Genomic DNA, 57,671 nt, shown 5'->3' with positions numbered 1-57,671 from the left:
AGCAGAACGTGCTCGACTACGACGACCTGCTGCTGTTCTGGGCCGAGATGGCCGGCGACCCGGTGCTGGGTCCCGAGCTCGGCGCCCTGTTCGACCACGTGCTGGTCGACGAATACCAGGACACCAACCGCCTGCAGGCCTCCATCCTCACCGGCATGAAGCCGGGCGGCGAGGGCGTGATGGTGGTGGGCGACGACGCCCAGTCGATCTACGCCTTCCGCGGCGCGACGGTCCGCAACATCCTCGACTTTCCCAAGGAATTCACGCGCCCGGCAGAGGTCATCACGCTGGAGCGCAACTACCGCTCGACCCAGCCCATCCTGGACGCCTCGAACGCGGTGATCGCCGGCGCGCTGGAGCGCCACGCGAAGACGCTGTGGACCGACAAGGCCTCCGGCGCCAAGCCGCAGCTGGTCCTGATTCCCGACGAGGCCGAGCAGGCGCGCTGGGTCTGCAATCGCATCCTCGAGCACCGCGAGGCCGGGATTGCGCTCACCCAGCAGGCGGTGCTGTTCCGTGCGGCCAGCCACAGCGCGGCGCTGGAGCTTGAACTGATGCGCCGGAACATCCCCTTCGTGAAATTCGGCGGCCTGAAATTCCTCGAAGCCTCCCATATCAAGGACGTGCTGGCGATGCTGCGCTTCGTGCAGAATCCGGCCGGGCGCATGGCGGGTTTCCGGACCGTGCAGCTGATCCCCGGCATCGGCCAGGCTACCGCGACCCGCCTGCTGGACGCGATCGCGGCATCGCCCGACCCGGTGGCGGCGCTGGAGGGCTTCGCGCCGCCGGCGCGCAGCAAGGCCGACTGGGAGGCTTTCTGCGCCCTGTACCGGCGCCTGCGCACGCCGGGCCTGCGCTGGCCGGCCGACATCGAACTGGTCAAGCAGTGGTACCTGCCGCACCTGGAGCGCCTGCACGACGATGCACAGGTGCGCGCGGCCGACGTCGAGCAGCTGGCCGCCCTGGCGGGCGGCCACGGTTCGCGCGAAGCCTTCCTGGCCGAGATCACGCTCGATCCGCCCGAGGCCACCAGCGACCGCGCCGGGCCGCCCCTGCTCGACGAAGACTACGTGATCCTCTCGACCATCCATTCGAGCAAGGGGCAGGAGTGGAAATCCGTGCACGTGCTGAACGTGGTGGACGGCTGCATCCCGTCGGACATGGCGACGGGGAACCAGGACGACATCGAGGAAGAGCGGCGCCTGCTCTACGTGGCGATGACGCGCGCCCGCGAACACCTGCACCTGGTGCTCCCGAACCGCTTCTTCATCAAGCAGCAGGCGTCCACGGGCGACCGCCACGTGTATGCGGCGCGCACGCGCTTCATCACCCCGGCCATGCTGAAGCATTTCGAGGAGAGCACCTGGCTCGACGCCGGGTCCCGGCACCTGCGCGCACCGGTGCCGGAGAGCGTGCGGATGCTGGTGAGAGACCGGGCAAGAAATGCGTGGAAATGAGCGCGCGAGATGAGCGCAGATGAAGGCATGTTGACGACTTATCCCCCGCCGGCGGGTTTTGTAGGAATCTGCCTAAGGTATTAAGGCTGCACGAAAGCTGTGCGTACGTAAGTCATTGATTTTACGAGGCTTTGATTTTGACTTCAAAACGGGCATTTTGTTGAAACCCGCGCCATTACTGGACTTTCGGCTTGTCAAGTAGTGCTTTTCCACATCTTTATCCACAGATCTTGTGGATATTGGCGAATGTTCAAAAGAATCAGGCACTTAGCTGTCAGATTTGATCTTTATCAATTCCTAAGGCCTCGGCCAGCAGCGTCAGCGCCGGCAGTGCGCCCATCTCCAGTGCGACCCCGTTGCGTACCGCCGCTTCGCGCGGATTGATGCGTACGACAGGGACGCCTTGCGACTCGGCCATTCGCCGCACCGAGGGAATGTCCACACCGGCGCCGATCTCGATGACAGCCAGGCGGCGCGCGGCGGCGCGCCACTCGGCGAAACGCTCGTATTGCGCCTCGGTACGGCCGGCCAGCCAGGCGCCGTCATTGAACATCAGGATGTTCGGCCGCGCGAGCATGCCGCAGTTCGGGCATTGCGGCAGTGGCGAAACCAGCCTGCACGCGTCCATGTCGACTTCCGGCGCGATGGCAGTGGCCGGCCAGATGGCATGGCAGCAGGGACGGGTGCACTGCAGGTAGTGGATCGAGCCGTGGCATTCGACAATCCCGGAGAATCCTGCGCGTTGAAACTGGCCGTCGACATTGCTTGTGAAGACGTGGGCCCCATGAGGGGCGCGTGCCGCGATGGCCCGCAGGATGGCGAAGCCGGCGTGCGGCCGCGTGGCCCGGTACAGGGCCAGGCGGTGTCCATAGAAACCCCAGGCGAGATGCGGATCGTCGTCGAAGGTGGCCGGGTTGGCCATGTCGTGGAAGGCCAGGCCGAGACGGGCCAGCGGCGGATAGGCGCGCCAGAAGCCGGTGGTGCCGCGAAAGTCGGGCAGGCCGGAATCCACGCCGATTCCCGCGCCCGCGGCGATCAGGATCGCGCCCGCATCGGCAAGCAGCGCGGCGCCGCGTTCGATGGCCTGGTCAGGATCCATGGCCTTCTTCGCGCTTGAGGCGTTCCAGCTCAAGCAGGAAGCGCTCGGCGGCCAGGCCGGGCGCCCACGGTTCCCAGGGCGTGCAGCCGTAGTGATCGGCCAGCGGGTCGCGCTCCAGCACCCGGGCGCGGATCTTCAGGGTGCGCAGCACTTCCTCGCGGGTCCAGCCGGTGACGTGCACGGCTTCGGAAGCGGCGGCCAGGCGGTCGGCCTGCTTGTGCAGGCGGTGTTCCTTCTCGGTCCAGGCGGGCAGGCCGTAGCGCAGGAAGACCGCCTGCTCGAGGCGCCGCGTCAGGGCCCGGAAACCCTCGCCCAGGAAGGGCTTGATGACCGAGACCGCGTCGAAGCCGAGCAGGCCTTCCTCGGCGTCGTGCAGCAGCTCGCGCAGCTCCTGCACCGGAGAAGGGCGGGGAGACACCGCCCGCCGCAGCAGCATCACGGCGATCGAATGCTGGGCCACCGACAGCGGCAGCGGCCAGGCCGAGTGTCCGCCCCAGCGGTAGGTGCGGGCCAGGCCGAGCGCCAGGTCGGCGTCGTCCCAGTCGAAGGGGGTGGGGTTGAGCAGGTCCAGGCGCTTGCCCGAGGGCATGCGGACCCATGCGCGCACCTCTGGTGCGCCGGGCGTGTTGTGCATGTGGCGATTTTACACACGAGCACGCGCATTCTCCGCATAATTGATACAGGCAAAGAGGGCCTGCGGGCGTCTCCCTACACTGGGACGATTCGGCGTGGAGGCGGACATGGTGGAAGACAGCGGGTTCGAATACGATGTGCTGGTGGTCGGCGGCGGCATCAATGGCGCGGGCATCGCGCGCGACGCGGCAGGGCGCGGCCTGCGGGTGCTCCTGTGCGACAAGGACGACCTCGGCGCCCACACGTCCTCGGCGTCCAGCAAGCTGGTGCACGGAGGCCTGCGCTACCTCGAACACTACGAGTTCGGCCTGGTGCGCAAGGCCCTGGCCGAGCGCGAAGTGCTGCTGCGCAGCGCGCCCCACATCATGCACCCGCTGCGCTTCGTGATGCCCCAGGATAGCGGCCAGCGGCCCGCCTGGCTGATCCGCGCCGGCCTGTTCCTCTACGACCGCCTGGCGCCGCGCGAATTCCTGCCCGGCTCGCGGGCGGTCGACCTGGCCGGGCACCGCGCCGGCGGCCCGCTCAAGCCCGCCTTCAGGCGCGGCTTCGTGTACTCGGACGGCTGGGTCGACGATGCGCGGCTGGTCGTGCTCAATGCGCTCGACGCCCATGAACGCGGCGCCGAGGTACGCACCCGCACGCGCTGCAGCGGCTTCGAACGGCACGCGCGGCACTGGGTGGTCACGCTGGAAGGGGAAGGCGGGCGCAAACGGGTGCGCACGCGCTGCCTGGTCAACGCAGCCGGTCCCTGGGCGGGACGGGTCGATGCGGTGGCCAGCGGCGCCGCTCCCACGGCACAGCGGCGCCTGCGCCTCGTGAAGGGCAGCCACATCGTGGTGCCGCGCCTGTTCGACCACAGCTACGCCTACATCTTCCAGCACCCGGACGGGCGCATCGTCTTCGCCATGCCCTACGAGGGCGTCTTCACCCTCATCGGCACGACCGACCTCGACTTCACGGGCGACCCGGACGAGGTCGTGATCGCCGATACCGAAACCTCCTACCTGTGCGCGCTCGCGAACCGCTACTTCCGGCGCCAGGTCTGGCCCTCGGATGTGGTGTGGAGCTATTCCGGGGTGCGTCCCCTGTTGGAGGACGCGTCCGACAAGGCCGCGGAGGCCACGCGCGATTATTCCCTGGGCCGCGACGGCGCCGGCGCCCCCTTGCTGTCGGTCTTCGGCGGCAAGATCACCACCTACCGCCGGCTGGCCGAAGAGGCGACGGACTGGATCGCATCGAGCCTTGGCCCCGCGCGGCCCGCCTGGACCGCGGACGCACTGCTGCCCGGCGGCGACCTGTTCGGCCCGCTGCCCGACAAGCGCGGCGTGCTCGAATTCGACCGCTGGGTCGCGGCCCTTCAGCGCCGGCTCGACTGGCTGCCGCCGGGCCTGGTGGGGCGCTGGGCGCGCGCCTACGGGACCCGCGTGGACACCCTGCTGGCGGATGCGCGCGGCCTCGACGGGCTGGGAGCCGAGATCGTGCCCGGTCTGTATGAAGCCGAACTGCGTTACCTGGTGCGGCACGAATGGGCGCGCAGCGCCCAGGACGTGCTCTGGCGGCGCAGCAAGCTGGGCCTGCACCTGCCGCCGGGCTGCGCCGACGCGATCGACGCCTGGATCGCGGCCGAGCGTGCCCCCAGCGGCGTCGCGCCGGGCGTGCCGGCCCAGGTCCGGCCGGGCTATCATGGCGCATCGATCACTTGAGAAGGAATGCCGATGCGCCTCTACACCAGTCCCCGTGCGCCGAATCCGCGGCGCGTCGCCATGTTCATGGCCGCCAAGGGCATCACCGGCATCGAGACCGTCGAGGTCGACCTGAACGCCGGCGGGCACCGCAACCCGGAATTCCTCGCGCTGAACCCGATGGGCCGCATTCCCGTGCTGGTGCTGGACGACGGCCGCGCCCTGAGCGAGACGCGCGCCATCTGCACCTACCTCGAGGGCCTGTATCCGGAGCCGAACCTGATGGGCGTCGATGCGACCGAGCGCGCCTTCATCGAGATGGCCGACCGGCGCGTGGAACTGCACCTGATGCTGGAGATCGCGCACTGCGTGCGCCACACGCATCCAGGGCTGGCGGTGCTGGAGCAGCCGCAGTTTCCCGAGTTCGGCGCGGCGCAGGGGCGGAAGATGCGCGATACGGCGCGGTGGCTGGATGGGGAGCTGGACAAGCACCCCTATGTGGCGGGGGAGCGCTTCACGATTGCCGATATCACGGCCTTCTGCGCGCTGGAGTTCGCGCGCGGCCTGATGAAGTTCAGGCCGGGGGAGGAAGGGATGCCGCACCTGCAGGCGTGGCGCGACCGTATGTCGAAGTTGTAGGGTGGGCAGATTCTGCCCACGCGTTCAGCCGGCTGCGAGATCATCCGGACCTTACATTCCACCACTAACGATCACCGCGTGGGCGGAAATCCGCCCACCCTACGATAAGCAGACCGCATGCGCGGATTAGCGTACGCGCTTGTACCACCCGCCATCCCCGAACAGCGGCTGGTAATCCTCCACCCCCGCATCCGTCGCCTCCAGCTCGCGGTCCAGCCCCAGCACGCCGAACAGCGACAGGCTGTCGCGGAACAGCCTCAGCACGCGCTGGCGCAGCAGCGGCCCGAAGTCGGGCAGGGCGCGGCGGCAGACGATGCCGTGGAACTCGTTGAAGGACGCGTCGGTCACCAGGCTGTACTGCGCCCAGGTGATGCGTTCGCGCAGGCGCGGCAGCAGGCGCGCCTCGCCGTTCACAATCTCGAAATAGTCCGCCAGGCGCCCGTTGCCGCCGCTGGCCTCGTAATGCGATTGCGAGGACTGGAGCTGCGCCGCGGGCAGGGAAGCGGCCCGCATCCGGGCCAGCTGCTCGTCGCTGCCGACGGTGGCGAAGACCTGGGTGCGGGCGTAGAGCTTTTCCTCGGCCAGCAGGATCGCCAGGGTCCAGGCCTCGGCCACGCCGGCGGGTTCGGCCAGCCAGACCTTGGGCAGCGCGGTCGGGCGCAGGCTGTCGCCCAGCGCCGTGCGCAGCCGCCGGGTATCGTCGGGCAGGTCGAACAGGGGCGCCGCCGGCACGCCGAGGGCGCGCACCACGTCTTCCGCCACCCCGCCCTCGTGCAGCAGGCGCTCCTGCAGGCTCGAGAGCGTGGCCAGGCCGCGCGCTGAAACCTCTGCAAGCAGGCGCTCGCGCAGCCTGTCGCGCCCGTAGCCGCGGAGGTCGATGCCGAAGCGCTGGTACAGCGCCTCGAGCAGCAGCTCGATCTCGAGCTCCTCCGTTGCCTGGCGCTCGGCCAGGCTGGCGAAGCCACTGATGTCGCGAGCCGTCATCAGTGCAACCATTAATGGAGCCAAACGCGCATCATCGACAGCAGCTGGGCCACGTCGACCGGCTTGGTGATGTAGTCCGAGGCGCCCGCGGCGATGCACTTGTCGCGGTCACCCTTCATCGCCTTCGCGGTCAGGGTGATGATGGGCAGCGAGCGGAACTTCGGAATGCGGCGGATCGCCCGCATCGTGTCGTAGCCGTCCATCTCCGGCATCATGATGTCCATCAGGACGATCTCGATGGTCGGATCCTTCTCCAGCACCTCGATGCCGTCGCGGCCGTTCTCGGCGAACAGCACCTGCATCTGCTGGCGCTCCAGCAGGGTGGACAGGGCGAAGATGTTGCGCAGGTCGTCGTCGACGATCAGGACCTTGCGGCCGGCCAGGCCGCCATCGAGCGCGTGGATCTCTTCGAGCATGCGGCGCTGCTGCTCCGGCAGGCTGGCCTGCGAACGGTGCAGGAACAGGGCGGTTTCGTCCAGCAGGCGTTCCGGCGAGCGGGCGTCCTTGATGACGATGGTCTTGGCGTAGCGCTTGAGCTTCGTGACTTCGCCGCGCGAGAGTTCCTTGGCGGTGTAGATCACGATCGGCAAGTCGCGCAGGCGCTCGTTCTTGGTGATCCTGTCCATCAGCTCGAAGCCCGAGATGTCCGGCAGGGTCAGGTCCAGCACCATGCAGTCGAAGTGCTGGCTCTCCAGCGTTTCGAGGGCGGCGGCGCCGGTGTCGACGGTGACCATGTGGATGTCGGTGTTGCCGATCAGGGCCACGATGGACTCGCGCTGGGCCATGTCGTCTTCCACCACCAGCAGCGAGCGCTTGCCGCCCATCAGGAACTTCTGGATGCGCTTGAATTCTTCCTGCAGCGCTTCGCGGCCCACCGGCTTGTTGATGTAGGAGATGGCGCCCTGGCGCAGCGCACGCTCGCGTTCGCGCAGGGACGACATCACGTGCACCGGGATGTGGCGGGTGTTCGGGTCGCGCTTGAGGCGGTCGAGCACCGTGAAGCCGTCGATGTCCGGCAGGTCGATGTCGAGCAGGATCGCGGACGGCAGGTAGTCGCGGGCCAGCGACAGGGCCGAGTCGCCGCGCTGGGTGACGATGGCCTTGAAGTTCTTCTCGCGGGCGAAGTCGAGCAGCACCTTGGCGAAGCGCTCGTCGTCCTCGACGATCAGCACCGAAGGATCGCCCGGCGTCACGAGGCCGCGGTCATCCAGCACCGAGGCGTATTCGACCTGCGCGCCCGTTTCGGCCGACGCGTCGGCGGTCGCCACGTCGGCGCTTGCCTGCACCACCGGCTGGTAGGACACGGTGGTGGCGGTGCTTGCCGGCGGCGGAGCCAGGCGCGCCGGCTGCGGCTGGCGCGTCTGTTCGTAGTTGACGAAGCCTGCGCGGTTGTAGGGCAGGTACAGCGTGAACGTGGAGCCGACGTTGACCGTGGACTCGACACGGATTTCGCCGCCCAGCAGGCGCGCCAGTTCGCGCGAGATCGACAGGCCCAGGCCGGTGCCGCCGTATTTACGGGCGGTGGAGCCGTCGGCCTGCTGGAATGCCTCGAAGATCAGCTGCAGCTTGTCGGACGGGATGCCGACGCCGGTGTCGCGCACCGAGAAGGCCAGCACCGCATCCGCGTGCACCAGGTTCGGGTGGTCGGCGGTCCAGCCGCTGTTCACCAGGCTGATGCTCATCGAGACCGTGCCGTGGCTGGTGAACTTGAAGGCGTTGGACAGCAGGTTCTTCAACACCTGCTGCAGGCGCGTGGTGTCGGTCATCACCGCGGTCGGCAGGTTGTCGGCCAGGTCGACCTCGAAACCGAGGTGCTTGGCTTCGGCCATGTGGCGGAAGGTGCGGTCCACGTAGTTGCGCAGGTTCGAGAAGCGGTATTCCGACACGTCCAGGGTGACGGTACCGGATTCGATCTTCGACAGGTCGAGAATGTCGTTAATCAGGGTCAGCAGGTCGGAGCCCGAGCCGTGGATGGTCTTCGCGAATTCCACCTGGCGGCCCGACAGGTTGCCCTCGGGGTTATCCGAGAGCTGCTGGGCCAGGATCAGCAGCGAGTTCAGCGGTGTACGCAGCTCGTGCGACATATTCGCCAGGAACTCGGACTTGTACTTGGAGGACAGGGCCAGCTGGGTCGCCTTTTCTTCCAGCGCCAGCTTGGCCTGCTCCACCTCGCGGTTCTTGCGTTCCACCTCGATGTTCTGCTCGGACAGCAGGCGCGCCTTTTCCGCCAGTTCCTGGTTGGTCTGCTGCAGTTCCTGCGCCAGCGATTGCGACTGGGTCAGCAGCGACTCGGTACGGCTGTTTGCCTCGATGGTGTTCAGCACCACGCCGATCGATTCCATCAGCTGGTCGAGGAAGGACAGGTGGGTCTCGGTGAAGCGGTCGAGCGAGGCGATCTCGATGACCGCCTTGACCTGCTGTTCGAACAGGATCGGCAGCACCACGATGTTGTTCGGCGGCGCCGAGCCCAGGCCCGAGGACACCACGATGTAGTCGCGCGGCACGTCGGTCAGCCAGATACGGCTCTTCTCCAGCGCGCACTGGCCCACCAGGCCCTCGCCCGGCAGGAAGGAAGTCGGCAGCTTGCGGCTGGAACGGTAGCCGTAGGAGGCGATCATGCGCAGGCGTGCATCGGTCTCCTGCGAGTCCATCATGTAGAACACGCCGTGGTGGGCCGAGACCAGCGGCGCCAGTTCCGAAAGAATCAGCTTGGTCACGGCCTGCAGGTCGCGCTGGCCCTGCAGCAGGCGGGTGAATCGGGCAAGGTTGGTCTTGAGCCAATCCTGCTGCGCGTTCTTCTGCGTGGTCTCCTTCAGGTTACGGATCATCTCGTTGATGTTGTCCTTCAGGTAGGACACCTCGCCGCGCGCTTCCACCTGGATGCTACGCGAGAGGTCACCACGGGTCACCGCGGTCGCCACCTCGCCGATCGCGCGCATCTGGTTGGTCAGGTTTGCCGCCAGCTGGTTGACGTTCTCGGTCAAGTCCTTCCAGGTACCCGCCACACCCGACACGTTCGCCTGGCCGCCGAGTTTACCTTCGGTACCCACCTCACGCGCCACGCGGGTCACCTCGGATGCGAAGGAGGACAGCTGGTCCACCATGACGTTGATGGTGTCCTTCAGTTCGAGAATCTCGCCCTTCACGTCCACGGTAATCTTCTTGGACAGGTCACCGCGCGCCACCGCGGTCGTCACCGCCGCGATGTTACGCACCTGGCCCGTCAGGTTCGACGCCATGAAGTTCACGTTGTCGGTCAAGTCCTTCCAGGTGCCGCCGACACCCGGCACGTAGGCCTGGCCGCCCAGCTTACCCTCGGTACCCACCTCACGCGCCACGCGGGTCACCTCGGATGCGAAGGAGGACAGCTGGTCCACCATGACGTTGATGGTGTTCTTCAGTTCGAGAATCTCGCCCTTCACGTCCACGGTAATCTTCTTGGACAGGTCGCCGTTCGCCACCGCAGTGGTCACCTCGGCGATGTTACGCACCTGGCCGGTCAGGTTACCCGCCATGAAGTTCACGTTGTCGGTCAAGTCCTTCCAGGTACCCGCGACGCCAGGCACGTTTGCCTGGCCGCCCAGGCGGCCCTCGGTACCCACTTCACGCGCCACGCGCGTCACCTCGGATGCGAAGGAGTTCAGCTGGTCGACCATCACGTTGATGGTGTTCTTCAGCTCGAGAATCTCGCCCTTCACGTCCACGGTAATCTTCTTGGACAAGTCGCCGTTCGCCACCGCGGTGGTCACGTCCGCGATGTTACGCACCTGGCCGGTCAGGTTACCCGCCATCGAGTTCACCGAGTCGGTCAAGTCCTTCCAGGTGCCGCCCACGCCCTTCACCTGCGCCTGGCCGCCGAGCTTGCCCTCGGTACCCACCTCACGGGCGACTCGCGTCACCTCGGATGCGAAGGAGGACAGCTGGTCCACCATGACGTTAATCGTGTTCTTCAGTTCGAGAATCTCGCCCTTCACGTCCACGGTGATCTTCTTGGACAGGTCGCCGTTCGCCACCGCGGTCGTCACCGCCGCGATGTTACGCACCTGGCCCGTCAGGTTCGACGCCATGAAGTTCACGTTGTCGGTCAAGTCCTTCCAGGTGCCGCCCACGCCGGGCACGTAGGCCTGGCCGCCGAGTTTGCCTTCGGTACCCACCTCGCGCGCCACGCGCGTCACTTCGGATGCGAAGGAGCGCAGCTGGTCCACCATGACGTTGATGGTGTCCTTCAGCTGCAGGATCTCGCCGCGCACGTCGACGGTAATCTTCTTCGACAAGTCGCCGTTCGCCACCGCGGTGGTCACCTCGGCGATGTTACGCACCTGGGACGTCAGGTTACCCGCCATCGAGTTTACCGAGTCGGTCAGGTCCTTCCAGGTACCCGCCACGCCCTTCACCTGCGCCTGGCCGCCGAGCTTACCCTCGGTACCCACCTCGCGCGCCACGCGCGTCACTTCGGAAGAGAAGGAGGAGAGCTGTTCCACCATGGTGTTCGCGGTCATCGCCGCGCGCAGGTACTGGCCCTTCAGGGGGTGGCCGTCGACTTCCAGCGCCATGGTCTGGGACAGGTCGCCCTTCGCCACGGCGCCGATGACGCGCGCCATCTCGGTGGTCGGGCGCACCAGGTCGTCGATCAGGGTGTTGACCGAGCTGATGATGGTGGCCCAGCCGCCCACCACGCCCGGCACGTCGGCGCGCTGGGTCAGGTGGCCTTCGCGGCCGACGACGCGCGACACCTCGGTGACCGTCTCCACCATTTTTTCCTTGGTCGAGATGATGTCGTTGAGCGTGTCGGCGATCTTGCCGGAGACACCGGTCCAGTCCGAGGGCATGCGCACCGAGAAGTCGCCTTTCTTCAGCGCCATCAGCGTGGTGAGCAGCAGCTTGACGTCCAACTGTTCGCCCATGTCGGTCATGTTATTCATCGACTCGATCCTTGTTTCGATAAGTAATAGGTAAGTGCGGGTAGAGAGGTGCGGCTACATGACGCACTCGAGCCGGTGTCGCCGGCGAATGTGTCATGTGAAACGATCGAAAGATACTCTTGTAAAAATTCAAGTCAAGTAGCTCGGCCGTCAAGAAGTCTTGCAAATTAGAAAATTACTGAAGGCAATCCCGCGGAGGGTAGCGTAGCCGGCCGACAGGCAGCGCACGATTCGGCGCGATGTTGCGTTGTTACGACAATTCGTGGACCAAATTTCGCCGTGTTTACATCGGAATGTGAATTTCGGAGAGAGTTCAGCGTCGCGATTCATCTAGCATGGGAATGCCTGACCGACTATTGTCCCGACGTGCCATGATCGACAACGCCCTGCTGCTGGATTTGCTGGAGGCCCCGAACGACCTCGCGTGGTGCGAGCGCCTGTTCGGGCTGGCGCGCGGGCAGGGCTTCGACCAGGTCCTGTACGGCGTGGTGCCCTCGCGCCATGCGCGTTTCGAAACGGCTTTCTTGCGCAGTAATTATTCGAGCGAATGGCGCAGCCGCTACGACGCCAATGGTTTCGCCTATGTCGACCCGACCGTCGGCCATTGCCTCTCGAGTACCTTGCCCCTGGTCTGGGCCCCGTCCACCTTCGGCGAGGGCGCCTCGGGTGCGTTGTACGAGGAAGCCAGCGCCCACGGCATCAGGAGCGGGGTCACGCTGCCGGTCCACGGCCCGCAAGGGGAGTTCGGGGTGATCAGCTTCGTGTGCGACGCCCGCCCCGGGGTGCCGGTCGAGCGCGCGATCGCGGAGGCGATGCCGGGCCTTTCCCTGATCCGCGACTATGCCTTCGCCTCCTCGGCGCGCTTTCGCGAGGCGAAACTCGAACCCGAGGCGCCGCGCCTGACCCGGCGCGAACTCGAGGTCCTGCAATGGGTCATGGCTGGCAAGTCCTCATGGGAGGTCGCCCGGATCACCAACTGCTCCGAGGCGACCGTCAACTTTCACCTCGCAAACGTGCGCCAGAAATTCGGCGTCAGCACCCGCCAGCAGGCGGTCGTCAAGGCGATCGCCCTGGGCCTGATCACACCTGAAGATCACCATCGCTGAGACGCCCGTTGACGTAGAGGCGCAGCAGGATGGCGACAGGGGCGGGAATGGCCAGGCCGGTTTCGAAGCGACTGCCGCTCGACTGCGTGACCCCGAAGCGGCTCCAGAATTTTTCCTGGCTCTCGCGCTTGGCGATGCGCAGGCGCCGCAGGTCGTGCGACCTGGCCTGCTGGGCCGGACCACCCGCCTGGACAGCCTGCTGGGCTTCCAGTTCCGCCGCCAGTGCGCCGCACATCATATCGTTTGCCATGTTCGATCCCTTTCCGTTCGGTCTATGCAAATTGCAAGTATTCCACCGACGGTACTGCAGCCGCCACCTAGCAGAGCTGATAGTTCCCGCACTGCCCATCTTGCATAAATCTTGTATGCGCAATGCATAAGTCTTCAGAACGATCATCCACCACTCGACTAGGGGCCAACCATGAGCATGCTGATCAACATCGCTGCACGCCGCGAATTCAAATCGAAGGATCTGTGGGAAATGCACACGCTGCGCGCCAAGGTATTTCGCGGGCGGCTGGGCTGGGAAGTGCCGGTCCTGTCCGGCATGGAGATCGACGGCTACGACGCGCTCGAGCCGCGCTACATGCTGATGCGCGAGGCAGGCGGCATGCTGCGCGGCTGCTGGCGCCTGCTGCCGACCGAAGGCCCCTATATGCTGAAGGACTCCTTCCCGCAGCTGCTCGAAGGCCGCGATGCGCCGAGCGATCCGCTGGTGTGGGAGCTGTCGCGTTTCGCGCTGGAGACCGACGGCGCCGGCAGCTACGGTTTCTCCGAGATGACGATGGAATCGATCGCCGCCATCATCCGGCATGGCTACGAGAACGGCCTGTCGCGCTATGTGACGGTGACAACCACGGCAATCGAGCGCCTGCTGCGGCGCGCCGGCGTGGTGACCAGCCGCCTGGGCTCGCCGCAGGTGATCGGGGTCGAGACCGCGGTGGCGCTGTATGTCGACATCGGAGCGACGTGGGAGGCGCTGTTCGCGCACCGGCTGGCCTCCTGACGCGAACGAAGGTGGGGTTCGTAGCGTGGGCGGCTGTGCCGCCCACGCGTTCAAGCGGCTCGAGAATGGACGAGCCGCATCGTCGGATTGTGTCGTTGAACGCGTGGGCGGAGGACCGCCCACCCTACGGTTTTGCAGGCATTAACTGGCGGCGCAGGAAGGTCCAGGTCAGGGCCCACATGCGCGCGATCTGCGCATTGTCCGCCGCGCCGGCGTGCCCGCCCTCGGTGTTCTCCCAGTACAGCACGTCGTGTCCGTATTCCAGCATGCGCGCCGCCATCTTGCGCGCATGGCCCGGGTGCACGCGGTCGTCGCGCGTCGACGTGGTGAACAGCACCCGCGGCCAATGGCCGTCGTCGATGCGCGGGCGCACGTTCTGGTAGGGCGAATAGCGCCCGATCGCTTCCCACTGCGCAGGATCGTCCGGGTCGCCGTATTCGCCCATCCAGGAGGCGCCCGCCAGCAGCTGGTGGTAGCGCCGCATGTCCAGCAGCGGCACCTGGCAGACCACGGCGCCGAACAGCTCGGGGCGCTGGACCATCACGGCGCCAACCAGCAGGCCGCCGTTGCTGCCGCCCATGATGCCCAGGTGGGGCGGCGTGGTGATGCCGCGCGCCACCAGGTCTTCGGCGACGGCGATGAAATCGTCGAAAGCGCGCTGGCGATTTTCCTTAAGCGCTGCCTGGTGCCAGCGCGGCCCGAACTCGCCGCCGCCGCGGATATTGGCCAGCACGTAGACGCCGCCGCGCTCGAGCCAGGCCGCGCCGCTGATGGCGCCATAGGCGGGCTTGAGCGATACCTCGAAGCCTCCGTAGCCATACAGGACGGTGGGTGCGGGGCTCCGCAGCGCGGCGTCGTCCTTCATGACCGCGAAATAGGGCACGCGCGTACCGTCCTGCGAGCTTGCCGTGAACTGCCGCACGCTCAGGCCTTCGGCCTCGAAGAAAGCGGGAAGGGTTTTCAGGGCCTCGCGGGTGTCGCTGCCGGCTTCCGTCAGGTAGAGCGTGGCCGGTTCGAGGAAGCCGTTCACGGTCAGGAAATACCGGTTCGACGTGACCGCGTCGAAGGCCCAGGTCTCGATGGCCTGCGACTCCGGCAGGCCGACGTCGCGCGCCTGCCACGCGCCGTCCACGAAGCGCTGCTCGACCAGGCGGTTGCTCACATTGTCCAGCAGGGTGAGGAGCAGGGCGTCGCGGGTCACCGTGAGGCCGTCCAGCGAGGTGGTCGGGCCCGGCTCGAACAGCAGCTGGAAATCCGTCCCGCCTGCGAGGAAAGCGTCGAATCCGGTGGCGAGCAGCGCGCCCTGCGGATAGCGGCGACCGCCCGCTTCCCAGTCGGACCGCAGTTCGATCACGACCTGGCTGCGTACCGCGAAGGCGTTCGCATCCTCGGGCTTCGGGACCTTGACCAGGGTGTTGCCCTGCAGCACGAACAGCTCGCTGCTGTAGACGCCGATCTGGCGCTGCACGAAGTCGCGTTCGAAGCCGGGCGTGGCGTCGCGCCAGCCGGACGCGGACAGGTCGCTTTGCCCCGCTTCATAGACGGTGAGGGCATGGGCGAGCGGCTGGCCGCGGCGCCAGCGCTTCACGATGCGCGGGTAGCCGGAATCCGTCATCGCGCCGGGACCGAAGTCGGTGCCGACGAAGAGGGTGTCGCGGTCGATCCAGGCCACGTCGCTCTTCGCTTCCTCCAGCACGAAGCCGCCGTCGACGAAGCAGCGGTTCGACAGGTCGAACTCGCGCAGCACGCGGGCGTCGCCGCCGCCGCGCGACAGCGAGACCATGCAGCGGTCTCCTCCCGGCTCCAGGAAGCTGGCCCCGCCCCAGACCCAGTTCTCGCCTTCCTCCCGGGCCAGCAGGTCGAGGTCGATCACGGTCTCCCAGCCTGGTGCGGCCTTGCGGTACTCCTCCAGCGTGGTGCGGCGCCAGATGCCGCGCACGTGCACGGCGTCGCGCCAGAAGTTGTAGAGCAGGCCGGCGTGGCAGCCGGGGTAGGGGATCTTGTCGGTCGAATCGAGGATGCCCTTCAGGCGCGTACGCAGGGCGGGAAAGCCGGGATCGGCTTCGAGTTCGCGCTCGGCGAGCCCGTTCTGCGCGCGCACCCAGTCGCGGGCGCGCTCGCCGTCCACCTCTTCCAGCCAGAGATAGGGGTCGGTCGCAGGGCTTGCAGTGTGGCTTGGCGTGGGCATGGGGATGTGATCGAGAGTGAATTTGGGTGAACAAGTGCAGCGTGCGACCCCCTATACTAGCAATATCGCATCGACCGACCCGCACGCCAGGAGCACATGCCGCCCCATCCGACCGACCATTACGCCAACGGCCCGCGCCGGCATTGGCGGCGCGCCGCGCCATGGGCGGCCGCGGTCGCGCTCGCGCTCGCGGTCGGGCTGCTGTTCCACTTCCTGGCCCTGGGCGCCGTCGAAGACGACGCGCGGCGCCGTTTCGACAACGTGGCCCAGGTGGCGCGCGAGCGGGTGGCCGCCGCCATCGCGTCGTACGGGCGGGTGCTGCGCGGCCTGAGCGCGCTGCACACGGCCGGCGAGGCGCCGCTCGACCGCCTGCGCTTTCACCGCTACGTCACGGCGCTCGACCTGCCCGAGCAGTTCCCCGCGATCGAGGCGGTCACCTTTGTCGCTTACGTGCCGGACGCCCGGCGCGACGCCTTCGTCGCCGCCGTGCGCGCCGACGGCAGCGTGCGGCCCGGCGGCTATCCGGCCTTCGACATCCGCCCCGCCGGGCGCCGTCCCCATTACCAGGTGATCACCTGGATCGAACCGAGCGACCTGCCCGACGACCGCCTCGGCGTCGACATCGCCGTCCACCCGGGCGTGGCCGCCGCCCTGGCGCGTTCGCGCGACAGCGGCGCAATCAGCGCCTCCGGCCAGGTGGTGCGCATCATGCGTCCCCAGCCTTCCACGGTGCTCGGCATGCGCGAGCCGATCTACCTCGGCGGCGGCCTGCCGGCCACTGTCGCGGAGCGCCGCGAGCGCTACCTGGGCAGCGTCGGCATCGCGTTCTCGGTCGAGAAGCTGGTGGCGCGTGCGCTCACGCCGGCTCAGGGGCAGCCGGTGACGCTCAGCCTCTACACGGAAACCGCACCTTCCCACGACCTGCCCGCGGACCGGCCGCTCGCCCTGCAGGCCGGTGACCGCCTGCTGGTCGGCCCCGAGGTGCGCGGCGCCTCCGGGGACGGCGCGGCGCGCTTCACCACGCTGCTGCCGATCGACTACGCCGGCACCCGCTGGAAGGCGCATTTCACGGCCGCGCGCGCCGACATGGTGGTGGGCTACGACCGCTTCCTGCCGCTGCTCGCCTTTGGCGCCGGTCTCGGCGGCACGCTGCTGGCCTTCGCCTTTCTCCAGAACCTGGTGCGCTCGCGCCGCGTGGCCCTCGACCAGCGCCTGCTGCTCGACTCGGTGCTCGACAACCTCGACGCCTACGTCTACCTCAAGGATGGCGCGCGCCGCTTCCTGTACGTGAACGCCAAGTGCGCCGCGCTGATCAAGCTGCCCGCGTCAAGCGTGGTGGGGCGGCGCGACATCGATCTGGTGCCCGGGCCCCAGGCCGATGCCTCCTGGGAGCGCGACCGCGAGGTGCTCGAGAGCGGCCGCCGCAGCGCCACCCAGGTCGAGCACGTCCAGCCCGACGGCAGCATCCGCCAGATGTGGAGCGTGCGCGTGCCGCTGCAGCACGAAGGCGCGCCGCCGGCCGTGCTGTGCGTCTCGACCGACATCACGACGCTGCACGAGCTGAAGGCGCGCGCCGACGCCGCCAGCCAGGCCAAGAGCGACTTCCTGTCGAACATGAGCCACGAAATCCGCACCCCGATGAACAGCATCATCGGCATGACCCACCTGGCGCTGCAGTCGAACACCGACCCGGCCCAGCGCGGCTACCTCGACAAGATCTACCACTCGGGCCAGCACCTGCTGGGCATCATCAACGACATCCTCGACTTTTCCAAGATCGAGGCCGGCAAGCTGGAACTCGACGCCGTCGGCTTCATGCTCGACGCGCTGTTGCGCAACGTCGAGCTGCAGCTGGGCCAGGCCGCTGCAGCCAAGGGCCTGGGCATCGACGTCGAGGTGGCGCCCGAGCTGATGCGTCCGGTGCGCGGCGACCCGCTGCGCCTCGAGCAGGTGCTGCTGAACTTCGCCGGCAACGCCATCAAGTTTTCCGAGCATGGCCGCATCGTGCTGCGCGTCCGGCTGGCGCGCGCCTTCGGGCCCGAGCTGCTGGTGCGCTTCGAGGTGCGCGACAACGGCATCGGCATCGCGCCGGAACAGCAGGCCGGCCTGTTCACGCCCTTTCACCAGGCCGACCAGTCGACCACCCGGCGCCATGGCGGCACCGGCCTGGGACTGGTGATCAGCAAGCAGCTGGCGGAACTGATGGGCGGCGAGGTCGGCGTCGAAAGCAGCCTGGGGGCGGGCAGCACCTTCTGGTTCACCGCCAGGCTGCGTCTCGAGGACAGCGCGGCGATTTCCGGCCTGGGCGCGGCCCCGTCGCCGCAGGCGCCGCGCCTGGACGGCTGCGCCGTGCTGCTGGTCGAGGACAATCCCTTCAACCAGCAGGTCGGACGCGAGCTGCTGGCCCAGGCCGGCGCCGCGGTGGTGGTGGCCGGCAACGGCCAGGAGGCGCTCGACGAGATGGCGCGCCACCGCTTCGACTGCGTGCTGATGGACGTGCAGATGCCGGTCATGGACGGCCTGGCGGCGACCCGGCGCATCCGCGCCGATCCGGCCCTCGCGGACACCTTGGTGATCGCGATGACGGCCAATGCCGGGGTCGACGACCGCAGCCGCTGCCTGGAAGCGGGCATGAACGAATTCCTGTCCAAGCCGGTGGTGCCGGAGCTGCTGGCGGCGACCATCGCGCGCTGCCTGGGCCGCAGCGCGGCGCCGGCGCCGGACGTGGCGCCCCAGCCACAGGCGGGCACGGGGCCGATCGACCTCGCCCTGCTGGAGGCCACCTTCGACGGCGATCGCGAACGCATGCGTAAATTTGCCTTCATGTTCCTGGCGACCACGCGCGACGCCCTGGACGAGATCGATGTCTCCCTCGCCAAGGGCGACCTGGCGGCAGCGGCGGCGGTGGCGCACCGCATCAAGTCCTCGGCGCGGGCGGTGGGGGCGATTGCGTTTGCCGCCGTCTGCGAAGACCTGGAGGGGCAGGACGGCCGGCCGGCCCAGGCGCGGGCGCTGGCGGCCCGGTTGCGAGCCCAGTTCGCGCGCATCGAACGCGACGTCATGGCCCGCCTCGGCGCGCGGGAGGCCGACCAATCCTCGTAGGGTGGACGGGTTCCCCGTCCGCGCGTTCAAACAGTGCGTGAATTGCAAGCAGCACATCCATTCACAGGGTCGTTGAACGCGCGGACGGCAGAGCCGTCCACCCTACGACACACCCCCGTAGCGAGTGCCTTGCACTTTCGCCAGCGCCCCAAAAAGAGTATCCTTGGCGCCTCTGCAGCCCAACCATACCGATGTCTTCCCCGATCACCCCCGGCTTGTTAATTTTGCACGGCAACCAGATGGAGTTGCTGCGCAGCGCCGTGTTCGACTGGATCCGCAGCCATCCGCTGGGACCGCTCGAGCAGGAGACGATCCTGGTGCAGTCGAACGGGGTGGCCGAGTGGCTGAAGATCGCCCTGGCCGAAGACATGGGCGTGTGCGCCGCCACCCGCGTGGCGCTGCCGGCCCGCTTCCTGTGGGAAGCCTATCGCGGCATGCTGGGGCGCGACCGCGTGCCCACCCGCGCGCCTTTCGACAAGGACCCGCTGACCTGGCGCCTGATGCGCCTGCTGCCCGGGCTGATGCACGACACGAGCTATGCCCCGCTGGCGCAGTTCCTCGGCGACGGCTGCCCGGAGCGCCGCCTGCAGCTGGCCCAGCGCCTGGCCGACCTCTACGACCAGTACCAGGTCTACCGCGCCGACTGGCTCGAAGACTGGGAAGCGGGCCGCGACCAGCTGCGCCGCGCCGTGGGCGAGCCGGTGCCCCTGGGCCCGGACCTGAAATGGCAGGCCTGCCTGTGGCGTGAAATCCATGCCAGCCTGGCGCAGGAAGACCGCGTCACCGGCCGCGCCGCCATCCACCAGCAGTTCCTGGCGGCGATCGAATCGGGCCGCAAGCCCGTCTCCGCCTTGCCGCGCCGGGTGATCCTGTTCGGCATGTCGACCCTGCCGTACCAGACCCTGCAGGCCATCGCCGCACTGTCGCGCCACACGCAGGTGCTGTTCGCGGTGCCGAATCCCTGCCGCTTCTACTGGGGCGACATCATCGAGGGCCGCGAACTGCTGAAGGCCGCGCGCAAGCGCCAGCCGAACCGTCCGGGCGCGGACCTTGCCGCCGTGCCCCTGGAAGAGCTGCACGCCCACACCCATCCGCTGCTGGCGAGCTGGGGACGGCAGGGGCGCGACTTCGTGCGCATGCTGGACGAATTCGACAACGGCGAAGGCGCGCGCATTGACAACATGCGCGTGGACCTGTTCGACGACGAGGAGGGCAGTTCGCTGCTGTCCCAGGTGCAGGGCGCGATCCGCGACCTGTTGCCGCTCTCGGAACACCCGCAGGTGCCGCCTTTCGACGACCGCTCGATCGAGTTCCACATCACCCACAGCGTGCAGCGCGAAGTCGAGGTGCTGCACGACCAGCTGCTGTCGTGGTTCGCCCAGGACCCGAGCCTGCGTCCGCGCGACGTGGTCGTGATGGTGCCCGACATCGACACCTTCTCGGCCGCCATCCACGCCGTGTTCGAGCAGCACCGCCGGAGCGACCCGCGCCATATCCCCTTCGAGATCGGCGACCTGCGCGACCGCAGCGTGAATCCGCTGCTGGTGGCGCTCGAATGGCTGCTGCGCCTGCCGCAGCAGCGCTGCCGCCAGAGCGAGGTGCGCGACCTGCTCGACGTGCCGGCGGTGGCCGGCCGCTTTGGCCTGGACGCCGAGGACCTGCCGATCCTGGGCCGCTGGATCGAAGGCTCCGGCGTACGCTGGGGCCTGGACCGCGAGCATCGCGCGGGTCTGGGTCTCGGCTCGGCCGGCGAGCAGAACGCCTGGATCTTCGGCGTGCGCCGCATGCTGCTCGGCTATGCCAGCGGCGCGGGCGCGAGCTTCGGCGACATCGAGCCGTATGCGGAAGTCGGCGGCCTGGATGCGGCGCTGGCCGGTTCGCTGGCCCAGTTCATCGAGACCCTGCTCGCGTGGCGCGCCGAACTCGTGAAGCCGCGCACGCCGCGCGAATGGGGCGTGGCGGCGCGCGCGCTGCTGCATGCCTTCTTCCACCCCAGCGACGAGTCCGACCGCCTGACGCTGGCCCAGCTGAACGAAGCGCTGCAGTGCTGGCTGGAGACCGTTGATGCCGCGGAATTCGACGAGCCGGTGCCGCTCGCCGTGATGCGCGAGGCCTGGCTGCTGGAACTCGACCAGCCGACCCTGAACCACCAGTTCGTCTCCGGCGGCGTGACCTTCTGCACCTTGATGCCGATGCGCGCCGTGCCGTTCCGCGTGGTCTGCCTGCTCGGCATGAATGACGGCGACTTCCCGCGCCGCTCCAGCCAGGCCGATTTCGACCTGCTGGCGCTGCCCGGCATGGCGCGCCCCGGCGACCGTTCGCGCCGCGACGACGACCGCTACCTGATGCTGGAAGCGCTGCTGTCGGCGCGCGACAAGCTCTACGTGAGCTGGGTCGGCCGCAATGTGCGCGACAACAGCGAGCAGCCGGCCTCGGTGCTGGTCGCCCAGCTGCGCGACTACCTGAAGGCCGGCTGGAACCTCGACCTGTCCGAACGCACGGTCGAGCACGCGCTGCAGCCCTTCAGCCGCCGCTATTTCGAGCGCGGCGGCTTGCTCACCTATGCGGGCGAATGGCGCTCGGCCCACGGCCTGGACGAGGGCGAGCGTCTCGGCGACGCCTTGCCGCCCTACGAGCTGGAACCGGGCTTCGTGCTGAAGCTCGGCGAGCTGGCCGCCTTCCTGCGCCAGCCGGCCCGCTACTTCTTCCGCCGCCGCCTCGGCGTGGTGTTCGCCGACGCCGCGCTGGTGGGCGAGGACGAGGAACCGTTCTCGCTCGACGCACTGGAGCGCTACTTCGTCGAGGACCACCTGCTGGACGACAGCGGCCAGCCCGAGGCGCCCGAAGCCGTGCGCAGCACCCTGAACGAGCGCGCCGCGCGCCTGGCGCGCGAAGGCGTGCTGCCGATCGGCCTGCTGGGCCGCCAGTGGCAGCAGGAGCTGGTCGAGGGACTCGTGCCGGTGAGGAGCGCCTGGCTGGCCCTGGGCGCGCGCTTCCCACAGGCGGCGCCCAAGCGCGCGGTCAGCCTCGCTCTGAACGACGGCATTGTTCTGGACGACTGGATCGACCGCCTGCGCACCAACGGCGAACAAACCGCCTGGCTGATGCAGGTGTCCTCGAAGGTGCTGGACAAGGAAGGGCGCCCGCGCGGCGACAAGCTGATTGGCCCCTGGCTGCGCCAGCTGGCCGCCAGCGCCTCCGGCATGCCGGTCGCCGGCCATTTGGTGGCGCGCGACGCGGTGCTCGCCATGGCGGCGCTCGACCCGGTCGAGGCGGCGGCCATGCTGCACGACCTGGCCGACCTGTGGCGCAGGAACCTGGACCGTCCGCTGGCCGTTGCGTGCAAGACGGCGCTGGCCCTGCTGCGCGAAGGCGGGATGGATGCCGACGCGCGCCTGGCCTACGATGGCGGCTACGAGAGGACGGGCGAGGTGGCGGAACTGTGCCTGGCGCGCCTGTGGCCGGACTTTTCCAGCCTGGTGGCGGCCGGCGACTGGCCGCACATCGCGCGTGACCTGTATGGTCCGCTGGCCGACTGGATCGCATCGAGCGTGCAGGTGGCGCCGCTCGGGGGAGGCGAGGCATGAGCCAGCACCTGGAACCGCTGGACTTCCCGCTGCATGGTACGCGCCTGATCGAGGCCTCGGCCGGCACCGGCAAGACCTGGACCATCGCCGCCCTCTACCTGCGCCTGGTGCTGGGCCATGGCGGCGAGGCCGCCTTCCCGCGTCCGCTGCTGCCGAGCGAAATCCTGGTCATGACCTTCACCCGCGCCGCCACGCGCGAGCTGGCCAATCGCGTGCGCGAGCGCCTGGTCGAGGCGGCAGCCTACTTCCGCGGCCAGCTCGACATCGACGACCCCTACCTGCGCGCGCTGCTCGAAGCCTATCCGGGCGAGGGCGAACGCAACGTCGCCGCCCACCGCCTGGTGCTGGCGGCGGAAACCATGGACGAGGCGGCGATCTTCACCATCGACGCCTGGTGCCAGCGCATGTTGCGCGAGCACGCCTTCGACTCGGGCAGCCTGTTCGACGAAGAGCTGGTGAGCGACGAACGCGCCCTGTTCGAGGACGCGGCCCACGACTACTGGCGCCAGCACATCTATCCGCTCGGCGCGAATGCGCTGGCCGCGGTGCTGGAATCCTGGAGCGACGTCGAGGCCCTGAAGCGTGACGTGCGCGAGCTGGTCAAGCGCACCCACCTGCTGGATCCCGGCGGGGACGAGCCGCTGGGCGTGCTGGTCGCGCGCCTGCAGCAGGCCCAGCGCGCGGAGCTGGCGCGCCTCAAGGAAGGCTGGCTGGAACGCGCCGACGAGATGGAGCGCTGGATCGCCGGACACCGCGAGCGCCAGCCGAAGTGCTTCAACGGCACGATGATGAAAGCGGCTTCGCTGGTCCAGTGGTTCGAGGCGCTGCGCGCATGGGCCCGCGATCCGCAGATGTTGATGCCGGACCTGAAGGAGACGGCCTGGCGCCGCCTGACGCCGGGCGGAATCGAAGAAGCCTTTGCCAGGAACTTCCAGGCCGAGGTCCCGTCCTGCTTCGGCTGCATCGCGCCCCTGCAGGAAGCGCTGCAGCAGATCGAGCCGCTCAAGCACGCGCTGCTGCGCCATGCCTCCCACCACATTGCGGCCCGTATCCGCGAGCTGAAGGCGCGCAACCGCCAGTTCGGGTTCGCCGACATGCTCGAGCGCCTCAAGACAGCCCTCGAAGGCCCGAACGGCGAAGCGCTGCGCCAGCGCATCGTGCTGCAGTTCCCGGTGGCGATGGTCGACGAATTCCAGGACACCTCGCCGGACCAGTACCGCATCTTCGATCTGCTCTACCGCGTCGCCGCCAACGACCCGCAACAGGGGCTGTTCCTGATCGGCGACCCGAAGCAGTCGATCTACGGCTTCCGCGGCGCCGACATCCACAGCTACCTGGCCGCGCGCCGCGCCACGCAAGGGCGCCACTACCAGCTCGGGACCAACTACCGTTCGACTGCGCAACTGGTCGAGGCGGTGAACCAGCTGTTCCGGCATGCCGAAGAAAACCCCGACGGCTATCCGGCCGGCGCCTTCCGCTTCCGCAAGGGCATCGATAATCCGCTGCCTTTCGAGGCAGTGCAGGCCAAAGGCCACCGCGAGCGCCTGGTCGGGGCCGACGGGCCCGCGCCTGCGATGTCGGTCTGCTGCGCCGGTCCGATGAACCAGGACGAATACCGCGAATTCTTCGCCCAGCACTGCGCCGAACACATCGTCGGCCTGCTGGGGGACGAGCGGGTCGGCTTCTCGGACGGCGAACGGTTCCGCCGCCTGATGCCGGCCGACGTCGCCATCCTGGTGCGCGACCGCCGCGAGGCGGCCGCCGTGCGCCGCGCCCTGGTCGAGCGCAAGGTGGCCAGCGTCTACCTGTCCGACAAGGATTCGGTGGTGAAGAGCGAGGAAGCGGCCGACGTGCTGCGCTGGCTGTACGCGGTCGCCAATCCGTTGGACGGCGTGCTGGCGCGCGCAGCCTTCGCCACCCGCACGGCAGGGCTGCCGCTGGGGGAACTGGCCAGCCTGTCGGCGGATGAGGCGGCCTGGGAAGCGCGCGTCGAACAGCTGAAGAACCTGCATGGCGCCTGGCAGCGCCAGGGCGTGCTGGCCATGCTGCGCCGCTTCGTCCACGAACTCGGCCTGCCGGCGCGCCTGCTGCGCGAACCGGGCGGCGAGCGTCGCCTGACCAACCTGCTGCACCTGGCCGAGCTGCTGCAGGAAGCCAGCACCCAGCTGGAAGGCGAGCAGGCCCTGATCCGCTGGCTGGCCGAGGAGATCGAGGGCGTCGGCGAGGACCAGGGCGAGAATGGCGAACGGGTGCTGCGCCTGGAGAGCGACGCCGAACTCGTGAAAGTGGTCACGGTGCACAAGTCGAAGGGCCTGGAGTATCCGCTGGTCTACCTGCCGTTTGCCGTCACGGCGCGCCGCACCGAGAAGGGAAAGCGCAGCTTCTTCGAGTTCGTCACGGACGATGGCGCGCGCCGTCTCGACCTGTGGCGGAGCGACGAGGCGCTGCAGGCGGTCGACCGCGCGCGCCTGGAAGAAGACCTGCGCCTGCTCTACGTGGCCTTGACGCGCGCACGCCACTTCCTGTGGCTGGGCGCGGCGCCGATCAGCGGCCGCAGCAAGACCGAGAATCACCTGCACGATTCGGCCCTCGGCTACCTGCTGGGCGGCGGCCGGAAGATCGAGGCCGAACGCCTGCGCGAGCGTCTGGAACAGCTGCGCGGGAATGTCGAGGGCATCGTGCTGCACGACCTGGCGCCGCCTGACGCGCGCACCGTGCTGGCGCGCGAGGACGTGCGGCCAGGCCTGCTGGCGCCGCCGCGCTACGAGGCGCGTTTCGAGAAGGACTGGTCGATCGGCTCGTTCACCTCGCTGGTGCGGCATGCCGTCGCGCCACCGCCGACGCCGATGACGGCGCAGGAAGCCACGCTGCTGGAAGAAGACCCGCAGCTGGCGACCCCGCCGCGCATCGAGGACACGCCCTGGCACCGCTTCCCGCGCGGTTCGGTGCCCGGCAACTTCATGCACGAGCAGCTCGAATGGATGGCGCAGGAGGGCTTCCACCAGGCCGACGAACCGGAATTCCTCGCGCGCCTCGGCCAGCGCATCGACCGCGCCGGCTGGGGCCATCGCGTCGACGATGCGCTGGCCTGGCTGCACATGGTCGCGACCACGCCGCTGCCGCCGCTCGGCGTCGCCCTGTGCGGGCTGCGCGATCCGGTGCCGGAACTGGAGTTCTGGTTCCCCAGCGAGCGCCTGGATGCGGTGAAGCTGGACCGGCTGTGCCGCAGCCACATCCTGCGCGGCCTCGAGCGCCCGATCCTGCCGGAGCGCGTGCTGCACGGCATGCTCAAGGGCTTCGCCGATCTCGTGTTCGAGCACGATGGCCGCTTCTGGGTGCTCGACTACAAGACCAATGCACTCGGCCCGGGCGACGCGGCCTATACCCGGGCCGCGATGGAGCTGGGCATGCTGGACCACCGCTACGACATCCAGGCCACGATCTATACGCTGGCGCTGCACCGCCTGCTGCGCGCGCGCCTGGGCGACAGTTATTCGCCGCGCCGCCAGCTGGGCGGGGCGGTCTTCCTCTTCCTGCGCGGGATCGCGAACGAGGACACGCGCGGCTGCTGCGTGCTGCCGCCCGATTTCGAACTGCTGGGTGGGCTGGAAAGCCTGCTGGACAAGGACGGCCATGGCGAAGCCTGAGGCAAACATCGACACCCTGTGGGCCGAACTGGCGCGCCTGGCCGAAGAGGGCGAACTGCGCCGCCTGTCCTGCGCCTTCGCCCGCTTCGTGGCCACGCTCGGCGCCGCGCCGCCGGCCCTGGTGCTGGCCTCGAGCGTCCTGTCCGAACTGGAAGGCCACGGCCACAGCTGCGTGCAGCTGGCCGATCTCGCCTCGGGCCCCGCGGAGCTGCTGGGCTGGAGCGCGGACCAGTGGAAGGATCTGGCGCGCGCCGCCGGCCCGCTGCCCAAGACCGGCCGGGCCTGGGCCCAGCTGCTGGCCGGCTGCGAGCAGGTCTGGGAGTCGAGCAGCTTCGACTACGACCAGCCGCTGGTGCTGGACGGCGAACGCCTCTACCTGCGCCGCTACTGGCGCGACGAAACCCTGGTGGCGCATGCCGTGCGCGAGCGCGCGCTGCAGCCCCGTGAAGTCGATGCCGGCGCCGTGCGCGGCTGGCTGGACCTGCTGTTCGCCTCCGACCGCCAGGCCGAGGGCCCGGACTGGCAGAAGCTGGCCTGCGCCATCGCCCTGCGCGGTTCCGTCGCCATCATCACGGGCGGCCCCGGCACCGGCAAGACCTATACCGTGGCGCGCCTGCTGGCGCTCCTGTTCGCGACTGCGCCGGAAGCCGGCAGCCAGCGCATCGCCCTGGCCGCGCCGACCGGCAAGGCGGCCGCGCGCCTGAAGCAGTCGATCGACAAGGCGCTGGGCGAACTGGCCGACCGCGTCGGCCCGCGCCTGCCGCTGCGCGAACTGACCCTGCGCATGGGCGCCGCGCGCACCCTGCACAGCCTCCTGGGCGCGCGCCCGGACAGCCGCGCCTTTGCCCACCACCGCGGCAATCCGCTCGACGTGGACGTGCTGATCGTCGACGAAGCCTCGATGGTGCACCTGGAGATGATGGCGTCCCTGCTCGACGCGCTCCCCCCTGGCGCGACCCTGATCCTGCTGGGCGACAAGGACCAGCTGGCCTCGGTGGAGGCGGGCGCGGTGCTGGGCGACCTGTGTCACGACGCCCAGGCCGGCGCCTACAGCGCCGAGACGGGCGCCTACGTGCAGGCCGCCTCCGGCGAGACGCTCCCGGACGAATTCATGGGCAATGGCGGCCCGCTGGCGCAGCAGACCGTGATGCTGCGCCACAGCCGCCGCTTCGGCGGGCCGATCGGCCAGCTGGCCCTGGCCGTGAACGCGGGCGACGCGGTGCGCGCGGAAGGCGTGCTGCGCAGCGGACAGGACGGCGTGCGCTGGATCGAGAACGCCCAGCAGCAGCAGGTGCTTCAGCTGGCGCAATCGGGCTATGGGTCCTATCTGGACGTGTTGAATACGGGCTTGAAAGCCGGATTCAACACGAATCGTGAAGAATGGGTGCGCCAGGTCCTGCAGCGCTTCGAATCCTTCCGCATCCTGTGCGCGGTGCGCGACGGCGAGTGGGGCGTGTCCGGCCTGAACGAGGCGGTGGCCGGCCGCCTGGCCCAGGCCGGCCTGCTGCGCCCCCAGGGCGAGTGGTATGTCGGACGACCGGTGATGGTCACCCGCAACGACTACGCGACTTCCGTCTACAACGGCGACATCGGCGTGACCCTGCCGGATCCGGCGCGTCCCGGCGCACTGCGCGTCTACTTCCTCGAGGGCGACAAGGTGCGCAGTGTGCTCGCGACCCGCCTGCGCAATGTCGAAACGGCCTTCGCCATGACCGTGCACAAGTCGCAGGGCTCGGAATTCCGCCACACCGTGCTGGCGCTGCCGCGCGAGCGCGGGGCCGTCCTCACGCGCGAGCTGGTCTACACGGGCATCACCCGCGCCAGCGAGCAGTTCACGCTGGTGTCGCCGGCCGGCGCCGTGCTGGCGGAAGCCATCGCGCTGCGCACCCACCGCACCAGCGGCCTGCGCGGCATGGTCGGGGCGACGGCGCACTGAGGTGCTTGATCCAACATAAGGGCAGGGCGTGGGCACGTTTCCACGACTGAACCTGGAGGCTTTCCGCACGGTCTCACTGTCGTTTGCGAAATCGATATTCGCCACCCTGGGAAACAGGTGAACATCCGGGGTGACGCCGGTGGCGCCGCAAGGCAAGCGGGCGCAGGCCAGACTGGAGCAGTCATGCGGCGAGATGCCCCGAATGCGGTGCCCCACGCTTCCCACCTCGATGGCCTCGCGCTGGCCCGGGCACGCTTCGCCCCGTCCCGCGAGTCCCCGGCGCGCGCCTGGCCGCGCTGGTTCGCCCGCACCTTCGACGTCTGGTGGCATACGGGCCTGATCGCCACGGTGCTCGGCTATGCCCTGTGCCGCACCTCGCCGGGCTTCCTGCGCTGGCTCGAAACGCCCTTCGGCTGGAAGCTGTTCGGCCTGGCCTGCATTCCCGCGGGCCTGCTGCTGGACGCACTGGTGCAGGCGGCGGCAGGCAACACGCCGGGCAAGGCCATGCTGGGCCTGCGCGTGGTGACGGCGGACGGCCGCTTTCCCGGGCTACGCGAAATCCTCGGGCGCAATATGGGGGTCTGGAGCGCGGGCTTCGGCTTCGGCCTGCCTGCCGTCTCCCTGCTGACGATGGCGCGCCAGGGCCTGCGGCTGCGCCGCGGCGAAGCGGCAAGTTACGACGACGACTATTTCCTGGTGCGCGCGCGGCCGGTGCGCTGGTGGCGCAAGATCGTTTTCGCGATTTCCTTCTTTCTCCTTTTCCTGGTGGTGGTGGCGCTGGACGCGATGGACCGCCAGGACAGCCGCGAGATGGCCGCCGTGCTGGCGGCCTCGCCCTATGCCTGGACCAATCCCGCCACCGGGCGCATGGCGACGGTGCCGCCGCAGTGGCGTCACGAAACCTTCACCGACGAGGATGGCCTTGTGCTGCACGTGTTCACCGAACACACCGAGCACGCCGTGGTCCTGCTGGCCCGCGAGGCGCATGGCGAGGCCACCATTGCGCAGTACTCGCGCGCGCTCGTGGAGCGGCTGGAGAAGCAGTTCGCGCTGCCCGGCGGCCAGCTCGAAGAGTTTCGCGGCAAGTCGTCCTGGGTCGTGACGGGGGAGGAAACGGATGGGGCGGCGCGGGTGCGCCTGCGCGTGGTCGAAGTCAAGGGCGCGGCCTGGCGGGTGATGGCGATGCAGTCGCCGCCGGCGGCCTACACGGACCAGCTGGTGCTCGCGCTGGAGCAGGGCCTGTGGGACACGGTGACGCCGCGCGAGTAGCCGGCAAGGCGGGCGCCAACGAAAAAAGGGGCCTTGCGGCCCCTTCGTCCTGCTGCACGCAGCAGCGCTGGATTACTTCTTGCGGCGCTTCGGCACCACCTTCGCCTTGCTGCGCTTCTTGACGGCCTTGACCTTGGTCTTGCCGGCGCTGGCCTTGATACGCGGGCCGCCGGCGCTTGCCTTGATGCGGGCGCGGCTCGAGGAGGCCTTGTAGCGCGGCGCGCGGTTCGAGGCGCGCGCCACGACCGGCGCCTCTTCGCCGGTGATGAAGCGGCGGATGTTCAGTGCGTCCAGGATGCGGGCCGAGGAGGCGCCGGCATTGAGCAGCACCATGGTCGCGTTCTTGCCGCCGGCCTTGATGTTCATGATCAGGCAGCGGCCGGCTTCCTGGATATAGCCGGTCTTCGACAGGCCGATGTCCCAGCCCTTGGCGCCGACCAGGCGGTTGGTGTTGCGGTACTCGACTTCGCGGCCGTTGATGTTGATCAGGTCCTTCGACTCGGTGGTCATCGCCGTGATCTCGGGATACTTGCTCGATGCGGCCGCCATCTTGACGAGGTCGCCGGCGGTCGAGCGGTTGTGCGGGTTCAGGCCGGTCGGCTCTTCGATCACGGTCTGGCTCATGCCCAGCGCCGCGATCTTGCGGCGCACCGCGGCCTTGAAGCCTTCCTTGCCACCCGGATAGGTACGTGCCAGCGCGGCGGCGGCGCGGTTGTCCGAGGACATCAGGGCCAGCTGCAGCACGTCGCGGCGCGAGATCAGGGCGCCGACCGGCACCCGCGAGCTGCTGTGCTTGACGGTGTCGACGTCGCTGCGGTCGATCTCGATCAACTCGTCCATGTCCTGCCTGGCGTCCAGCACGACCATGGCGGTCATCAGCTTGGTCAGCGAGGCGATCGGCACGACGCGATCGGCATTCTTTTCCAGCAAAATCTTGCCGGTGTCATCTTCTACCACGAGCACCGACTGCGAGCCGAACGGTACCGCGAATGCGGAAACCGACATGGACATCACAACGGCGGCAAACAATTTTTTGAGCATTGTCGGGTCAGGCAAGGGTTGCGTTGAGCGGATGGCGCAGCGTATGTACACTTAGTGCGCGGTCAACTATCTGGCTGTAGGGCAACTACAGGAGTTGGAAGATAGCATCAAGCCTGATGCATGTCTATGGCGCACAGGCAAAAATAGGCTTGTGAACGGGCATTTTTATGCAGAATAACGACGAGCTTGGCAAGCTGTCCATGAGAATGGTCAGTCTGACCCCAGAATGCCTGCTATAAAAACAAAGCCCTGCGCGAAGGCAGGGCCTGTTCATTCGTCTTACTTCGACTGATAGATCTTGTCGAATTCGCCGCCATCGTCGAAGTGGCGATCCTGGGCCTTGCTCCAGCCGCCGAACAGCTCGTCGACGGTGAAGAGCTGGATCGGCTTGTAGTTCGCCGCATACTTCTTCATGACCGCATCGGAACGCACCCGCAGGAAGTGCTTCGCGCCGATTTCCTGTCCCAGCGGCGAGTACAGGAAGTTCAGGTAGGCCGTCGCTTCCTTGCGCTGCTTGCGGCGGTCGACCACCTTGTCGACCACGGCGACCGGCGACTCGGCCAGGATCGAGACGGTCGGGTAGACCACCTCGAAGTTGTCGCCGAACTCCTTGCGCACCATGCTCACTTCGTTCTCGAAGGTCACCAGCACGTCGCCGATCTGGCGCTGGGTGAAGGTGGTGGTGGCGGCGCGGCCGCCGGCGTCGAGGATCGGCACGTTCTTGAAGATGCGGCCCACCAGTTCGCGCGCCTGGGCGTCGTTGCCGCCCTTCTTCAGCACCGAGCCCCAGGCTGCCAGGTAGGTATAGCGGCCGTTGCCGGCGGTCTTCGGGTTCGGGATGATGACCTGCACGCCCGGCTTGGCCAGGTCATCCCAGTTGCGGATGCCTTTCGGGTTGCCCTTGCGCACCAGGTAGACCATGGTCGAGTAGTAGGGCGCCGCATTGTTGGGGAACTTTTTGGCCCAATCCTTCGCCACCAGGCCGCGCTCGGCCAGCATGTCGATGTCGTTGGCCTGGTTCATGGTGACGACCGAGGCTTCCAGGCCGTCCGCGACGGCGCGCGCCTGCTTGCTGGAACCGCCGTGCGACTGCTTGATGGTCACGGTCTGTCCGGTCTGCTGCTTGTAAGCGGCGATGAAGGCCGGGTTGATGTCCTTGTACAGCTCGCGCGCCACGTCGTAGGAGACGTTGAGCAGCTCGGGCGTGGCGGCGCTGGCCGTCACGGGCAGGGCGGCGCCCAGCGCGAGGGCGAGGATCAGGCGGCGAAGCGGGGAGGTCGGGAGCATGTCGTTTTCTCTTTTCGTAACTTGTTTGGACAAGCTGAATCATCCGTAAATTCGTCAAACTACGGAACAATAGTTTTGTCATATGCTTAGTACCGATGAGCGAAGGATTCGCCTTGCGGGCGCCCGCAGCAGACCCTTGCCGTTTCAGTGTATAGTCGGGCCCTGCTGTGCGCCGGCGGCGCCCGTGTTGACCGTATTTGAATGAACCAGATTGATGCCAGATGTCCATGCGTTTTGAAATCCGACAGGCGGCGCCCTTTGATGCATCCGCTGCCTGCGCGCTGCTGCGCCGTTCGATCGAGATCGGCTGCCGGGCCGACCACGAAGGCAAGCCGGCCGTACTCGAGGCATGGCTGGGCAACAAGACGTCCGCCAACGTCGCTGCCTGGTTCGCTTCGCCCAGCAATTTTGCCGTCGTCGCCGAGGGCGAGGAGGGCGGCCTGCTGGGCCTGTGCCTGCTGACCCAGGCCGGCAAGATCGCCCTGTGCTATGTGCTGCCGGAAGCGCTGCGTGGCGGCGTCGGCCGTGCGCTGCTGGACGCCGTGGAGCAGCAGGCACGCACCTGGAACATCAAGAAACTGCACCTGTACAGCCCGCCGAGCGCCAGCGCCTTCTTCGAACGCCAGGGCTACATCAACGCCGGCAAGGACACCTCCTGCTTCGGCATGGAAAGCGACCTGCTGTGGAAAAGCCTGGAGGCGAATTGCGCGCTGGCGCCGGGCGCGGCCAGCAAGCGCTTCTGCAACTGCAACGGCTGAGTTGGCCGGCGTTCGCGGCTGTAGCGCCGCAACACACGCGCGAACACATCTTTTTCGATTGAGAAGCTTACGCTATAGTAACCATCTCATCTAGAAGAGTGTCTTATGGTTTCACGTAGAGAATTCCTGCAAGGGGGCGCTGCCTTGGGCGCCCTGGGGGCCATCGGTGCCCCCCTGGCTGCGGCGGCCCAGGCCACCGACATGGCCCCGCCGCCCGACCTGTTCGACGCCCAGCTGCTCGATCTCGATTTCTGGGTCAAGCCGCGCACCCTGTCGGTGGTCCGGCCCCAGAGCGGCGAACGGGCCAAGGTGCTGTACTGGAAGGACGGCGAAGTGATCGACTCGGCCTACCAGGAACTGTGCCACATCCTGCGCGACGTCAACGGCCGCGAGACCGCGCCGATCGACCCCAAGCTGTTCGAAGTGCTGTGGGGCACCCAGGCCTTCATCGCCCGCTACGGCATGAACCAGCCGCTCGAGATCCTGTCCGGCTACCGCACCGAAGCGTCGAACAAGCGCCTGGTCGAGGAGGGCGTGCCGGCCGCGCGCAAGTCCCTGCACATGGTCGGCAAGGCGGCGGACATCCGCATCGCCAGCCTCAACGAAGAGGTGCTCGGCGGCCTGATCCGCAGCTTCCGCCAGGGCGGGGTCGGCTACTACTACCGTTCCGGCCCCAGGGGCGGCTGGATCCATGCGGACACGGGCCTGAACCGTACCTGGAAGGGCTGATCCGGCGCTGGCGACCCGTGCGAGCGGGCCATCGGACTTGGGCTAATATGAAGTCGTCAAGGCCGGGATGATCGTCCCGGCTCCATGTCAACTTTCCCAAGGAGGCAAGCATGGCAACGATGAATGCTCCAACGATGGACCGCAGGACCACGGGTGAACGCCGCGTCGCATCGCATGCGCGCGAGCGTTCGGCGATGTCCGCCCTCGACTACCTGGCGATGGCGCTGCTGATCATCGGCGGCCTGAACTGGGCGATGGTCGGCCTGTTCGACGTCGACATGGTCGCCACCATCTTCGGTCCGGGTTCCCCGGCGACCCGCATCGTCTACGTCGTGGTGGGCCTGGCGGCGCTGTATTCCATCTACACCACCGCCAAGATGGCGGGCAGCAAGCGGCACTAGGCCGGGATGCGGGTCGGCTTGATTTCCGACACGCACGGGTTGCTGCGCCCGCAGGCGCTGGATTTCCTGCGGGGCAGCGACCACGTCATCCACGCCGGCGACATCACCGGGCCCGAGATCCTCGCGCCCCTGGCGGCGCTTGCGCCCCTTACCGTCGTACGCGGCAACAACGACCGCGGGGCCTGGGCGGCCGAACTGCCGCACAGCGCCACGCTGCGCCTGGGCGGCATCGCCGTCTACATCATCCACGACATCAAGGAACTGCCGCTCGATCCTCGCGCGGCCGGCATGCGCGTGGTGGTGTCGGGGCATTCGCACAAGCCCGCTAGCTACGAGCGCGACGGGGTGCTGTTTGTGAATCCCGGAAGCGCAGGGCGCCGCCGGTTCACCTTGCCGATTTCGGTCGGTGAACTGCTGATCGACGGTGGTCAGGTGACGGCCAGGCTGATAACCCTGGCCGAGTAGGGGTGCACCGGTCCAGTGGACCGGTGCACGGCTCCGCCGTGCGCGCGTTCAACTCCCGCATGAACGGATGCAGCGCGACCATTCACTGGCTGGTTGAACGCGCGGTCGGCAGAGCGTGGCCCGGTTCACTGGACCGGGCCACCCCTACTATTTCATCGTATAGCTCGCCCACGCGGTATCCACTGCGAAGTTGCGCGTGGTGTCCCAATAGGTGAAGCTGTAGCGCACCACGTCGCCGATCTTCAGGCCGCCGGCACTATACCCGTTGGTCGTGCCGTCGAGCCGCATGCGCAGGTTCTGCTGCGGGCCGTTGTTGACCGTGTAGTGCACGTCGGCCCAGCTGCCCGTATTGGTGCTGAACTGCAGCGTGGTGGCGGAAAGCTGGGTGACCCAGGTGGGCCCGGTCGGCGTCGGCGTCGGGTTGGTGGCGCCGCCGCTGCCCGAATCCCAGACGATGTCGTCGATCGCGAACTGGAAGGTCGAGCCGGGCAGGCGGTTGGCGTCGCTCGAGATCATGAAGACGTCGAGCAGGGACTGCGCCGCCACCTTGGTGCCGAGCAGGGTCGAGACCGGGATGCTGCCCTGGGCCCACTCGCCGTTGCGCACCAGGCCGTGGGTCGTGGTGTTGGCCGGGAAGTTGACCCAGTTCTGGTTCGTGTAGGTGTCGCCCACGCCGATGTTGAAGGAGACGTTGGCCGGGATCTTGATGCGGAAGCGCATCGTGCCGTTGCGGTAGTTGCTCAGGTCTCGCGCCTGGCGCGCCTGCACGCCGCCGCCGAACCACTGTCCCGGCGCCGTATAGGCCCAGGCGATGACGTTGCTCCCCTCATACGGCGCCGTGCTGCCGGCCCCGCTCGAGGCGCCGTTCCAGAGGAAGATGTCGGAGCTGGTGCCGGCCACCAGCTTGCCGTTCACGGCGGTGGTGTCGGTGAAGACCCCGAACTTGCCGGCCGCTTCGGGCACGGTCTGGTTGCCCAGCTTGACCTGGCCCTTGCCGTCCATCTGGTAGACGCGCACATAGTCGACGTACATGGTGCCGGGCAGCGGCGCCGTCACCTGGCCCGGATTGGCCGCGTCGGTGAAGTTGCCGCCGACGGCCAGGTTGAGCAGGAGGTAGAAGGGCGCCTGCAGGGCGGTGGAGTTCACGGGCAGCGGCGCGTCGTACATATTGCGCTCGACGCCATTGTCGACCACGGTGAAGCGCATCTGGCTTTCGTCCCAGTACAGGCGGTAGGTGACGAAGCGGTTGGCCAGCGAGGTAGTGGGCACGTACCAGTTCTTGGTCTGCCAGGCGGTGGAGGCCGCGCAGCTCTCGTTGCCCGGCACGCAGGCGGCCTGCTGCCAGGTGATGACATTCGAGCCGACGAAGTTGTTGGCGGAAGGGTTGCCGGCGGCGGCGCGGCTGGATGCCTTGTGGCCCATCTCCATGATGTCGATCTCGCCGTTGCGCGGCCAGGTCTGCGGGCTCACGCCCAGCATCCATGCGGCCGGCCACAGGCCGGTGGCGATGTTCGGGGTGGCCATGCGCACCTCGATCATGCCGTACTGGACCTGCACCTTGCCCTTGCTGTCGATCTTCCCGGAGGTGAAGGAGTTGCCGCCCATGGCCTGGGCCCGGGCCTGGATCGCCAGCGCGCGGGTGCCGGATTCGAAGGGCACGTTGACGATCGAGAGGTTGTTGGGGCTGTAGTACTGCAGTTCGGCGTTGCCGTAGCCGCACAGGTTGATCTGGCAGCCGTTGCCGTCCGAGGGCGTCCAGACGGCGGTGTTGAGGGTGGTCCCGTTGAATTCCTCGGACCACAGTAGCTGGCCGATGACGGGATTGGTGACGCCCGCCCCGGCCTGCGCGCTACAGGCGAGCAGGACAGCCGCGGACAAATTCTGGAAAGGTTTCCAATACGAGTGACGGTTCTGGTTCTGATTATTCACTTCGGCTCCTCATGTACTCCGTGAAATGTAGGGAGCGCCAGGACGGCGTTCCACGGCTTGCCAACTTGGTCGTTGGTCTCGAATGATCCTGCTGAGGCTATGAATGGAAACCTTTCCACTTCGTGCTTGAAAATATATGCCGTATTGACGAGTGCGTCAAATGCAATCGTGCGGATGGGTTTGATGTGGATCAATGCATACGAGTCTGCGGCGTCAAAATGCCTTAAGATACTGCTCCTCCCGCTTTCACCTGCATCACATGACCTCGCCATCCGATACCGCACCGCAGCCGCGCTTCCGTCCCCGTCCCTGGAACCATCTCGAGACGCCGCAGGACGTCGAGCTCTGGATCGACGAGCACAATCGCGCGCTGCAGGAACTGGTGAAGCCGACCGAGACCGGCGTCGGCATCTGCTTCACCCTGGCCGAAGGCGGCAATGTCTACATGCAGACCACGGGCGACGCCGTGGTGCTCGACGTCGAGCCAGACGCCGACTGGATCGCCCCCCTCATCACCGCCGCCACCGGCGCCGAGGCGCCGCGCGGCCAGGTGTGGGTGCTGCCGGACGACCGCCTGGTGCAGCTGATCCTCGGCCTCTCGACCCTGGTCCTGAGCACCACGCTGGTGGTCGGCCATCCTTTCGGCGCACGCGCACGCCGCGGGAGCTACTAGGGCAGGGAAGGCTGGTCCTTCCCGCGGCCGCCGTTTTTCGGTTATAAAGTCAGTTCCCCTGTCCACTGAGAGGAACGATGGTCAAGCACTCGAACCTGGTCACGCGCCGCGCCGCACTGTGCGCCGGCCTGGCCCTGGCATGCCTCGCCATGCAAAGCCCCGCGCAGGCGGCCGACCTGCTCCAGGATGCGAAGAAGCGCGGCGTGCTGCGCATCGCGATGGAAGGGACCTACCCGCCCTTCAACTACAAGGACCCGAAGACCGGGCAGCTCACGGGCTACGACGTCGACGTCGCCAAACTGGTGGCGAACAAGCTGGGCCTGCGTCCGGAATTCGTCGCCACCGAATGGGCAGCCATCCTCGCGGGACTGGCGGCCGGAAAATACGACGTCATCGTCAGCCAGGTCGGCATCACCCCCAGGCGCGAACAGTCCTTCGATTTCTCGCGTCCCTACACCTATTCGCATCCCCAGCTCATCGTGCGCAAGAACGACCGCGCGACCTACACGAGCCTGGCCGAACTGAAGGGCAAGCGCCTGGGCGTGGGGCAGGGCAGCGTGTTCGAGCAGCAGGCCAAGGCAGTGCCGGGAATCGAGGTCAAGAGCTATCCGGCGGCCCCGGAAAACCTGCAGGACCTGGCCTTCGGCCGCATCGACGCGGCCCTGAACGACAGCCTGATGGTGGCTTACCTGCTGAAGAATTCCCAGCTGCCGATCAAGGCCGGCGCCAAGGTCGGCGCGGTCGAGCGCATGGGCATCCCCTTCCGCAAGGGCAGCCCCCAGTTCAAGGCGGCGCTCGACAAGATCCTGCTCGACGCCGCCAACGACGGCACCCTGAAGGCGCTGTCGATCAAGTGGTTCGGCATCGACGCCACCCGCGCGCCATGAGCATGACGCACACCCTGCGCGTGCCGGCGTGACGGACCTGATCGCGCTGCTGCGCGACGCCGCGCCGGTGATGCTCACGGGCGCCGGCTACACGCTGCTGTTCGCCGTCGCCTCGATGATCGGCGGCCTGGCGATCGGCCTGCCCGTGGCCCTGATGCGCATCTCGCCCTGGGCCGTGCTGCGCCTGCCGTCCAGCCTGTACGTGAGCGCGATGCGCGGCACGCCGCTGCTGGTGCAGATCTTCGTCATCTATTACGGCCTGCCGAGCGTGGGCATCGAGTTCACTCCGGTGACGGCGGGCGTGCTGGCACTCTCGCTCAACAGCGGCGCCTACCTGTCCGAGAGCCTGCGCGGCGCCATCCGCGCGGTCAGCGAAGGGCAGTGGCGGGCGGCCTTCAGCCTGGGCCTGGGCTACTGGCAGACCCTGCACCACATCGTCATGCCCCAGGCCCTGCGTATCGCCGTGCCCTCGATGAGCAATACCTTGATCAGCCTGATCAAGGACACCTCGCTGGTCTCGGTGATCGCCCTGACGGAACTGATGCTGGCGACGAAAGAGGTGATCGCCACGACCTTCCAGCCGCTGCCGCTCTATATCGCGGCGGCCTGCATCTACTGGGTGCTGAGCCTGTTCTTCGAGGCGCTGCAGCGGCGCGCGGAGCGGCGCCTGAACCGCGCCCACATTTCGCGCTGAGCAAATGGAAACGCGCACCGGGTCACGCCCCGGTGCGCGCTGTGCAGCTTGCGTGCCGGTTCAACGATTGGCGCGCTGCTGGTCGGCCTGGCCGCCTTGCTGCTGACTGCCTTGCTGGCCAGACTGCTTGTTGCCGGACTGCTGGCTGTCGGACTGTTGATTGCCCAGTCCCTGGCCCTGGCCGGCGGTGCTGACCTAGTCCTTGTCGGGATCCGCGACAGCAGGATCGGGACGCGATTGCTTCTGCTGATTGCTCTGGTTTTCACCCATACTCGGCTCCATGCTTGCTGCGATGACTCCATCATAGTCCTTCCACGCGGGCCGGCAATCGGACAGCGTCAGGTCTGCGTGTCGGAGGGTTCGCACAAGCCCGGCAGTATGCAGACGCAAAAACACCGCGGCGGCCCGGAAGCCTGCCCGCGGTGTCGCCCCTGCAGTGAGGGTGCCGTCTAGCGCTTGCCGCGCTGCTTGTCGATGCCGTTGTCCTGGCTCCAGGCCTGGGATGCATCCTTGGCGGATTCTCCCTGGCGCGAACCCAGGTCATCCAGTGCCGGCGTGCCGCCCGAGGCGTGCTGGCCGCCCGATTGCTGGCTGCCTTGCTGTTTCTGACCGGACTGCTGACTGCCCTGTTGCTGGCCAGACTGCAGATTCCCCGATTGGCGTCCCGGCTGCTGCTTACCCGACTGTTGCTGGCCGCCCTGGTTCATGCTCAGGTCGTCCCTCTGGTCACCCATATCGTTGTCGTGACGCGGTCCCTTGACTCCATGTCCTTTGTTGTCACCCATGCCAGTCTCCTTGATCGATGGTTGAGGAGTTCATCTTAAACCCCTGACGGGCAGGGGCAATCGGAATCGGGGAGGGGTGCCCGTAGGACTGGGCGTACATACTCAGCCACCTTAAACGCGGCTGCGACAGCGGTTCAGGGCGCTTTCGGCGCAAGTCCCAGTTCGTGCAGGAAGCCCTGCATGCCCTTGTAGGCCCCCTGGACCTGCTCGAGCTTGAAGCCGCCATGCCCGCCGCCGGGAATCGTGTGCAGCACGTTCTTCACGCCGGCCTTGTCGAGCGCCGCCTTCAGGCGCACCCCGTGGGCGTAGGGCACCAGGGGATCGGCGTCGCCATGGATCGTGTACACCGCCGGGCCGCCAGGGCGCACGTGGCTCAGGGGCGAGAGCGACTTCGCCAGCGCCTCGCGTCCCGGCATGCTGCCGAACCAGGCCACCGCATAGGAGCGGATGTTCGGCCCCTGCAGCATGTCGGCGACGTCGGTGATGCCGTACCAGTTGACCACCGCCGCCACCTTCGGCGCCGCGTTCACGTACGGACCGCTCCAGGTCGGCTCGTTGGCCGCGCACTGGTTGGTAAAGGGCGAGTCGGAGGGAATCATCGCGGTGGCGAGCGCCAGGTGGCCGCCCGCCGAATCGCCCGAGGTCACCACCTTGTTCACGTCGAAGCCGTACTTCTTCGCATTGATGCCGACCCACTGCAGCGCGCACAGGGTATCTTCGACGGCGGCCGGGGCCAGCGCCACATTGGCCAGGCGGTAGCTGACGTTCACCACCGCGAAGCCCATGTGCAGGAAGGGCAGGCTCGACAAGGCCGCCCGCTCGCGCGAGCCGGCGACCCAGCCGCCGCCGTGGAAGTAGAGCACCACGGGCAGGGCTTTGGCCTCGCTGCCGGCCGGACGGTAGACGTCGAGCTTGAGCTCCTTGCCGCTGGCGGTCAGGTAGCCGATGTCCGGCTGGATGCGGAATCCCTGCTTGCGCAGCAGCTCGAAGCGCGGGTTCCCGGCTTTCGCGTCGAAGGCCAGCGCCGCGGGGGCGACGGCGAACCCGGCCAGCATGGCCAGCAGCAGGGCCGCCGGCCGGATGGGAAAGGCGCGCATGGCCACCCTTACATGTTCGGGTAGTTCGGGCCGCCGCCGCCTTCCGGCGTCACCCAGACGATGTTCTGGGTCGGGTCCTTGATGTCGCAGGTCTTGCAGTGCACGCAGTTCTGGGCGTTGATCTGCAGGCGATCCTTGCCCTCGTCGGTCTTGACGAACTCGTAGACGCCGGCCGGACAGTAGCGCTGCTCGGGGCCCGCGTACTTGGCCAGGTTGACTTCCACCGGCACGTTCGGGTTCTTCAGGGTCAGGTGCACCGGCTGGTCTTCGCTGTGGTTGGTGTTCGAGATGAACACCGAGGACAGGCGATCGAACGTGAGCTTGCCGTCCGGCTTCGGGTAGGCGATCGGCTTGAACTGCGAGGCCGGCTTCAGGCATTCGTGGTCCGCGTGCTTGTGGTGCAGGGTCCAGGGCGCCTTGCCGCGGAAGATCAGCTGGTCGATGCCGGTCATGATGGTGCCGACGTACAGGCCCTTGCTCATCCAGGGCTTGAAGTTGCGCGCCACGTGCAGCTCTTCCTTCAGCCAGGACTGGTCGAAGGCGGCCGGGTAGCTCGCCAGTTCGTCGTGCTGGCGGCCCTCGCCCAGCGCCGCGAAGGCCGCGTCGGCGGCCAGCATGCCGGTCTTGATCGCGGCGTGGCTGCCCTTGATGCGGCTGGTGTTCAGGAAGCCGGCATCGCAGCCGACGAGGCAGCCGCCCGGGAACACGGTCTTCGGCAGGGATTGCAAGCCGCCTGCGGTGATGGCGCGTGCGCCATACGAGATGCGCTTGCCGCCCTCGAAGTAGTGGCGGATCGCGGGATGGGTTTTATAGCGCTGGAATTCCTCGTACGGCGACAGGTAGGGGTTCTGGTAGGCCAGGCCCACCACGAAGCCGACCACGACCTGGTTGTTCTCCAGGTGGTAGAGGAAGGAGCCGCCGTAGGTATCGTTCTCGAGCGGCCAGCCGGCGGTGTGCACCACCAGGCCCGGCTTGTGCTTGGCCGGGTCGATCTCCCACAGCTCCTTGATGCCGATGCCGTAGGTCTGCGGATCCTTGCCTTTGTTGAGGTCATACTTGGCCATCAGCTGGCGTCCCAGGTGGCCGCGCGAGCCTTCGGCGAAGAAGGTGTACTTGGCGTGCAGTTCCATGCCGAGCTGGAAGTCCGGGCCCGGTTCGCCGTCGCGCTTGACGCCCATATTGCCGGTGGCGACACCCTTGACCGAGCCGTCGTCGTTGTACAGGATCTCGGCTGCCGGGAAGCCCGGGAAGATCTCGACGCCGAGCGCTTCGGCCTGTTGTCCCAGCCAGCGCACCACGTTGGCCAGCGAGATCACGTAGTTGCCGTGGTTGGTCAGCATCTTCGGGACCATGAAGTGCGGGGTCGCGATCGCCTTGGTCTCCGTGAGGAACAGCACCTGGTCTTCGGTCACCGGGGTGTTGAGCGGCGCGCCTTTTTCCTTCCAGTCGGGGATCAGCTCATTCAGGGCGATCGGGTCCATCACCGCGCCCGACAGGATGTGGGCGCCCAGCTCGCCGCCTTTTTCCAGTACGCAGACCGAGACCTCCTGCCCTTTTTCCGCCGCCAGCTGCTTCAGGCGGATCGCCGCGGATAGGCCCGCGGGGCCGCCGCCGACGATGACCACGTCGTACTCCATTGCTTCACGCGGTCCATATTGTTCGAGGATGTTGGTTGGCTCAGTCATGTTTTTTATAGGGATAGAAAAAATTTAAGCACGAGTGTGCGGGTTTTTATCGACGTTTGCAACTTTGGGCGCCATTTTACGGACATTATTAGATGCGGCAATCTAATACTGATGATTTGTGTAAGATGGTGCCTTCTGTGAAGGAGGGCGAGCGTGGGTATCGAAGTCAATTACGAAGGAAAGATCGCGATGGTCACCGGCGCCTCGAGCGGCCTGGGAGCGCGCTTCGCGAAAGCGCTGGCCGGCGCCGGCGCCCAGGTGGTGCTGGCCTCGCGCCGGGTCGAGCGCCTGAAGGAGCTGCGCGCCGAGATCGAGGCCGACGGCGGCGCCGCGCACGTGGTGCGCCTGGACGTGACCGATCTCGGCTCGATCAAGGCGGCCATCGCGCACGCCGAGACCGAGGCGGGGCCGATCGACATCCTGGTGAACAACTCGGGCGTGTCGAGCACCCAGCGCCTGCTGGACGTCACCGAGGACGACTACAACTACATCATGGACACCAACCTGCGCGGCGCCTTCTTCGTGGCGCAGCAGACCGCCAAGCGCATGATCCAGCGCGCCAAGGGCGACCCGCGCAAGCAGCACCGCATCGTCAACATCGCCTCGGTGGCCGGCCTGCGCGTGCTGCCGCAGATCGGCGTCTACTGCATGAGCAAGGCGGGCGTGGTGCAGATGACCAAGGCGATGGCGGTCGAGTGGGGCAAGTACGGCATCAACGTCAACGCGATCTGCCCGGGCTATATCGCCACCGAGATGAACGAGGACTACTTCGACACCGAGCAGGGACGCAAGCTGATCGACATGCTGCCCCGCAAGCGCCCCGGGCGGCCGGAAGACCTCGACGGCCTGCTGCTCCTGCTGGCGGCGGAAGAAGCCCATTTCATCAACGGCGCCATCATCACGGCCGACGACGGGATGACCGCCCAGTGAATATTTGAGAACGAAAGAATCGATGAGCAACAAGCAGTTCGTGCATGCCATGCGCATTCCCATCCGCTGGGGCGACATGGATGCCATGGGTCATGTCAACAATACCGTCTATTTCCGCTACATCGAATCGGCGCGGATCGCCTGGCTGGAGCAGGTGGGTGCGTTGCCCGATCCGGCCGGCTCGAGCGAAGGGCCGGTGATCGTCAATGCTCATTGCAGTTTCCTGAAGCAGCTCACCTATCCTGGCGAAATCGAGATCGCTACCTTTGTCGGAACTCCAGGGCGCTCCAGCATTGAGGTCACGCACGAGATCCGCCTGGTCGGCCCGGATGGCCAGCCCGGCGCCCTGCACGCCGAGGGCGGCGCGAAGGTCGTGTGGATAGATTTCAAGGCAGAGAAATCGCGGCCTTTGCCCGATCGCCTTCGCGCGATTCTGCACACCGCATGAACGGGGGATCAGCCGTCCGGTTCGACGACACCCGGCTCACCATCGAAGATATTGTCCGCGTCGCGGCCGGCGCACGCGCCGTGCTGTCGGACGATGTACGTTTCCGCGCACGCATCACTCGCGGCGCTGATTTCCTCGACCGCCTGCTGCGCGAGGACGGCGTCGTCTACGGTGTCACCACCGGTTACGGCGACTCGTGCACAGTGCCGGTTCCGGCGCATCTGGTGGAGGAACTTCCGCGACAGCTCTACACCTATCACGGCTGCGGCCTGGGAGCATTTCTCGACCCGACCCAGACCCGCGCGGTGATTGCGACCCGTCTAGCCTCACTCTCCAAGGGTTTTTCCGGTGTTAGCCTGGCCCTACTGGAGCAGATCGTGCGTTTGCTGGAAGCTGGCCTGCTTCCCCTGATTCCGAGCGAGGGCTCAGTCGGCGCCAGTGGCGACCTGACACCGCTGTCCTATCTCGCGGCAGTGTTGTGCGGCGAGAGGGAAGTGCTGCGAGACGGGGTGCAGGTTCCTGCTTCGGATGCCTTGCGCGAGGCGGGGATCGCGCCATTGCGCCTGCGTCCGAAGGAGGGGCTCGCGATCATGAATGGCACCGCTGTGATGACTGGCCTTGCCTGCCTGGCCTGGGACCGCGCTTCCTATCTGGCGCGCCTGACGACGCGTATCACCGCCATGACCTCGTTTGCCCTGGATGGCAACGCTCATCATTTCGACGAAACGCTGTTTTCCGTTAAGCCGCACGCCGGCATGCAGCAAGTCGCTGCCTGGCTGCGAGAGGACCTTGGTTATAACGGGCGGTCAGAGCGGAATGACAAACGCCTACAGGACCGCTATTCGATCCGTTGCGCTCCGCATGTGATCGGCGTGTTGTCAGACGCATTGCCATTCTTCCGCACTACTATCGAAAATGAGCTGAACAGTGCTAACGACAACCCGATCATCGACCCTGACGGCGAACGCGTGCTGCATGGCGGCCACTTCTATGGCGGGCATATTGCCTTTGCCATGGACGGCATGAAGAACGCGGTGGCCAACTTGGCGGACCTGATGGATCGTCAGATGGCGCTGTTGGTCGACCCACGCTACAGCAACGGCCTGCCGGCAAACCTCTCGGGTATGCAAGGGGATCGGGCGGCAATCTCGCATGGCCTAAAGGCCTTGCAGATCAGTGTCTCGGCGTGGACCGCCGAGGCCCTCAAGCTGACGATGCCAGCTTCGGTTTTCTCGCGTTCGACCGAATGTCACAACCAGGACAAGGTGAGCATGGGGACGATCGCTGCGAGAGACTGCTTGCGTGTGGTCGAACTCGTCGAGCAGGTGGCGGCAGCGATGCTCGTCACAATGAGGCAGTGCTTATGGCTGCGGGGCAGGGAGACGAATGCGCGCGGCCTGCCACTTGCCTTTGATGCGATGGAACAGGCACTCGGCGCGGCGTGCGCACCAGTGATCGAAGACAGGCGGCTGGACATGGAGTTGCGCGGACTGGTCGCGCTCATTCGTGCGCAGACCTGGCGTCTATATACATGAAAAGCCCGCGGCACAAGCCAGTCGCACTGTAAGTACGCGGGAAAAACAACGCTACAGCCGTCAACCTATCCAGCCTGCATGGTTTGGCGTGTTTGGTCGATTGAGACATTGCCATAAGGAAATGCATGCTTTAATGTGGCCAGCGCCTGCGACATCTCGAAAGATGCGGCGGGTCCATAACATCACAATAGGGGTCCAAATGAAGAAGCAAATCCTTACCTGCGTCACTATCGTCGCCGCGCTCGCGCTCACCGGTTGCGCAAGCGTAGGCAGCGAATCGCTGCGTAAAGAAACCGAGGCGACGGTCTCGCAGAAAATCGTCCAAGGCAAAACGACCAAGTCGGAAGTGCGGGCGATGTTTGGTTCTCCGACCAAAACCAGTTTCACGGATGGCGGCCTGGAGATCTGGAACTACGATTTCGCGAACGTGTCTGCGGATGCCATCAGCTATGTGCCGATCGTGAACCTGTTCGGAGCCAGCGCTAGCGGCAAGAAGAAGGAACTGGTCGTAATGTATGACGAGAAGAACATCGTCAAGCGCTTCTCGATGAGCGAAGCGGACGTTCACCAGAAGACCGGCCTGTTCAACAACTGAACCGATGCGCTTCCGGTCCTCACCGGAAGCGCGCACCCGCGCCGCAAATACACCGTACGCATGGCGCAGCCAGCCACTGAACGGATGTTCGATTGCCGGGGTCGGCAATCAACGCGCCCCTACCAGCTTGTGCACCAGCTCGGATGAAGTCGACGCCGAGAACTTGCGCATCAGGCTGGCCCGGTGCATCTCCACCGTACGCGGGCTGAGGTCGGTCTCGCGCGCGATGAGCTTGCTGGTCTTGCCCTCGACCAGCAGCGCCGCGATCTCGCGCTCGCGCGGAGTCAGCTCGGCCGATACCGGCCGCTTCTCGCTCACGTCCTCGAAGGTCCACACGCCCGCGCCCAGCGGCTGGGCCGGGTCGAGTGCGCGTCCGGTCACGTGGCACCAGAACAGCTCGCCATTCGCGCGGCGCATGATGCGCTCGTCCGAATAACGTCCTTTCGCATTCATGATCGGCACGATGCGGTCGCCCGTGCGCAGGAATTCGTCCATCGTGGGGTAGAGCACGCTGAAGGAATGTCCCTCCAGCTGGCTGCGCGCATAGCCGAACATCGCGGCCAGTGCCCCGTTGCAGGAGCGGATGACGCGGTCCGAAGAGACGCACATGCCCACCGGCGCATGCTGGAATATCATCTCGTAATCGATGGCGCCAGCCTGGCTCATGTGATCTGGATCGACTGCTCGGTTCATGGGACGTCTCGCCCGTATTTCTACGGTATTGTTATTCGGTACAGCGTATTTTATGCTGAGACTCTACGCTGCATCACAGAAGAGCTTTCGCTTAATCCATTAAAGGGACGAGTATGAACAAAGTGTATCCTGATGCGAAGTCGGCGCTGGCCGGCATCGTGGCAGATGGCCAGACCATCGCCGTCGGCGGCTTCGGCCTGTGCGGCATTCCGGAGGCGCTGATCGCGGCGCTGCGCGATTCCGGCGTCAAGAATCTCACCGCCATTTCCAACAATGCGGGCGTGGACGGCTTCGGCCTGGGCCAGCTGCTGGAAACGCGCCAGATCAAGAAGATGATTTCGTCCTACGTCGGCGAAAACAAGGAGTTCGCACGCCAGTTCCTGGCGAACGAACTCGAGCTCGAATTCACCCCGCAGGGTACGCTGGCCGAGAAGCTGCGCGCCGGCGGCGCCGGCATCCCGGCCTTCTATACGAAGACCGGCTACGGCACCATCGTCGCCGAAGGCAAGGAAACCCGCGAATTCGACGGTGAGCACTATGTGATGGAGCGTGCGCTGCTGCCGGACGTCTCCCTGGTCAAGGCCTGGAAGGCCGACAAGGCCGGCAACCTGCTGTACCGCAAGACCGCGCGCAACTTCAACCCGAACGTCGCCACCGCGGGCAAGATCTGCATCGTGGAAGTCGAAGAGCTGGTCGAGATCGGCGAGATCGATCCGGACCAGGTGCACACCCCGAGCATCTTCGTGCACCGCATCGTCCACAACCCGACGCCGGAAAAGCGCATCGAGCAGCGCACCGTGCGCGCGAACTAAGACTACCTCGGAGACAAGAACATGGCATGGACTCGTGATGAAATGGCCGCGCGTGCGGCGAAGGAACTGCAGGACGGTTTCTATGTGAACCTGGGCATCGGCCTGCCGACCCTGGTGGCCAACTACGTCCCCCAGGATATCGAGGTCTTCCTGCAGTCCGAGAACGGCCTGCTGGGCATCGGCCCTTTCCCGACGGAAGATGAGGTCGACGCCGACCTGATCAATGCCGGCAAGCAGACCGTGACGGCGCTGCCGGGCGCAGCCTATTTCAGCTCGGCCGATTCCTTCGGCATGATCCGCGGCGGCAAGATCAACCTGGCGATCCTGGGCGCGATGCAGGTGTCCCGGCAGGGCGACCTGGCCAACTGGATGATCCCAGGCAAGATGGTCAAGGGGATGGGCGGCGCGATGGACCTGGTGGCCGGCGTCAAGCGCGTGGTCGTGGTCATGGAACACGTGGCCACCGCCAAGGACGGCTCGACCTCGCACAAGATCCTCGAGAAGTGCGACCTGCCGCTGACCGGTGTGGGCGTGGTGGACCGCATCATCACTGACCTGGGCGTCATCGACGTGACCGAGAACGGCTTGAAGCTGGTGGAACTGGCGCCCGGCGTCAGCACCCAGCAGGTGGTCGAGGCGACCGGCTGCGAGCTGGACGTCTCCAGCGTTTAAAAAAGCGCCGGGGTAGGTTTCCGGCCCGGCGCTCGTGCATCGCAGCCCGCAGTTGTCATGCGGGCTGTTTCTGCTTCAGGCTGCACAGTGCTTGCGCAGTCCTAAAGCGCGTTTCGCTGACTGCCGCCTTCAAGATACGAAGCGTGGTCATCGTTGTCAAAGCAAGCAAAAGGGAAGGGCGGCGGTCGGGCATCCCCGTCCGCTGTCTGGGACCACTGCTTACCAGTACTTACTCCAGCGTCCAAACGTACTGCACCGCCGTCCAGGCTTCCACCGGCTTGCCCTTGGTGGTGGCCGGCTTGAACTTGCACTTCACGAGGGCGCTCTGCGCCGCGTCGTCGAGCAGCGCATGGCCCGACGAACGCGTGACCTTCGACTCCTTCACGCCGCCGTTCTTCGCGACCAGGAAGCCGAGGGTGACCGTGCCGGTATGCTGCTGCTTGACCGATTCGGCAGGATACTCGGGGCGCTTGCAGCTGGTGAAGTCGGCGATCGCGGAGGTGTCCGGATGCTTGGCGGCGGCGCCTGGCGCGGCGTGGGCGAAGGCCGTGACGCTGAGGGCCGCGAGGCCAAGGACGGGAATGGCCGCCTTCCAGTTCAGGACTTGCACATCGGGACGAACCAAGCGTTTGATGCGTGACATGAGATCTCCTCCGTTGGCCGCCTGGGCCAGGTGGTGGGTGGAAAACTGGCGTTTCTCCAGCTCGGAAAGGGCCAGGGCCAGGCGCCGCGGTTCGCCCAGTGTCCTTGCCGCGTGATCGTCGGCGATCTGCTCCCGCTCGCTGCGGATGCGGTTCGACATCCACCACACCGCCGGGTGGTAGAAGAGCAGGGTTTCAATGATGTTCTGTCCCAGGTTGACCAGGTAGTCGTGGCGCTTGATGTGGGCCATCTCGTGGGCCAGCAGGGCTTCGAGCAGGTGGGCGGGCATGCCGGACACGAGGCAGGCCGGCACCAGCACCACCGGGCGCCACCAGCCGGCCGTGATCGGACTGGCGAGCTGCCGGACGACGCGCAGGCGCACGGTGCGGTCCACGCCGAACTGCGCGGCGAGGCGCTCCAGGCGCGCCTGCCAGGCGGGGTCGACTTGCTCCTGGCTGGCGGCGCGTTCGATCCAGAACAGGCCCAGCACCATCCGCCCCGCCAGCGCCATGGCGCACAGGGCCCAGGTGCCGACGATCCAGCCCAGGTGCTCGGCGAACAGCAGGCTCCAGCCGTCGTCGATCGGCGAACCGGCTACCAGGCCGGCAGCTGCCAGCACCGCCGCGTCGCCTCCCGTGCCGGTGTCGCCGCCCAGGCGCAGCGCCAGCTCGAGCGCGGGCCAGGCCAGGCAGAGAAACAGGCCGGTGCAGGCCACCAGGTAGCGCGATTCGGGACGGGCGTTGCGCAGCACGGTGAGGCCGACCGCCGTGGCGCAGCCGATCAGGGCGCCCTGCCAGAGGAAGTGGACCAGGGTCCAGCCGATGCTGCCGACAATGTCCGCGGCGCTCATTTCTCGTTCCCCATATCGTCATCCTTGAGCAGCTTCTCGATCTCGTCGCGCTCCTTCTTCGAGATTCCGGTCTTGAGCGCGGCCAGCACCAGCGCCTTCGCCGAGCCGGCGAAGGCGCGCTGCATCAGGTCCTTGAGCAGGTTGGTCTCGACCGAATCCTGGGCGTGGGCGGGCGCATAGACGTGCGAGCGTTCGCTCTCGTCGCGCACCAGGAGGCCCTTGCCGTGCATGACCTGCATCAGGCGCAGCACGGTGGCATAGGTGACGTCCGGCTTGGTCTTCTGCATTTCCTGGTGCACCTGCTTGGCGGTGCCGGAGGCCAGGGGCCAGAGCACCTGCAGCAGTTCGAGTTCGGCCGGCGTCGGCTTGGGGGTATCGGCTTTGCGTGGCATGAGCGTCCTCATCGTTTTTGGAATTCGAGTTTCAGAATAGTCGGTCTAGACACGACTGTCTATGGCTATCGCATACTGTTTGAGTAATGTAGACAAACTTGTTTAGGTGGAATATGTTCGACCTCCCATCGTCCCCATGGAGGTCTCGTGTCCGCCAGGTTTGCCGCATGCAAGCTGCGCCTCTGCGCCACGGCGCCGATCCGGCGCTCAAGGACGAGACGTCCAACGGCAGCGCGCTCGATGTCGCGCGCCGCGGTGGCAATGCCGAGCTGATTGCCCTGCCGACGCAGGCAGGGCCGCGTCCATAAAAAAACCGCGTCGTACGACGCGGTTCCTGTGGATGCGAGAGGGGTGCCTCCCGCTGCAGCCTGCCTCAGATCGGCGCGGCGCCGTCCAGGCTCGTGCTGATCGTCCCGACCAGCGCCACTTTCTCGGCCGACTCGGCGAACTGCAGCAGCACGTCGCCGCGATCCAGCCTGCCGCTGTCGAGCATGCCGGTCCAGAAGCCGACTTCGCCCTGGCTTGCCGTGCGGTGCATGGCGTGCTGGTACAGCGCTTCAGTGAAGGCCTTGTTGTCCAACGCGCCGTACATGGCCTGCGCTTCCGTGGACGCCACGAAATAGTCGGCGATCTTGTCCATCGAGACGCCGGCTTCCGAGAGCGAGAGCCAGAAGCTGATGCCGCCGCTGTCGGCCGTGCGGTCGAACAGGGACGCGTACATGCGCACCAGGGTGCCGATGTCGGTCCTGGCGACATCGATTTCCTGGGTGACCGGCATCGCCAGCTTCTCGCGCGACTCCGTGAAGGCCAGCGCCACCTGGGCCCGGTCCAGGCGGCCGCTGCCGAGCAGGCCGGTCCAGAAGGCCAGGCCGGCGCTGTCGGCGGCGCGATCCAGGGTGCGCGCATACAGGGCGCTCACGAAGTCCGCGTCGCTGGCGGCGGGCATCTGGGCGGCTTCCGCGCTGCCCATCATGGCGCGCGCGATGGCGCCCAGGGCCACGCCCTTTTCGGCCGCCGCGCTCCAGGCGGCCAGGCCGCCAAGGTCGGCTTCGCGCCCGAGGACCGCTTCGTACAGGCGCGCCACGCTGCCGCGCAGGCTGGTGTCGGCCGCCGCATCGGTGAAGCGCAGGACCTCGACATTGGCGACGATGTCGCTGCCGTCGGCGCCGCCGTTGCGGTGGGTGAGCACCAGATGGCCGTCGACGAAGCGGGCCGTGTAGTCGGCGCGGCCGCTGCCGACCAGCTGCACGGTGTCGATGCCGGCGCCGCCGTCGACGCGGTCGTCGCCGATGCCGCCGAACACGACGTCGTTGCCCTCGTCGCCGTAGATGCGGTCGTTGCCGCCGGCGCTGCCGACGATGTCGTCGCCGGCGCCGCCGTGCAGGATGTCGTCGTCGGCGCCGAGGAAGATGGTCTGGCTGGCGCCGTCGCCCCACACGGTCTGCGAGCCGTTGCCGCCGTTGACCGTCACGCTGCCGACGATCGCGGCGAAGTCCACGTTCTGCAGCTGGATGACCGAGCCGCCCGGCAGGCCCTTGGCGTCGATGACGAGGGCGGACAGCGGACCGCCCGTTCCCTGGGACGCGCCCTGGATCACCAGCGGGCCGCCGGCGCTGCTGCCCGGCGCCACGGTCGGGACCACGGTCTGCACCAGCAGGTTGGCGCCGCTCGGGATGCCGGACAGGAAGCCGGAACCGCCGCCGGTCATCTGCCCCTGGTCATGCGAGCCGGCCACCGTCACGCCCTTGATCTCGCGGATCAGGTTGGTCAGCGCCTCGGCGGCGCCGGTCGGCGCCGCGTTGCCGGTGACCTGCAGTCCGACGCCGACCGGCACCTGGGCGCTGAGGACCGGCGTGCCGCCGCTGCTGACCAGCGGGATGTCGGCCACGTCGTTGTTACCCACGGTCTCGTTGCGGGTCGGCTGGATGACCGGAATGCTGATCACCTGGCTGGTGCTGCCGTCGCTGTTGCCGCGGGTGCCGGTGCCGACATCCACGCCGTCGATCTCCTTGGTCGGTGGCGGAGGCGGCGGCGCCGGCGGCGTCGCGGTGACGCGCACGGCCAGCGCCTGGGTGTCGCTGCCGAAGGCGTCGCTGGCCGTCACGCTGACGTCATAGACATTGTCGGCGCCGGCATCCAGCGGGCTGCCGTAGGCCGGCGCATTCACGAAGCGCAGCACGCCGGTGGAGGCATCGACCTGGAACAGCGCGGCGTCGGCGCCGCCGGTGATGGCGTAGGTGGCGCCAGGGCCGGCCTGGATCGTGGTGACGCCGCTGGCGCCCTCGGTCACGGAAACGTCGGCGGTCGGCTGGCCGCCGTCGCTGGTGATGGCGGGCGCGATCGTGACCAGTCCGCCCGGATCGCTGATGCTGCCGTTGACCACGCCGTCGTCGTCGTACTGGCCGCCGTCGGTCAGGGAGAAGGTGATCTTGGTCTTGCTGCCCACCGTGGTGACGGAGGTGGCCAGGTTGACCCAGTTGCCGGAGGCGTCCTTCTTGTAGTAGCCGTTGACCTTCTGCGCGGTATCGACGTAGATGCTCATCTGGGCGGTGCCGCCCGGCGTCACGCCGCCGATGGTGAAGTCGAGCTGCCCGACCGGCATCTTGATGTTGCGGGGGAGCCCGGCCGGCGCCGGCGTGCTCGCGACCGCGGACAGGGACAGGCCCGGCGCGACCTCCAGCGTCGCGAAGGGGGCGTTCGCGACCACGGTCGGCAGCGAGGCCACGTTCAGCTGGGTGCTGTCGGCGATGCCGTCGCCATTGCCGTCGCCGAAGCCGCCGTTGGCGCCCGGTACCGGGTCCTCCACGCTGTTGGGGCGGCCGTCGTTGTCGATGTCGTTGTCGCTGGCGTCGGGCGTGCCGTCGCCGTCGAGGTCGGCCAGCACGGTGACCGACAGCGCCTGGCTGTCCTGGGCGCCCTGGCTGTCCTGGGCGGTCACGGTCACCTCATAGACGTGGTCGTGGTCGCTGTCGAGGGCGGTGGCGCGCGACGGCGTGGCGATGAAGCGCAGCACGCCGGTCTGGGCGTCGATCTCGAACAGGGCGGCGTCGGCGCCGCCGATGCTGTAGCCGATGCTGTGGCCGTCGGCGTCGCTGGCCGCCACGGTCGTGACGGCGCGCTGCTTTTCCGCCACGCCGAACGATGCGCTGGCGCCTCCGCCGTTGCTGGAGATGACCGGGGCCGCGTTGAAGGACACGGTGTGGGCATTGCCCGCGACATAGGCGCCGGACGCCGCGTTGCCGGCGCCGTCCTCGATGCCGGTGCTGCTGCCGTTCAGGTCGAGTCTGAGCGTGCCGCTGCCGGCGACGCCCGTCACGCTCACGGTCCAGGTGGTGCCCGAGCCGCTGATGCCGGCCAGGGTGCCGCTTGCGCTGCCGGTGGCGGTGAGGGCGAAGTCGCTCAGGTCGACGCCGGTGACGGCTTCGTCGAAGACCACGGTGTAGTCGAACGCGGTGGCGTTCGGGGCCGGGTTGTTGGCCAGGGTGATGCCGGTGATGTGGGGCAGGGTGGCGTCGACCTGGACATTGTGCGCGCCGGTGCGCAGGCCGGTGTTGCCGGCATCGTCGGTTACCGCCAGCTGCACGTTGCGGTTGGCGGCATCGATATTCGCTGCAGCGATCGTGTAGCTGGCGCTCCAGGTGGTGCCGGACTGGGTCGCGGCAACGAGGCCGCCGCCGAACTGGCTGAAGTCGAACTGCACGCCGGCCGCATCGGGCGTGGCGTCCACCGCACGGTCCCAGCTGGCGGTGACCACGTCGCCGACCTTGTAGACGCCGCCGTTCCCGGTCGCGCCCGACAGCGCGATCGCGGCGCTGCTCGGGGCCGGCGCCTGGTTGTCGACGACGGCGTTGCTGCCGTCCTGGCGCGTGGTGCCGTTGCCGGCGTCGTCGACTGCGGTGACCGACACATTGCGCCCGGCCGCATCGATGGCGCCTGCGGCGATCTGCCAGCTGGCGCTCCAGACCCCGGCCACCTTGGTCGCCGCGACCGCGGCGGGACCGCCGAACTGGCTGAAGTCCACGGTGGCGCCGGCGGTGTCGCCGTTGTTGTCGCCGCTAACGCCGTCGTTCCACGTGGCGGTGACGGTGTCGCCCACGATGAAGGCGCCATTCGCGCCGGTGGCGCCGCTGATCGCGATGTGCGCGTCGCTGAGCTGCGGCGCGTGGGTGTCGCCGCTCACGGACAGGCTGTTGGAGGCGCTGCCGGCGTTGCCCTGGGCGTCGACGAAGGCTGCGCCCGCGATCGAGATCGCACCCGCGAGGCTCTCGGTGTCGGCAGTCGGCGTGAAGGTCGCGCTGTAGACGAGATGGTTGCCGGTCACCGCCAGGTTGCTCAGGACGCCGCCGGTGACGGCGATGTCGCCGGCGTCGAAGCCGGTCGGCAGCTCGCTGAAGGTGAAGCTCACGGTGGCCTGCTCGCCGGCCTTGAAGACGGTGCGGTCGCTGCCGATGGTGACGGTGGGCGCCAGCGTGTCGCCGCCGATGACGGCATTGACGGTGCTGGCGGCGTTCGCCATGCCGCCGGCGTCGGTGAACTTGCCGGCGCCGACCGAGATCGAGGCGGACAGGTTCTGCGTGTTGGCAGCGGGCGTGAAGGTGGCGGTGTACACCTTGTCGTTCTGCGGATCGACGGTCAGGGCGCCCAGCGTGCCGCCGCTCACGCTGACGTCGCTGGCGTCGAAGCCGCTCGGGGTGTCGCTGAAGGTGAAGGTGATCAGCGCGCTGCCACCCACGCCGAGGCTGGCCTGGCTGGTGGTGATGGCCACCGTCGGCGGCGAAGTGACGGTTATCGCCAGCGCCTCCTCGTAGCTGTTGCCTGCCGCGTCGGTGGTGCGCACGCGCACCGACTTCACGCCTTCCGACAGCGCGCCCGCATCGACCGCGCGCAGCGCGCCGCCGACGATCTCGAAGGCGGCGTTGTCGGCCGATCCCGCGCCGGCTACCAGGGAATAGCTGAAACTGTCCTGCGGGGTGCCGTCGACGCTGGCGAGCGTGCCGACGACGGCGTGGGCGCCGTCGAGGGTGGTGACGCTGGCGTTGCTCAGCACGATGTCGGTGGGGGCCAGGCCGTCGACGCGGATCGCCTTGTTCGCGCCGAGCGAGCCGGCGGCGCCGGGGGCGGCCAGGGTCAGGACGGCATTGTTGAGGGCGGCGTCCCGAATCGTGCCGCCATTGAGCAGCAGGGCGTTGGTGCCGGCGACGTCGAGATCGCCGGACAGGTCGCCCGCCTGCACCGTGTAGCTGAAGCTCAGGGTGTCGGTGCCGCTGCCGCTCATGTAGGTGGCGTTACGGTCGGTAGCGCCGGTTTCGAGTTGCAGGGTCGGGGCGCCGTTCACGATCACGGCTTCGCTGAACTTGACCTGGATGGTGACGGTGTCGCCGATCTTGCGCGCGCCGTCGGCCGTGCTGGAGGTGACCGCAGCCACCTGTGGCGCCACGATGTCGCGGCCGGTCATGGTGAAGTGGGCGGCGGCCGAGGTGCCGCCGTCGCCGTCGCCGACGGTGAGCGAGAAGCCGCGGGCGCCGGGGGTAGGCGCGGTGTACATCAGGAAGTTGATGAAATTGCTTGCCGCGGTCGCGTCGGCCAACGGGCTGGTGAAGTGAATCACCAGATCGTGGCCATCCTGGCCGTCGTGGGTTGCGTCGACCCGGCCGATCTCGGTCCAGACGCCGTTGTGCTCCGCGAAGATTTTCTCGCCGGCGCGCAGCGCGTTGCCCAGCGAGTTGCTGTCCGGGCCGGCGCCCAGGAAGCCATTCGCGAAGTCGAGGATGAAGTCGCCGTCGGCCGCACCCGAGGTGCGGGAAATCGTGATATTGCCGCCGTCGAAGTCGCCGCCGTCGGCATCGCTCACGATCGCGACACTGGGAGTGTCAGGCTGGTCGTCGATGTAGGCGTTGTCCAGCACCGGGTCCGCGCCAGGCGTGAACAGGGTGCTGTCGCCGTTCAGGGCGGCGACGACCGGCGCGGCGTTGGTGAACAGCCCGAAGTCGTCGGCAGTGCCGGCGGTGAATTCCAGGTTCTTGAGTTCGCCCGATTCGGTGACGACCACGATCTGGCCGGTCGACGTGACGAAGAAGTTACCTTCGTCAAAACGGTCCGCTCCCTGCAGGCTCAGGCCCGGCAGTTGCGCCTCACCCATATAACCCTGGGTCCAGGCCGCGCCATCCTTGCGCAGCAAGGTGAAGTTCGCTTCCGAATAGTCGGCCGGGGACTGCGATACCAGCATGTAGAACTTGCCGGCGGCGTACTGCAGTTTGTAGATGGCGCGCGCGTCCGCGTAGCTCAGGCTGGAGTCGGTGTTCCAGCTGCCGCTCTCGTTGCTCAGGAGGTGGAAGGTGCTGCCGATGACATTCCAGTTGGCGTCGTAGACCTGGGTGTAGTGGCCGATCATGAACTTGCCGGCGCCGTCGGTGGCGAGCGTGAAGCTGCTCTCCAGGTCGTCGGCAATTTTTTCCGGCGTGGACCAGGTGTTGCTGCCGGCCGCCTTGCTGGCGTGGTAAAGGTTGCCGTAGTTGTCGTTCTGGTTGTCTTCGCGCACATAGAACAGGTGCACGGTGCCATTGCTGTCGGTGACGATGGTGGGATCGTGCAGCTCGTCGACCCCTGCGATGGTCGTGGTGACGACGGTCGAGGTGGTCCAGGTCGCGCCGCCGTCGGCGCTGGTCGCATACTTGATGGAATAGTCTTGGAACTCGGCGTCGGTGTAGTTGTACACGACGTGCAGATTTCCATTGGAATCGATCACCGCTTCCGGATCGTCGTAGTTGCGCCATCCATTCGGATGCGAGGCCTGGTCGATGACCTTGGTGGTCCACTGTCCGGTGCCGATGTCGTACTCCCCGAACTTCACGCCGCGCATCGAATCGATGCCGCTGGTGACGTTCTTCGCATGGCGGAACAGCAGGTTCGGGTTGCCGGACGCATCGATGACCAGGCTCAGGTCATCGCTGAAGCCGGTATCGCCGGTGATGGCGGTGGTGAGCTTGCTGATCTCGGTCCAGCCCGCGCCGGTCCACTTTTTCAGCGAGATCGAGGTGGAGTTCAGCTTGTGGGCGAGATAGAGATTGCCATTGGCATCCTGCGCCATGCTGCTCCAGGACCAGGTGTTCTGGCTGTAGGTGTGCACCGTGCCGCTGCTCAGGGCAAGCGTGGCCAGGTAGGCGTCGGCGCCGCCGCCGGCCAGCGCCGAGACGGTTTCCACCGCGCCGCTGGCGCGTTCGAGGTTCCAGTCGCCGCCCGCGCCTGCGCCGCCGCTGGCGTCGTCGGATGCGGCAATGTCGGCGCCGGTGGTTTCGGCGAGCGTCTTGAGGAACTGGCTGCCGGCTCGGCCGCTGCCGGTCTCGCAGCCGTAGACGAGGATGTCGCCATCGTCAGAGAGGGCCGCGCCGATGTCGGCCAGCACGTCGTCATGGGTGCGGAGATAGCTGGCGTCGATGGTGAGACCGCCCAGCTGGAGCAGGCCGGAGGCGCCGTGGCCGACCAGGTGGATCGCATCCAGGCTGCTGCGGCCTTCGAGGGCGCGCGCGATCTGCTGGAGGCCGTCGCCGGCGGGGTCGAGCAGGACGATTTCGATACCAGGACGCATGCCCGCAATCAGCGTATGGAGATCCGCGAGATTGCCGTTGATGAAGGCGATCTCCTGTCGCGGGGCCGATGGTTGGTGAGGCATGGCGTGTCCTTGTAGAGTATTTACGGTAATAGAAATTGCTTTGGTGCACACATATTAACGACTGCAGAGTCCACCGTAAAATTGAGTTGTTGAACGATCAAGGCTTTTTCGACACAGTTGACAACACATGTTTGCAGATTGAGCCCAGGTCGCCGCATCAAGGAAAAGGCTGTGTTCGCGATTGTTGGGTGAACCAAATCGCGTTGTCGAAGTCACACGTATCGTCGAGTTAACTCATCCTGGAGTGACGATGCAAAGCCTGCGCTTCGACGAATTGTTCTCCTGCTTGTCTGCGCTGCCATTGTCCACGAGCGATCTGGCTCGGCTGCGCGAGTGGATCGACGGCATCCGCGACCCGGCCGAGTGTCTGGCGCTCATCGAAACCGCCGCGGCAGGCCGGCCATGTCCGCATTGTGCTTGCGCGCGCTTGCAGCGCTGTGGCTTCGCCAGCGGCCTGCAGCGTCATCGCTGCCTGGGCTGCCGCCGCTCCTTCAACGCGCTGACCGGCACGCCGCTGGCCCGGCTGCGCAAGCGCGAATGCTGGCTGCCGTATATCCAGTGTTTGTTGGAATCGCGCACCGTGCGCGACGCGGCGCTCGTCACTGGCGTTCATTGCACCACCAGTTTTCGCTGGCGCCACCGCTTCGCACCCGCTGCCGCCCGAGACCGGCCGGCTGCCCTGTCGGGCATCGTCGAGGCCGACGAAACCTACCGCCTGGAATCGCAGAAGGGATCGCGCAATCTG

The 57,671-nt window shown here is 67.1% G+C and carries 41 protein-coding genes (1 of these 41 running past the window's edge); 25 read left to right on the top strand and 16 right to left on the bottom strand.

Translation table 11 applies throughout. From position 1 onward, the window contains the following. On the top strand, positions 1-1,457 hold the 3' portion of the coding sequence (locus ACQ7JA_RS16180; protein WP_430899512.1) for an ATP-dependent helicase. It extends 631 nt beyond the left edge of the window; 1,457 of the gene's 2,088 nt are visible here — the last part of the coding sequence; the start codon falls outside the window, past its left edge; the stop codon is at positions 1,455-1,457. A gap of 274 nt (positions 1,458-1,731) precedes the next feature. Here ACQ7JA_RS16180 and ACQ7JA_RS16175 read toward each other — a convergent pair whose 3' ends face one another. Next, positions 1,732-2,556 carry an SIR2 family NAD-dependent protein deacylase gene (locus tag ACQ7JA_RS16175; RefSeq protein WP_430899510.1) on the bottom strand — a complete coding sequence of 275 codons (825 nt, stop codon included), beginning with the start codon at positions 2,554-2,556 and terminating at the stop codon, positions 1,732-1,734. Next, on the bottom strand, positions 2,546-3,190 hold the full coding sequence (locus tag ACQ7JA_RS16170; protein WP_430899508.1) for a phosphohydrolase: 645 nt from the start codon (positions 3,188-3,190) through the stop codon (positions 2,546-2,548). The genes ACQ7JA_RS16175 and ACQ7JA_RS16170 overlap by 11 nt, the downstream gene beginning before the upstream one ends. A 106-nt stretch (positions 3,191-3,296) precedes the next feature. Between ACQ7JA_RS16170 and glpD the strand changes: the two genes are divergently transcribed. Then, complete coding sequence (glpD, locus tag ACQ7JA_RS16165) at positions 3,297-4,892, top strand: glycerol-3-phosphate dehydrogenase (protein WP_430899506.1); 1,596 nt, start codon at positions 3,297-3,299, stop codon at positions 4,890-4,892. A gap of 12 nt (positions 4,893-4,904) precedes the next feature. Further along, a complete protein-coding gene (locus tag ACQ7JA_RS16160; RefSeq protein ID WP_430899786.1) occupies positions 4,905-5,510 on the top strand; it encodes a glutathione S-transferase family protein in 606 nt (201 codons plus the stop codon). A gap of 126 nt (positions 5,511-5,636) precedes the next feature. Here ACQ7JA_RS16160 and ACQ7JA_RS16155 read toward each other — a convergent pair whose 3' ends face one another. Continuing rightward, the gene (locus tag ACQ7JA_RS16155) at positions 5,637-6,494 is read right to left on the bottom strand and encodes a CheR family methyltransferase (protein WP_430899504.1); all 858 of its coding nucleotides are present in this window, start codon (positions 6,492-6,494) and stop codon (positions 5,637-5,639) included. An 11-nt stretch (positions 6,495-6,505) separates the two neighbouring features. Next, positions 6,506-11,416 carry a HAMP domain-containing protein gene (locus tag ACQ7JA_RS16150; RefSeq protein ID WP_430899502.1) on the bottom strand — a complete coding sequence of 1,637 codons (4,911 nt, stop codon included), beginning with the start codon at positions 11,414-11,416 and terminating at the stop codon, positions 6,506-6,508. Positions 11,417-11,787: 371 nt separating this feature from the next. On the opposite strand from ACQ7JA_RS16150, the gene ACQ7JA_RS16145 reads away from it, so the two are divergent. Continuing rightward, entirely contained in the window at positions 11,788-12,522 is a 735-nt protein-coding gene (locus ACQ7JA_RS16145) for an autoinducer binding domain-containing protein (RefSeq protein ID WP_430899500.1), read from the top strand. Here ACQ7JA_RS16145 and ACQ7JA_RS16140 read toward each other — a convergent pair. Next, positions 12,497-12,772 (bottom strand): helix-turn-helix domain-containing protein, encoded by a 276-nt coding sequence (locus ACQ7JA_RS16140; protein WP_430899498.1) that lies wholly within the window; start codon positions 12,770-12,772, stop codon positions 12,497-12,499. The genes ACQ7JA_RS16145 and ACQ7JA_RS16140 overlap by 26 nt on opposite strands. 171 nt (positions 12,773-12,943) lie before the next feature. Here ACQ7JA_RS16140 and ACQ7JA_RS16135 point away from each other — a divergent pair, with 171 nt between their 5' ends. Beyond that, the gene (locus ACQ7JA_RS16135) at positions 12,944-13,528 is read left to right on the top strand and encodes an acyl-homoserine-lactone synthase (RefSeq protein WP_430899496.1); all 585 of its coding nucleotides are present in this window, start codon (positions 12,944-12,946) and stop codon (positions 13,526-13,528) included. Positions 13,529-13,652: 124 nt separating this feature from the next. Here ACQ7JA_RS16135 and ACQ7JA_RS16130 read toward each other — a convergent pair whose 3' ends face one another. Continuing rightward, on the bottom strand, positions 13,653-15,716 hold the full coding sequence (locus tag ACQ7JA_RS16130) for a prolyl oligopeptidase family serine peptidase (protein WP_430899494.1): 2,064 nt from the start codon (positions 15,714-15,716) through the stop codon (positions 13,653-13,655). A gap of 96 nt (positions 15,717-15,812) precedes the next feature. Between ACQ7JA_RS16130 and ACQ7JA_RS16125 the strand changes: the two genes are divergently transcribed. The 5 genes from ACQ7JA_RS16125 (at position 15,813) to ACQ7JA_RS16105 (ending at position 29,257) form a co-directional block, all read left to right on the top strand. Further along, positions 15,813-18,818, top strand: coding sequence for a CHASE domain-containing protein (locus ACQ7JA_RS16125; protein WP_430899492.1), 3,006 nt, complete (start codon positions 15,813-15,815; stop codon positions 18,816-18,818). A 191-nt stretch (positions 18,819-19,009) separates the two neighbouring features. Beyond that, positions 19,010-22,405: an exodeoxyribonuclease V subunit gamma gene (gene recC, locus ACQ7JA_RS16120; RefSeq protein WP_430899490.1), complete on the top strand. Its 3,396-nt coding sequence runs from the start codon at positions 19,010-19,012 to the stop codon at positions 22,403-22,405. Then, positions 22,402-26,052 (top strand): exodeoxyribonuclease V subunit beta, encoded by a 3,651-nt coding sequence (recB, locus tag ACQ7JA_RS16115; protein ID WP_430899488.1) that lies wholly within the window; start codon positions 22,402-22,404, stop codon positions 26,050-26,052. Before recC ends, recB begins: the two co-directional genes overlap by 4 nt. Further along, positions 26,039-27,988: an exodeoxyribonuclease V subunit alpha gene (recD, locus tag ACQ7JA_RS16110; RefSeq protein ID WP_430899486.1), complete on the top strand. Its 1,950-nt coding sequence runs from the start codon at positions 26,039-26,041 to the stop codon at positions 27,986-27,988. The genes recB and recD overlap by 14 nt, the downstream gene beginning before the upstream one ends. Positions 27,989-28,171: 183 nt before the next feature. After that, positions 28,172-29,257, top strand: a complete 1,086-nt coding sequence (locus tag ACQ7JA_RS16105; protein WP_430899484.1) for an RDD family protein — start codon at positions 28,172-28,174, stop codon at positions 29,255-29,257. Positions 29,258-29,329: 72 nt separating this feature from the next. Here ACQ7JA_RS16105 and ACQ7JA_RS16100 read toward each other — a convergent pair whose 3' ends face one another. Together ACQ7JA_RS16100 and ACQ7JA_RS16095 are read right to left on the bottom strand one after the other, a co-directional pair. Continuing rightward, entirely contained in the window at positions 29,330-30,262 is a 933-nt protein-coding gene (locus ACQ7JA_RS16100) for a serine hydrolase (RefSeq protein ID WP_430899482.1), read from the bottom strand. A gap of 315 nt (positions 30,263-30,577) precedes the next feature. Beyond that, positions 30,578-31,585, bottom strand: a complete 1,008-nt coding sequence (locus ACQ7JA_RS16095) for a sulfate ABC transporter substrate-binding protein (RefSeq protein ID WP_430899480.1) — start codon at positions 31,583-31,585, stop codon at positions 30,578-30,580. A 227-nt stretch (positions 31,586-31,812) separates the two neighbouring features. Between ACQ7JA_RS16095 and ACQ7JA_RS16090 the strand changes: the two genes are divergently transcribed. The 4 genes from ACQ7JA_RS16090 (at position 31,813) to ACQ7JA_RS16075 (ending at position 33,938) form a co-directional block, all read left to right on the top strand. Continuing rightward, the gene (locus ACQ7JA_RS16090) at positions 31,813-32,343 is read left to right on the top strand and encodes a GNAT family N-acetyltransferase (RefSeq protein WP_430899478.1); all 531 of its coding nucleotides are present in this window, start codon (positions 31,813-31,815) and stop codon (positions 32,341-32,343) included. Between the two features lie 105 nt (positions 32,344-32,448). Beyond that, positions 32,449-33,072 (top strand): YcbK family protein, encoded by a 624-nt coding sequence (locus tag ACQ7JA_RS16085; RefSeq protein ID WP_430899476.1) that lies wholly within the window; start codon positions 32,449-32,451, stop codon positions 33,070-33,072. 110 nt (positions 33,073-33,182) lie between these two features. Next, complete coding sequence (locus tag ACQ7JA_RS16080; RefSeq protein ID WP_430899474.1) at positions 33,183-33,473, top strand: DUF378 domain-containing protein; 291 nt, start codon at positions 33,183-33,185, stop codon at positions 33,471-33,473. A gap of 6 nt (positions 33,474-33,479) precedes the next feature. After that, positions 33,480-33,938: a metallophosphoesterase family protein gene (locus tag ACQ7JA_RS16075; protein WP_430899472.1), complete on the top strand. Its 459-nt coding sequence runs from the start codon at positions 33,480-33,482 to the stop codon at positions 33,936-33,938. 147 nt (positions 33,939-34,085) lie between these two features. On the opposite strand, the gene ACQ7JA_RS16070 is transcribed toward ACQ7JA_RS16075, so the two are convergent. Then, entirely contained in the window at positions 34,086-35,867 is a 1,782-nt protein-coding gene (locus tag ACQ7JA_RS16070; RefSeq protein WP_430899470.1) for a glycoside hydrolase family 16 protein, read from the bottom strand. Between the two features lie 259 nt (positions 35,868-36,126). On the opposite strand from ACQ7JA_RS16070, the gene ACQ7JA_RS16065 reads away from it, so the two are divergent. From ACQ7JA_RS16065 to ACQ7JA_RS16055, 3 genes are all read left to right on the top strand, one after another. Next, positions 36,127-36,540 (top strand): hypothetical protein, encoded by a 414-nt coding sequence (locus ACQ7JA_RS16065; RefSeq protein WP_430899467.1) that lies wholly within the window; start codon positions 36,127-36,129, stop codon positions 36,538-36,540. 77 nt (positions 36,541-36,617) lie between these two features. Beyond that, positions 36,618-37,427: a transporter substrate-binding domain-containing protein gene (locus ACQ7JA_RS16060; protein WP_430899465.1), complete on the top strand. Its 810-nt coding sequence runs from the start codon at positions 36,618-36,620 to the stop codon at positions 37,425-37,427. A gap of 70 nt (positions 37,428-37,497) precedes the next feature. Next, complete coding sequence (locus tag ACQ7JA_RS16055; RefSeq protein WP_430899784.1) at positions 37,498-38,121, top strand: amino acid ABC transporter permease; 624 nt, start codon at positions 37,498-37,500, stop codon at positions 38,119-38,121. A 449-nt stretch (positions 38,122-38,570) separates the two neighbouring features. Here ACQ7JA_RS16055 and ACQ7JA_RS16050 read toward each other — a convergent pair whose 3' ends face one another. The 3 genes from ACQ7JA_RS16050 to ACQ7JA_RS16040 all read right to left on the bottom strand — a co-directional run bounded on the left by ACQ7JA_RS16050 (position 38,571) and on the right by ACQ7JA_RS16040 (position 41,688). After that, a complete protein-coding gene (locus tag ACQ7JA_RS16050) occupies positions 38,571-38,855 on the bottom strand; it encodes a hypothetical protein (protein ID WP_430899463.1) in 285 nt (94 codons plus the stop codon). Positions 38,856-39,040: 185 nt separating this feature from the next. Further along, complete coding sequence (locus ACQ7JA_RS16045; protein ID WP_430899461.1) at positions 39,041-40,003, bottom strand: alpha/beta hydrolase fold domain-containing protein; 963 nt, start codon at positions 40,001-40,003, stop codon at positions 39,041-39,043. Between the two features lie 8 nt (positions 40,004-40,011). Next, entirely contained in the window at positions 40,012-41,688 is a 1,677-nt protein-coding gene (locus ACQ7JA_RS16040; RefSeq protein WP_430899459.1) for an electron transfer flavoprotein-ubiquinone oxidoreductase, read from the bottom strand. A gap of 153 nt (positions 41,689-41,841) precedes the next feature. Here ACQ7JA_RS16040 and ACQ7JA_RS16035 point away from each other — a divergent pair, with 153 nt between their 5' ends. The 4 genes from ACQ7JA_RS16035 to ACQ7JA_RS16020 all read left to right on the top strand — a co-directional run bounded on the left by ACQ7JA_RS16035 (position 41,842) and on the right by ACQ7JA_RS16020 (position 45,196). Next, positions 41,842-42,618 (top strand): SDR family oxidoreductase, encoded by a 777-nt coding sequence (locus tag ACQ7JA_RS16035; RefSeq protein WP_258828949.1) that lies wholly within the window; start codon positions 41,842-41,844, stop codon positions 42,616-42,618. A 22-nt stretch (positions 42,619-42,640) separates the two neighbouring features. Further along, positions 42,641-43,066, top strand: coding sequence for an acyl-CoA thioesterase (locus ACQ7JA_RS16030; protein ID WP_430899457.1), 426 nt, complete (start codon positions 42,641-42,643; stop codon positions 43,064-43,066). Further along, positions 43,063-44,601 carry an HAL/PAL/TAL family ammonia-lyase gene (locus ACQ7JA_RS16025; RefSeq protein WP_430899455.1) on the top strand — a complete coding sequence of 513 codons (1,539 nt, stop codon included), beginning with the start codon at positions 43,063-43,065 and terminating at the stop codon, positions 44,599-44,601. Before ACQ7JA_RS16030 ends, ACQ7JA_RS16025 begins: the two co-directional genes overlap by 4 nt. A gap of 199 nt (positions 44,602-44,800) precedes the next feature. Further along, entirely contained in the window at positions 44,801-45,196 is a 396-nt protein-coding gene (locus ACQ7JA_RS16020; protein WP_430899453.1) for a hypothetical protein, read from the top strand. A gap of 108 nt (positions 45,197-45,304) precedes the next feature. Here ACQ7JA_RS16020 and ACQ7JA_RS16015 read toward each other — a convergent pair whose 3' ends face one another. Beyond that, entirely contained in the window at positions 45,305-45,862 is a 558-nt protein-coding gene (locus ACQ7JA_RS16015; protein ID WP_430899782.1) for a LuxR C-terminal-related transcriptional regulator, read from the bottom strand. Positions 45,863-46,002: 140 nt separating this feature from the next. Between ACQ7JA_RS16015 and ACQ7JA_RS16010 the strand changes: the two genes are divergently transcribed. Both ACQ7JA_RS16010 and ACQ7JA_RS16005 read left to right on the top strand, forming a co-directional pair. Next, on the top strand, positions 46,003-46,701 hold the full coding sequence (locus ACQ7JA_RS16010) for a CoA transferase subunit A (protein WP_430899451.1): 699 nt from the start codon (positions 46,003-46,005) through the stop codon (positions 46,699-46,701). Positions 46,702-46,722: 21 nt separating this feature from the next. Next, complete coding sequence (locus tag ACQ7JA_RS16005; RefSeq protein WP_430899449.1) at positions 46,723-47,373, top strand: 3-oxoacid CoA-transferase subunit B; 651 nt, start codon at positions 46,723-46,725, stop codon at positions 47,371-47,373. Positions 47,374-47,602: 229 nt separating this feature from the next. Here the strand turns inward: ACQ7JA_RS16005 and ACQ7JA_RS16000 are convergent, their stop codons facing one another. Then, positions 47,603-48,865 carry a TonB family protein gene (locus ACQ7JA_RS16000; protein ID WP_430899447.1) on the bottom strand — a complete coding sequence of 421 codons (1,263 nt, stop codon included), beginning with the start codon at positions 48,863-48,865 and terminating at the stop codon, positions 47,603-47,605. Then, positions 48,862-49,257, bottom strand: a complete 396-nt coding sequence (locus ACQ7JA_RS15995; RefSeq protein WP_430899445.1) for a BlaI/MecI/CopY family transcriptional regulator — start codon at positions 49,255-49,257, stop codon at positions 48,862-48,864. Before ACQ7JA_RS15995 ends, ACQ7JA_RS16000 begins: the two co-directional genes overlap by 4 nt. 167 nt (positions 49,258-49,424) lie before the next feature. On the opposite strand from ACQ7JA_RS15995, the gene ACQ7JA_RS15990 reads away from it, so the two are divergent. Then, complete coding sequence (locus ACQ7JA_RS15990) at positions 49,425-49,565, top strand: hypothetical protein (RefSeq protein ID WP_430899443.1); 141 nt, start codon at positions 49,425-49,427, stop codon at positions 49,563-49,565. Positions 49,566-49,630: 65 nt separating this feature from the next. On the opposite strand, the gene ACQ7JA_RS15985 is transcribed toward ACQ7JA_RS15990, so the two are convergent. Then, a complete protein-coding gene (locus tag ACQ7JA_RS15985) occupies positions 49,631-56,926 on the bottom strand; it encodes an Ig-like domain-containing protein (RefSeq protein ID WP_430899441.1) in 7,296 nt (2,431 codons plus the stop codon). A 250-nt stretch (positions 56,927-57,176) separates the two neighbouring features. On the opposite strand from ACQ7JA_RS15985, the gene ACQ7JA_RS15980 reads away from it, so the two are divergent. Beyond that, the coding region (locus ACQ7JA_RS15980) for a transposase (RefSeq protein ID WP_430899439.1) at positions 57,177-57,671 on the top strand (495 nt) is incomplete at its 3' end.

Source organism: Massilia sp. BKSP1R2A-1 (genome assembly GCF_050586525.1).
GTDB lineage: Bacteria > Pseudomonadota > Gammaproteobacteria > Burkholderiales > Burkholderiaceae_D > Telluria.
This window is presented reverse-complemented; position numbering and strand designations above follow the sequence as displayed.

Coding starts and splice junctions, on each gene's coding strand:
- ACQ7JA_RS16175 (WP_430899510.1), bottom strand. CDS start 2,556: ATGGATCCTGACCAGGCCATCGAACGCGGCGCCGCGCTGCTTGCCGAT.
- ACQ7JA_RS16170 (WP_430899508.1), bottom strand. CDS start 3,190: ATGCACAACACGCCCGGCGCACCAGAGGTGCGCGCATGGGTCCGCATG.
- glpD (WP_430899506.1), top strand. CDS start 3,297: ATGGTGGAAGACAGCGGGTTCGAATACGATGTGCTGGTGGTCGGCGGC.
- ACQ7JA_RS16160 (WP_430899786.1), top strand. CDS start 4,905: ATGCGCCTCTACACCAGTCCCCGTGCGCCGAATCCGCGGCGCGTCGCC.
- ACQ7JA_RS16155 (WP_430899504.1), bottom strand. CDS start 6,494: ATGACGGCTCGCGACATCAGTGGCTTCGCCAGCCTGGCCGAGCGCCAG.
- ACQ7JA_RS16150 (WP_430899502.1), bottom strand. CDS start 11,416: ATGAATAACATGACCGACATGGGCGAACAGTTGGACGTCAAGCTGCTG.
- ACQ7JA_RS16145 (WP_430899500.1), top strand. CDS start 11,788: ATGATCGACAACGCCCTGCTGCTGGATTTGCTGGAGGCCCCGAACGAC.
- ACQ7JA_RS16140 (WP_430899498.1), bottom strand. CDS start 12,772: ATGGCAAACGATATGATGTGCGGCGCACTGGCGGCGGAACTGGAAGCC.
- ACQ7JA_RS16135 (WP_430899496.1), top strand. CDS start 12,944: ATGAGCATGCTGATCAACATCGCTGCACGCCGCGAATTCAAATCGAAG.
- ACQ7JA_RS16130 (WP_430899494.1), bottom strand. CDS start 15,716: ATGCCCACGCCAAGCCACACTGCAAGCCCTGCGACCGACCCCTATCTC.
- ACQ7JA_RS16125 (WP_430899492.1), top strand. CDS start 15,813: ATGCCGCCCCATCCGACCGACCATTACGCCAACGGCCCGCGCCGGCAT.
- recC (WP_430899490.1), top strand. CDS start 19,010: ATGTCTTCCCCGATCACCCCCGGCTTGTTAATTTTGCACGGCAACCAG.
- recB (WP_430899488.1), top strand. CDS start 22,402: ATGAGCCAGCACCTGGAACCGCTGGACTTCCCGCTGCATGGTACGCGC.
- recD (WP_430899486.1), top strand. CDS start 26,039: ATGGCGAAGCCTGAGGCAAACATCGACACCCTGTGGGCCGAACTGGCG.
- ACQ7JA_RS16105 (WP_430899484.1), top strand. CDS start 28,172: ATGCGGCGAGATGCCCCGAATGCGGTGCCCCACGCTTCCCACCTCGAT.
- ACQ7JA_RS16100 (WP_430899482.1), bottom strand. CDS start 30,262: ATGTCGGTTTCCGCATTCGCGGTACCGTTCGGCTCGCAGTCGGTGCTC.
- ACQ7JA_RS16095 (WP_430899480.1), bottom strand. CDS start 31,585: ATGCTCCCGACCTCCCCGCTTCGCCGCCTGATCCTCGCCCTCGCGCTG.
- ACQ7JA_RS16090 (WP_430899478.1), top strand. CDS start 31,813: ATGCGTTTTGAAATCCGACAGGCGGCGCCCTTTGATGCATCCGCTGCC.
- ACQ7JA_RS16085 (WP_430899476.1), top strand. CDS start 32,449: ATGGTTTCACGTAGAGAATTCCTGCAAGGGGGCGCTGCCTTGGGCGCC.
- ACQ7JA_RS16080 (WP_430899474.1), top strand. CDS start 33,183: ATGGCAACGATGAATGCTCCAACGATGGACCGCAGGACCACGGGTGAA.
- ACQ7JA_RS16075 (WP_430899472.1), top strand. CDS start 33,480: ATGCGGGTCGGCTTGATTTCCGACACGCACGGGTTGCTGCGCCCGCAG.
- ACQ7JA_RS16065 (WP_430899467.1), top strand. CDS start 36,127: ATGACCTCGCCATCCGATACCGCACCGCAGCCGCGCTTCCGTCCCCGT.
- ACQ7JA_RS16060 (WP_430899465.1), top strand. CDS start 36,618: ATGGTCAAGCACTCGAACCTGGTCACGCGCCGCGCCGCACTGTGCGCC.
- ACQ7JA_RS16055 (WP_430899784.1), top strand. CDS start 37,498: ATGCTCACGGGCGCCGGCTACACGCTGCTGTTCGCCGTCGCCTCGATG.
- ACQ7JA_RS16050 (WP_430899463.1), bottom strand. CDS start 38,855: ATGGGTGACCAGAGGGACGACCTGAGCATGAACCAGGGCGGCCAGCAA.
- ACQ7JA_RS16045 (WP_430899461.1), bottom strand. CDS start 40,003: ATGCGCGCCTTTCCCATCCGGCCGGCGGCCCTGCTGCTGGCCATGCTG.
- ACQ7JA_RS16040 (WP_430899459.1), bottom strand. CDS start 41,688: ATGACTGAGCCAACCAACATCCTCGAACAATATGGACCGCGTGAAGCA.
- ACQ7JA_RS16030 (WP_430899457.1), top strand. CDS start 42,641: ATGAGCAACAAGCAGTTCGTGCATGCCATGCGCATTCCCATCCGCTGG.
- ACQ7JA_RS16025 (WP_430899455.1), top strand. CDS start 43,063: ATGAACGGGGGATCAGCCGTCCGGTTCGACGACACCCGGCTCACCATC.
- ACQ7JA_RS16020 (WP_430899453.1), top strand. CDS start 44,801: ATGAAGAAGCAAATCCTTACCTGCGTCACTATCGTCGCCGCGCTCGCG.
- ACQ7JA_RS16015 (WP_430899782.1), bottom strand. CDS start 45,862: ATGAGCCAGGCTGGCGCCATCGATTACGAGATGATATTCCAGCATGCG.
- ACQ7JA_RS16010 (WP_430899451.1), top strand. CDS start 46,003: ATGAACAAAGTGTATCCTGATGCGAAGTCGGCGCTGGCCGGCATCGTG.
- ACQ7JA_RS16005 (WP_430899449.1), top strand. CDS start 46,723: ATGGCATGGACTCGTGATGAAATGGCCGCGCGTGCGGCGAAGGAACTG.
- ACQ7JA_RS16000 (WP_430899447.1), bottom strand. CDS start 48,865: ATGAGCGCCGCGGACATTGTCGGCAGCATCGGCTGGACCCTGGTCCAC.
- ACQ7JA_RS15995 (WP_430899445.1), bottom strand. CDS start 49,257: ATGCCACGCAAAGCCGATACCCCCAAGCCGACGCCGGCCGAACTCGAA.
- ACQ7JA_RS15990 (WP_430899443.1), top strand. CDS start 49,425: ATGCAAGCTGCGCCTCTGCGCCACGGCGCCGATCCGGCGCTCAAGGAC.
- ACQ7JA_RS15985 (WP_430899441.1), bottom strand. CDS start 56,926: ATGCCTCACCAACCATCGGCCCCGCGACAGGAGATCGCCTTCATCAAC.